The sequence below is a fragment of the Vibrio sp. HS-50-1 genome, assembly GCF_024747315.1.
In the GTDB taxonomy this organism is placed as follows: domain Bacteria; phylum Pseudomonadota; class Gammaproteobacteria; order Enterobacterales; family Vibrionaceae; genus Vibrio; species Vibrio diabolicus.
Map to the genome: position 1 here is coordinate 1 of NZ_JAMPZF010000030.1, position 57671 is coordinate 57671.

General features: G+C 45.4%; 54 protein-coding genes (1 of these 54 running past the window's edge). 38 read left to right on the forward strand and 16 right to left on the reverse strand.

The window, feature by feature from the left end; genetic code table 11:
* From NDJ01_RS14380 to NDJ01_RS14425, 7 genes are all read right to left on the reverse strand, one after another.
* On the reverse strand, positions 1-782 hold a 782-nt coding region (locus NDJ01_RS14380), incomplete at its 3' end, for an NYN domain-containing protein (RefSeq protein ID WP_009697310.1).
* A gap of 160 nt (positions 783-942) precedes the next feature.
* Complete coding sequence (locus tag NDJ01_RS14390; protein WP_033907392.1) at positions 943-1461, reverse strand: hypothetical protein; 519 nt, start codon at positions 1459-1461, stop codon at positions 943-945.
* Between the two features lie 150 nt (positions 1462-1611).
* Positions 1612-2268 carry a hypothetical protein gene (locus tag NDJ01_RS14395; RefSeq protein WP_258461201.1) on the reverse strand — a complete coding sequence of 219 codons (657 nt, stop codon included), beginning with the start codon at positions 2266-2268 and terminating at the stop codon, positions 1612-1614.
* A gap of 116 nt (positions 2269-2384) precedes the next feature.
* Positions 2385-3623 carry a hypothetical protein gene (locus NDJ01_RS14400; protein WP_212756011.1) on the reverse strand — a complete coding sequence of 413 codons (1239 nt, stop codon included), beginning with the start codon at positions 3621-3623 and terminating at the stop codon, positions 2385-2387.
* 145 nt (positions 3624-3768) lie between these two features.
* Complete coding sequence (locus tag NDJ01_RS14405; RefSeq protein ID WP_129830163.1) at positions 3769-4254, reverse strand: GNAT family N-acetyltransferase; 486 nt, start codon at positions 4252-4254, stop codon at positions 3769-3771.
* A 156-nt stretch (positions 4255-4410) separates the two neighbouring features.
* Complete coding sequence (locus NDJ01_RS14415) at positions 4411-4740, reverse strand: hypothetical protein (protein ID WP_005500288.1); 330 nt, start codon at positions 4738-4740, stop codon at positions 4411-4413.
* A gap of 152 nt (positions 4741-4892) precedes the next feature.
* Complete coding sequence (locus NDJ01_RS14425; RefSeq protein WP_258586905.1) at positions 4893-5573, reverse strand: hypothetical protein; 681 nt, start codon at positions 5571-5573, stop codon at positions 4893-4895.
* A gap of 441 nt (positions 5574-6014) precedes the next feature.
* Between NDJ01_RS14425 and NDJ01_RS14430 the strand changes: the two genes are divergently transcribed.
* The 15 genes from NDJ01_RS14430 (at position 6015) to NDJ01_RS14500 (ending at position 17442) form a co-directional block, all read left to right on the forward strand.
* Positions 6015-6554 (forward strand): hypothetical protein, encoded by a 540-nt coding sequence (locus NDJ01_RS14430; protein ID WP_033905465.1) that lies wholly within the window; start codon positions 6015-6017, stop codon positions 6552-6554.
* Between the two features lie 2 nt (positions 6555-6556).
* Complete coding sequence (locus NDJ01_RS14435; protein ID WP_033905463.1) at positions 6557-7318, forward strand: hypothetical protein; 762 nt, start codon at positions 6557-6559, stop codon at positions 7316-7318.
* Complete coding sequence (locus tag NDJ01_RS14440) at positions 7311-8288, forward strand: hypothetical protein (RefSeq protein WP_033905462.1); 978 nt, start codon at positions 7311-7313, stop codon at positions 8286-8288. The genes NDJ01_RS14435 and NDJ01_RS14440 overlap by 8 nt, the downstream gene beginning before the upstream one ends.
* Entirely contained in the window at positions 8285-9055 is a 771-nt protein-coding gene (locus NDJ01_RS14445) for a hypothetical protein (RefSeq protein WP_033905460.1), read from the forward strand. The genes NDJ01_RS14440 and NDJ01_RS14445 overlap by 4 nt, the downstream gene beginning before the upstream one ends.
* Before the next feature lie 6 nt (positions 9056-9061).
* Positions 9062-9346, forward strand: coding sequence for a PAAR domain-containing protein (locus NDJ01_RS14450; RefSeq protein WP_042522745.1), 285 nt, complete (start codon positions 9062-9064; stop codon positions 9344-9346).
* Positions 9347-9355: 9 nt separating this feature from the next.
* On the forward strand, positions 9356-10120 hold the full coding sequence (locus NDJ01_RS14455) for a hypothetical protein (RefSeq protein ID WP_054577206.1): 765 nt from the start codon (positions 9356-9358) through the stop codon (positions 10118-10120).
* Between the two features lie 213 nt (positions 10121-10333).
* On the forward strand, positions 10334-10513 hold the full coding sequence (locus NDJ01_RS14460) for a hypothetical protein (RefSeq protein WP_136976171.1): 180 nt from the start codon (positions 10334-10336) through the stop codon (positions 10511-10513).
* A gap of 232 nt (positions 10514-10745) precedes the next feature.
* The gene (locus NDJ01_RS14465) at positions 10746-11297 is read left to right on the forward strand and encodes an N-acetylmuramoyl-L-alanine amidase (RefSeq protein WP_054577207.1); all 552 of its coding nucleotides are present in this window, start codon (positions 10746-10748) and stop codon (positions 11295-11297) included.
* On the forward strand, positions 11297-11647 hold the full coding sequence (locus NDJ01_RS14470; protein ID WP_258461202.1) for a hypothetical protein: 351 nt from the start codon (positions 11297-11299) through the stop codon (positions 11645-11647). The genes NDJ01_RS14465 and NDJ01_RS14470 overlap by 1 nt, the downstream gene beginning before the upstream one ends.
* 281 nt (positions 11648-11928) lie before the next feature.
* Entirely contained in the window at positions 11929-13578 is a 1650-nt protein-coding gene (locus tag NDJ01_RS14475) for a hypothetical protein (RefSeq protein WP_258461203.1), read from the forward strand.
* A 46-nt stretch (positions 13579-13624) separates the two neighbouring features.
* Complete coding sequence (locus NDJ01_RS14480) at positions 13625-14056, forward strand: DNA-directed RNA polymerase subunit alpha C-terminal domain-containing protein (protein ID WP_054577210.1); 432 nt, start codon at positions 13625-13627, stop codon at positions 14054-14056.
* On the forward strand, positions 14049-15623 hold the full coding sequence (locus tag NDJ01_RS14485) for a hypothetical protein (RefSeq protein WP_213869209.1): 1575 nt from the start codon (positions 14049-14051) through the stop codon (positions 15621-15623). The genes NDJ01_RS14480 and NDJ01_RS14485 overlap by 8 nt, the downstream gene beginning before the upstream one ends.
* 21 nt (positions 15624-15644) lie before the next feature.
* Positions 15645-16313 (forward strand): hypothetical protein, encoded by a 669-nt coding sequence (locus tag NDJ01_RS14490; protein ID WP_104968932.1) that lies wholly within the window; start codon positions 15645-15647, stop codon positions 16311-16313.
* Between the two features lie 9 nt (positions 16314-16322).
* Positions 16323-16931 carry a hypothetical protein gene (locus NDJ01_RS14495; RefSeq protein WP_258470126.1) on the forward strand — a complete coding sequence of 203 codons (609 nt, stop codon included), beginning with the start codon at positions 16323-16325 and terminating at the stop codon, positions 16929-16931.
* Positions 16932-16944: 13 nt separating this feature from the next.
* Entirely contained in the window at positions 16945-17442 is a 498-nt protein-coding gene (locus NDJ01_RS14500) for a hypothetical protein (protein WP_213916467.1), read from the forward strand.
* A gap of 65 nt (positions 17443-17507) precedes the next feature.
* Here the strand turns inward: NDJ01_RS14500 and NDJ01_RS14505 are convergent, their stop codons facing one another.
* A complete protein-coding gene (locus NDJ01_RS14505; protein WP_258492334.1) occupies positions 17508-18839 on the reverse strand; it encodes a Fic family protein in 1332 nt (443 codons plus the stop codon).
* Between the two features lie 1062 nt (positions 18840-19901).
* Here NDJ01_RS14505 and NDJ01_RS14515 point away from each other — a divergent pair.
* The 3 genes from NDJ01_RS14515 to NDJ01_RS14530 all read left to right on the forward strand — a co-directional run bounded on the left by NDJ01_RS14515 (position 19902) and on the right by NDJ01_RS14530 (position 21564).
* Positions 19902-20474 (forward strand): hypothetical protein, encoded by a 573-nt coding sequence (locus tag NDJ01_RS14515; RefSeq protein ID WP_258470128.1) that lies wholly within the window; start codon positions 19902-19904, stop codon positions 20472-20474.
* Between the two features lie 193 nt (positions 20475-20667).
* A complete protein-coding gene (locus NDJ01_RS14525; RefSeq protein ID WP_258470129.1) occupies positions 20668-20958 on the forward strand; it encodes a hypothetical protein in 291 nt (96 codons plus the stop codon).
* Between the two features lie 138 nt (positions 20959-21096).
* The gene (locus NDJ01_RS14530; RefSeq protein WP_258470130.1) at positions 21097-21564 is read left to right on the forward strand and encodes a hypothetical protein; all 468 of its coding nucleotides are present in this window, start codon (positions 21097-21099) and stop codon (positions 21562-21564) included.
* 434 nt (positions 21565-21998) lie between these two features.
* Here NDJ01_RS14530 and NDJ01_RS14540 read toward each other — a convergent pair whose 3' ends face one another.
* Positions 21999-23135 (reverse strand): Abi family protein, encoded by a 1137-nt coding sequence (locus NDJ01_RS14540; RefSeq protein WP_193837896.1) that lies wholly within the window; start codon positions 23133-23135, stop codon positions 21999-22001.
* Between the two features lie 277 nt (positions 23136-23412).
* Here NDJ01_RS14540 and NDJ01_RS14545 point away from each other — a divergent pair, with 277 nt between their 5' ends.
* From NDJ01_RS14545 to NDJ01_RS14620, 16 genes are all read left to right on the forward strand, one after another.
* Positions 23413-25332 (forward strand): AAA family ATPase, encoded by a 1920-nt coding sequence (locus tag NDJ01_RS14545; protein WP_065101170.1) that lies wholly within the window; start codon positions 23413-23415, stop codon positions 25330-25332.
* Complete coding sequence (locus NDJ01_RS14550; protein ID WP_193837895.1) at positions 25329-26975, forward strand: UvrD-helicase domain-containing protein; 1647 nt, start codon at positions 25329-25331, stop codon at positions 26973-26975. Before NDJ01_RS14545 ends, NDJ01_RS14550 begins: the two co-directional genes overlap by 4 nt.
* A 253-nt stretch (positions 26976-27228) precedes the next feature.
* Positions 27229-27789 (forward strand): hypothetical protein, encoded by a 561-nt coding sequence (locus tag NDJ01_RS14555; RefSeq protein ID WP_258470131.1) that lies wholly within the window; start codon positions 27229-27231, stop codon positions 27787-27789.
* 11 nt (positions 27790-27800) lie between these two features.
* Positions 27801-28316, forward strand: coding sequence for a hypothetical protein (locus tag NDJ01_RS14560; RefSeq protein WP_158159326.1), 516 nt, complete (start codon positions 27801-27803; stop codon positions 28314-28316).
* Entirely contained in the window at positions 28316-29128 is an 813-nt protein-coding gene (locus tag NDJ01_RS14565; protein ID WP_074190819.1) for a hypothetical protein, read from the forward strand. Before NDJ01_RS14560 ends, NDJ01_RS14565 begins: the two co-directional genes overlap by 1 nt.
* Positions 29129-29256: 128 nt before the next feature.
* Entirely contained in the window at positions 29257-31971 is a 2715-nt protein-coding gene (locus NDJ01_RS14570) for a hypothetical protein (protein WP_258586906.1), read from the forward strand.
* A 3-nt stretch (positions 31972-31974) separates the two neighbouring features.
* On the forward strand, positions 31975-32322 hold the full coding sequence (locus tag NDJ01_RS14575) for a hypothetical protein (RefSeq protein WP_033905435.1): 348 nt from the start codon (positions 31975-31977) through the stop codon (positions 32320-32322).
* Entirely contained in the window at positions 32319-33716 is a 1398-nt protein-coding gene (locus tag NDJ01_RS14580; protein WP_256952007.1) for a hypothetical protein, read from the forward strand. Before NDJ01_RS14575 ends, NDJ01_RS14580 begins: the two co-directional genes overlap by 4 nt.
* Before the next feature lie 115 nt (positions 33717-33831).
* Entirely contained in the window at positions 33832-34671 is an 840-nt protein-coding gene (locus NDJ01_RS14585; protein WP_258586907.1) for a phage tail protein, read from the forward strand.
* A gap of 56 nt (positions 34672-34727) precedes the next feature.
* Positions 34728-35189: a hypothetical protein gene (locus NDJ01_RS14590; protein ID WP_033905433.1), complete on the forward strand. Its 462-nt coding sequence runs from the start codon at positions 34728-34730 to the stop codon at positions 35187-35189.
* Positions 35189-36448 carry a hypothetical protein gene (locus NDJ01_RS14595; protein WP_170890830.1) on the forward strand — a complete coding sequence of 420 codons (1260 nt, stop codon included), beginning with the start codon at positions 35189-35191 and terminating at the stop codon, positions 36446-36448. The genes NDJ01_RS14590 and NDJ01_RS14595 overlap by 1 nt, the downstream gene beginning before the upstream one ends.
* Positions 36449-36519: 71 nt before the next feature.
* The gene (locus NDJ01_RS14600) at positions 36520-37638 is read left to right on the forward strand and encodes a hypothetical protein (RefSeq protein WP_258586908.1); all 1119 of its coding nucleotides are present in this window, start codon (positions 36520-36522) and stop codon (positions 37636-37638) included.
* Between the two features lie 94 nt (positions 37639-37732).
* Positions 37733-40357 carry a hypothetical protein gene (locus tag NDJ01_RS14605; RefSeq protein ID WP_258586909.1) on the forward strand — a complete coding sequence of 875 codons (2625 nt, stop codon included), beginning with the start codon at positions 37733-37735 and terminating at the stop codon, positions 40355-40357.
* Positions 40358-40757: 400 nt separating this feature from the next.
* Positions 40758-41081, forward strand: a complete 324-nt coding sequence (locus NDJ01_RS14610; RefSeq protein WP_074190812.1) for a hypothetical protein — start codon at positions 40758-40760, stop codon at positions 41079-41081.
* The gene (locus NDJ01_RS14615) at positions 41078-41491 is read left to right on the forward strand and encodes a hypothetical protein (RefSeq protein WP_074190811.1); all 414 of its coding nucleotides are present in this window, start codon (positions 41078-41080) and stop codon (positions 41489-41491) included. The genes NDJ01_RS14610 and NDJ01_RS14615 overlap by 4 nt, the downstream gene beginning before the upstream one ends.
* A complete protein-coding gene (locus NDJ01_RS14620; RefSeq protein ID WP_074190810.1) occupies positions 41484-42110 on the forward strand; it encodes a hypothetical protein in 627 nt (208 codons plus the stop codon). Before NDJ01_RS14615 ends, NDJ01_RS14620 begins: the two co-directional genes overlap by 8 nt.
* A gap of 93 nt (positions 42111-42203) precedes the next feature.
* Here NDJ01_RS14620 and NDJ01_RS14625 read toward each other — a convergent pair whose 3' ends face one another.
* Entirely contained in the window at positions 42204-43298 is a 1095-nt protein-coding gene (locus tag NDJ01_RS14625; protein WP_074190809.1) for an RNA-guided endonuclease TnpB family protein, read from the reverse strand.
* A gap of 68 nt (positions 43299-43366) precedes the next feature.
* Entirely contained in the window at positions 43367-43636 is a 270-nt protein-coding gene (locus tag NDJ01_RS14630; RefSeq protein ID WP_074190808.1) for a hypothetical protein, read from the reverse strand.
* Positions 43637-44104: 468 nt separating this feature from the next.
* On the opposite strand from NDJ01_RS14630, the gene NDJ01_RS14635 reads away from it, so the two are divergent.
* The 4 genes from NDJ01_RS14635 to NDJ01_RS14650 all read left to right on the forward strand — a co-directional run bounded on the left by NDJ01_RS14635 (position 44105) and on the right by NDJ01_RS14650 (position 51758).
* Positions 44105-48898 (forward strand): hypothetical protein, encoded by a 4794-nt coding sequence (locus tag NDJ01_RS14635; RefSeq protein WP_074190807.1) that lies wholly within the window; start codon positions 44105-44107, stop codon positions 48896-48898.
* A gap of 68 nt (positions 48899-48966) precedes the next feature.
* Positions 48967-49650, forward strand: coding sequence for a hypothetical protein (locus tag NDJ01_RS14640; protein WP_054577307.1), 684 nt, complete (start codon positions 48967-48969; stop codon positions 49648-49650).
* Positions 49651-49885: 235 nt separating this feature from the next.
* Entirely contained in the window at positions 49886-51331 is a 1446-nt protein-coding gene (locus NDJ01_RS14645) for a hypothetical protein (RefSeq protein ID WP_083612663.1), read from the forward strand.
* Positions 51332-51425: 94 nt separating this feature from the next.
* Positions 51426-51758, forward strand: coding sequence for a hypothetical protein (locus NDJ01_RS14650; RefSeq protein WP_079878982.1), 333 nt, complete (start codon positions 51426-51428; stop codon positions 51756-51758).
* A 21-nt stretch (positions 51759-51779) separates the two neighbouring features.
* Here the strand turns inward: NDJ01_RS14650 and NDJ01_RS14655 are convergent, their stop codons facing one another.
* The 5 genes from NDJ01_RS14655 to NDJ01_RS14675 form a co-directional block, all read right to left on the reverse strand.
* Complete coding sequence (locus NDJ01_RS14655) at positions 51780-52697, reverse strand: ParB/RepB/Spo0J family partition protein (protein ID WP_074190806.1); 918 nt, start codon at positions 52695-52697, stop codon at positions 51780-51782.
* Positions 52694-53467, reverse strand: coding sequence for a ParA family protein (locus tag NDJ01_RS14660; RefSeq protein ID WP_017634061.1), 774 nt, complete (start codon positions 53465-53467; stop codon positions 52694-52696). Before NDJ01_RS14660 ends, NDJ01_RS14655 begins: the two co-directional genes overlap by 4 nt.
* A gap of 3 nt (positions 53468-53470) precedes the next feature.
* Complete coding sequence (locus NDJ01_RS14665) at positions 53471-53710, reverse strand: hypothetical protein (RefSeq protein WP_017634062.1); 240 nt, start codon at positions 53708-53710, stop codon at positions 53471-53473.
* A gap of 455 nt (positions 53711-54165) precedes the next feature.
* On the reverse strand, positions 54166-54591 hold the full coding sequence (locus NDJ01_RS14670; protein WP_054579116.1) for a hypothetical protein: 426 nt from the start codon (positions 54589-54591) through the stop codon (positions 54166-54168).
* A gap of 55 nt (positions 54592-54646) precedes the next feature.
* On the reverse strand, positions 54647-57671 hold the 3' portion of the coding sequence (locus tag NDJ01_RS14675) for an SNF2-related protein (protein WP_258586910.1). Its footprint extends 3695 nt past the window's final position; the window shows 3025 of its 6720 coding nt (coding positions 3696-6720); the start codon falls outside the window, past its right edge; it ends in the stop codon at positions 54647-54649.

Genomic DNA, 57671 nt, shown 5'->3' on the forward strand with positions numbered 1-57671 from the left:
GCATTTTTTCGAGCATCTTTAATAAAGATATGCACTGCCCCCGACTCTGTTTCCTTACGCAAAATGTCAAACAACTCAGTTGCCTCAACTAGTTGACTTAATGTAGTGAAACCATAGTTCTTTGAGCTGAAGTCTGGATACTGACGCTTTATTAAACTGCCACAATGCCCTAAAAACGACCAACCATCTTCATCTTGGTACTCACTAGCAGCACCTCGCAAGATATTGAGAAGTTTAGTGTCTTGGCGTAATTTCCTACGAATGGATTTACTGTCATTCTGGGATGATTTTTCATTCGTGCTATTGGTTGAAGGCTGCTCTTCTTTAGGGGCATATCTTTCTTTGAGCACCTCCGTATACATGAAATCATCACAAGCATTGCGAAATGCCACAGGCGTCATTTTTTTACCAACGCCAAAAACATATATCTCTGACTCCTTTAGCCTTGAAGCCAGTTTAGTAAAATCACTATCACTACTTACTAAAGCAAAGGCGTCATATTTGTTGGAGTAAAGGAGATCCATTGCATCAATAATCATTGCTGCATCAGACGAGTTTTTACCTTGAGTGTAGGAAAACTGTTGTACCGGATTTATCGCCAGCTCATTTAAAGGTTGCTTCCAATTTTTCAAGCACTCAGAACTCCAATCCCCATAAGCCTTTTTAACGAGTATGTGCCCATGTTTAGATAGCTCCTTTAATACTGCATCTAACACGGAGTATTGAGCATTTTCGGCATCGATTAAGACCGCAATTTTTTTCTCTGAATTTATATCTATCAATCTCTTTTCCTTAGGTGTGCTGAGATACCCTGATGCCTAACGCCCAATTAAGGTGTGAAGCACGCATCCACAACACTCAATTTGAACACTTTAATCACTAAACTTAACCCAAAACGAAAATGCCTAGCGTGCTGAATCACTCTTAAATTGTTTGTTATGTTTATTTAGTAGTTAAGTAGTTTATGATCTTAGGGTCTCTAAACATTGCTGAAACTGCATTCGCCAATGAGTAATTACTTGCATGTTGAACACCAAGTGCGCTTTCACCAAATGCAGTATAAGTTGCTTTATATTGACCTTCCGTTTCTACAGAAACGACTGTTTCACAACCCATAGAAAAAGATCCAGATTGATCACAACTAAATTTATCCACCGATATATTCAACTGCTTGGTTGCTATTGGAGAAATGATAGCTTTACGTTTTATTAGTTCTTTCTCAGCCACTGCAATTACGGTATCAGTCAACTCTTTCTTCGAGCCTGTGAAGGCGACAGTTTTTAGATCGACCAAGAGTAAAGTGTCATCATTCTTTTGTTCATTAACGATAGATACTGAATCATTAACATTAAATTCAATGAATGGTTGAATTTCCGTAACATCCACTTTCGGATCTAGCGGGACTGTCGCGCAACCAACTAGCGCAATTGATGCAAATGTGAAAATAAGTTTATTTTTCATACATTAAGCCTGATTAATAATAATATTATATGATACAGCACACATTGAAATTATCAAAAACATAACGCCGCATTAAGGTGTGAGCGGCGCTTGGCTATACTTGAGCGAAGCGAAACTGCCAAGCGTTGCGAATCACTCTTAAATGCTTTGTTAGGTGCGTGTTACTGAATGCACAACTTCTTCAAAAGGAGGACTTTCAAAGTTAAAAGTGATGTGATCATCTGACGTGCCATCACTGTCAAATACGTAAACAGAGCCATTATCTCTTGTTAGTAGCTGTGATGATTCATTTTCAGGCCAGAATACAGCAATTCGGTATTCACTTTCTCGTTTGTAAGGCTGCGCTGGTTTAACAAACACTAGCTGTTCCTGTGATAAATCGAAAATTTCATTTTCATGCTCATAGTAATGTATTGGACCAGAGACTACCTTTAAACCTAAGTGTTTATTAGCAGTTTCAATTAGCATTGCTAACTTTTTAGTATCAATGGCAATACAAATATCCGCGTCAAATAGGTTAAATAGCTCCTTACTATTGCCTTTATTACTCAGGCAAAGAACATGACACCGTCTAGGAGACTGCGAGAAAGTTATTGGGTTATGCGGTATAACTTTGAAATCTCGACCCGCCAAAGTAACCTTAGTTATTGCGTCGGGCGAAAGCTGAATAGATTTTCTAGCTTCATTATCACAAATGTTTTCATTTTCGAGTTTATCCATTGTGAACAAATCTCGAAACCATAAGCCCTCACCCGTTTCAGCGAAGTGCCCAAGATACTGACTTTTTCCATAGAGATATTTTATCAATGAATTTTCCTATTACCGCTAAAGCACCTAACGCCGCATTAAGGTGTGAGCGACGCTTGGCTATACTTGAGCGAAGCGAAAATGCCAAGCGTTGCGAATCACTCTTAAATGCTTTGTTATGAATTTTTATTTCTCATGAAATACTCATAGTTTAACAAGCACTTAATTAACTGATTTAGAGAATGCATTAAACGATACGAATCTAGTATTTTGCGTGTAAAACCTAAAAAGTAAATTTCATTTGGTTTTTCCTGCTTCATCCCCTCCTGTCTAGGGAAGTACGTTACTTTTTGAGAAACTTCATCATATTCAGCCTTATAGTGTGCAACCGCATTTCTCAACTGATTATCAGCGACACTCTTTGAGATCGGTAGCCAAGTATCATCAATGAATTCGAGTTTCTTACCAAATGGCTTATTCGCAAAGTCGTTAAGATTTTTAATCTTCTCATCTGAGAATTTATTGTGGTCACTACGTTTTAATAAATTATTAACACCGGCTACGAGCACAATTTGTCTGGATATTATCTCTGAAATGTCTTTATAAAGATCCTTATAATTTTTGAATTCACGTGAAGACACGCGATAAGGAACTTGCTCATTTCCATCGACATAATCTTTATCGTAGTCTAGAAATAGTGCAGGTCTGAGGGCTAGTTCTAGCTCCAATATTCTCGGATAAATCTCAAAGCAATCCTCTTGAAGATTGAAAATAAATTTAGATTCAACTATTTCTTTAACAAATGAGTCCATGATGTTTTTGTCTTTTTTGACAATATCATTGAACTTAGTAAGGTACAGACTGACATCTTCAGCATTAGATGTTGGGGTTGAAAACGGATAAAAAACCTTCGCAATAACACAATACATCATCATATTAATGTCACAGTCTTTAAACGATTTAGCAGGTTCATCAAACTCTTTCTCCGCAAGATCAGAGAGGACTTTGTTTCTTTTTCTCTTGTATAAGTTGACCAAGCGCTCAATGACTTCATGCTTCTTGTACAACTGGTTCAACGAATCGAGTCTAAAGTTGTGGATTTGAAAATTTTCACGTCCAATACGACCAATAGCTCTAAGAAAAGGTGTCTGCCCCATCACATAAGGCTCAAATGACACTGGAAAATCAATATGCAAGTCAATAAATGGGTTTTCACCAGTAAAGTGCCCATCCAATGGGTAGCTTTCTGCGCCGTACATCTTGGGCTGTTTACCCTGTTCAACAGTTACTTCTATTCCAGATCCACAAGATGGGCAGGCAAACCTAAAAGGCTGAACATCTCGGTTAGACATACCAAAACGGCAATCAACTAACCCTCCACAGGTTGTACATTTTAATCTTTCATTAAAGTTCACTAATTACACCTTACCTAAAAATTTCATAACGCCCAATTAAGGGGTGAGCAACGCTACCACCCAACCTAAAGCATTGTACCGTAACCACTAAAATTGAAGTAGAAGCCAAAATGCCAAGCGTTGGGAATCCCTCTTAAATTGCTTGTTATGTTCGTAGCCATTTGTACATGACATGGCTATCAACTAACCCTAGATGAGCATGCTTATATGCCTTGGGAATTGTACCTATGATTTGAAACCCTAGCTTCTCCCAAAGCTTCACCGCAACTTCATTGGTAGAGACCACGCTGTTAAATTGCATGGCATCAAAGCCAAGTTCTAGAGCAGTTTCCTGAGAATGTTCACACATAAGACGTGCAATGCCCTTACCTCTAGCTTTGCTAGAAACCATGTATCCACAATTACATATATGGCTACTTGGCCCCATTGCATTTGGCTTGATGTAGTAAGAGCCCAGTACAACGTCATTTTCTACGAAAACAAAAGCTTTCAGGGGAGATTCACACCATAAAGCAAATGCTTGTTCTAGCGTCATATTTGGGTCAAAGGCATAAGTTTCTTGTGCCTGGATTACCGCAGAAAATGTTGGCCAAAACGACTCAAAATCGGCTTTTGTGATTTCCCTAATCATGAATTTCCTCCTAGAACATAACGCCCTGTTAAGGGGTGAACAACGCAATACCGATGCCGCCGCATACCACCTTAATCACTTAAACCAACGCATAGTGAAAATGCCACGCGTTGTGAATCCCTCTTGAACAGTTTGTTATATGCGTACTGGCACCGATCACCACACATGCAACTTAAAGTAAACCAAGAAAGATGCTATGAGAATAAGACCACACCAAGCGAAAAATACGAAGGCTTTCGCCTCAGTTTCTGCTTCTTCCATATCTGGAAGTAAAGCCATGAAATAGCATCCGATTGGAACTAATTCGTACATTTTACCTGCATATTGGTTATTCATGCCTAAGAAAGGTGGAACATACAAATACAGAGCTGAATAGCTGACAAAAAAGATAGTAACTAAAATTCTATTCCAACCGATCTCTTCGCCTTCTTGGTATAGCTTAAATAACAGGTAAATAGCACCCAATATTGCTAGTATTAAAAACATCCTGTTCAGAAATCCCTAAAGCATATAACGCCCTGTTAAGGTGTGAGCAACGCAATACCGATGCCGCCGCATACCACCTTAAACACTAAATTCAACGTATAGTAAAAATGCCACGCGTTGCGAATCACTCTTAAACAGATTGTTAGGTTTTGTTACTTGAGGTTTTTTAATAGTTCGCCAACTTCTTTCTTTGCTAAGATGTCATGAGCATCAAATATAGGATCTTTGCTAATCTCTATTTTTCTGCCATTGTGATACTGCTCCTGAATACACAGTTTAACTTGGTTACAAAAACTAATTACACCCTCTAGCTCTGTAATATTAGTTTTTCCAAACAACTCATCTCCTTTGCCTATTTTAGAAAAGTCCTTGTGCGCCATCATCTTGTTTCTAATTGGTTTATAGTTTGACTGATAGATTCTCTTATTTGTTTCAATATCCTTTTTGAGTCTATTAATATCACCTTGATTAGGATAATACGCAGAGTTTAAGTACCCCTCCAACCAATCAGGCTCTTCAACACGCCCCTCCATTTTTCTAGACTTAAGATTCTGACGGTCAAATTCGTGAATGTTTTTAGAACAGAAACGAGCTAGTTTATGGATTGAAAAGGATTTGCCACTGGTATCAAAAATGCGCCCTAAGGAGATAAACGTGGTCGTTTGCAAAGAATGCAAGAAAATATTCCAGCTAGATGGAGTCCTATTCATCGCAGCAATGACACCTTTATCTTCAAATGCAACAGAATTTATATACTTCCATGTAAAATGAGCTTTGGTCAGAATAGCCACCTCGTTTGCATACTCTTTCAAATAGTCATCTATGCTTTTCATTATTACTCCAAAACTTGAATAAAAACCTAACGCTTTTTATAAGGCTTTTAGCCGCCTTTCATACTCCTATCATGCTGACTTTCCAATTACAGTTCAATTGATAATCAATAGGTTAATGAGATGTAATGGGTATTAGATTGCAAAATGAAGCATAATTTTAAAATGCTTACATCGACACACCCTCGGATAACTATAGGTAAGAGAAGCTTTCATCCAAAAGAAGTTAATTAGCTTCAGTGATAACAAACAATGGGACAGTAATGAGTTAGCCAAATTGTGCCCCCTAATTACCTTGAATTGTACAGATAAACATTACCATAAAGTTCGACAGAGCTAGAATCCAAAGAAACGTTACAAGACAGTGACGTAATCGAGCTTTAACGTTAATATTAGGCCTACTCCAACCCATCCTTAAAGCGCTGCTCCAATCATGGAGTGGTCATGACATTACAGACTAGCCGAAAGCAAGTGCCAGTCAGTGTAGAGCGCCTTAGCAAACTTGCGCCTAACTGGTCATACGCGAACAACATTCTTAACTTTGGTTGCGGTAAGTTTCCCGACCTAACAGAAGAATGTCTTACTAACTGCCACAAGCATAGCATGACGGTCACTCACTTTGACCCGAGCTCAAAAGCCAAAGGCGTAGTGAGCAATATTGCCGAAATTGACAGCTCAAAACGCCGTTTTTGCGTCATGTTGTGCGCGAACGTGCTTAATATGCACAAAGACCTCGATGCAGCGATCGCAGACATGGCCAAGATTGATTTTGATTGCGCGGTCATTCAAATCTATGAGGGCAACCGATCCGGTAAAGGCCGCAAAACGCGAGACGGCTACCAGCGCAATGAGCCAGTATCGGCTTACCTCCCTATCCTAACGAGCAACTTCCACAAGTTCGATGTGACCTTACACCGAAGTGATAAGTGCATCACTATCGTAAAAGGCCGTAAGTATTACGAGCTGGACGATTTGGAGGACTAAGCATGCAACTGGATGAGACGTTCTTTGAAATCCCATGCGATGTAGTGACATTCGATGGCAAGGTGGAACACACCGAGCTAACCGACATCGATCGTGCGGTGGCTGCTTTTTTCCAGAACGTGCTTGATTCCTTAGTTGTGGCTGACACTAAGCGTCGAGAGAACAGTGAGTTTTCTCGCTTTGTTGGCCGTGATAAGTCGAGAAAGATTTATTACGGCAACTTTACCGATCCAGTGTCATTCCTATCTAAGTTGACAGCCAAACTAGGTGACAAGGTGAAAGCAAACCGTAATGAGCTTTTACCTGTTTGCTACATCACGCGCGATCCGGTGATTGGGTTTGTTGATGGCGCGGAGTACGTCGATATTGCTGACTATGGCGAACTGGCCAATGAACAAGGCCAGCCTTATGCCGTGATTAATAAGTCCTTTGTCGCGCTTACCTACCGCATTAATGCCCTAGCTTGGAACCAGTCTACCCTTAGCCGCCTAGCGCTAGGTTTAATGGTTTGGCTACGTCATACCAAGGGCAAGCGTAAGCATGTATTCAGAGCGAAAACCATGCTCGCGGGTACTGAAATGGAAATCAGCATCGAGATACGTGGCCGTAAAGATGCGATGACCGAACCCGCCGAAGTAGACCATGAAAATACTCGCCTGTTTGCTTCCTCAATCTCTTTTGAAGTGATTGCAGAGGTTTATGAGGCCGAGTCGATCACTGTCCGTCAGGGTGCGATTGGTGTGGGAGGTCGAGTCATTGAGTAACAAAGAATACTTTCTCGCCCAAAAAGTTGTCACCAACGAAAATGACATCCCTATCGAGCACATTCATTCGTTTACCTACATTGAGTGTGCTTCGATGGACGGCAACAAGCTGGTTATGGAAATCATGGATCAGGCTGCCGTTTATCGGGATGACTACGGGATTAAGCGCGGTTCAGAGATCGAGGTCACGATGGCCGATGTGAACGAGCGAGGCGATCAGGTTTGGATTGAAAAATTCATTGTGGCCAAGTCCACCAGCGCTGACGGTATGCTTACCGTTCAAGCATTCCAAAAGGATGCGCACCTACTTAAAGAGCCAGTCACAACGCCTCGATTCTTTGTTGAAATGCAGCCTAAAGACATTCTGGCCGAGCTGTTACCCGAGCTAAAAATCGAATGTGACAGCTTTGAGCGTGGCGCTACGTACCATTTAAATGCTGGTGGTACTAAGTCTCGCTTAATTCGAACAATGGCCAGAGATTACGGCTCAGTGGCGTTTATCTGCCGTGGTGTTATGCACTTTAAGTCGCTCAAGAACATGGATATGAGCGAGCAATTCAAGCTGGAACAGTCGAATCCAGAGGAAGCAGAGCACAGCATTGCAAACTACTCCATTATCGGAGAGGAAGCCCTGTTTGAGCGCGTTCTTAACCGTAACTATGCCTCTTGGGATACCGTCGAGGGCTTCCAAGGCGGTAAACGTTCGGGCGCTATGGTTATGGTTAGCGTTCCACAAGCCAAGGCGCTGAATAATCAACACATGGCCATCATCCCTATTTTGGATGTGGAACTTACCGGAAATACTGCCTTTACGCCTCTTTCGGTGTGCTCAGTGCTATTCCATAAACGGCTACCCGCTACCGAGCTGGATGAGTCCATGCCAGAGAAACAAATCATGAACCGTGTCGCCCATTGCCAACGTGGGAACCGGTATCAGTGTCGTATCGAGTTGGGAGTACGCAACCTATGAGCGATTCGTCAGAGAACAGAACACGCACCAACGTCACTAACCGCTTGTTTGGTAGCTATCAGGCCGAGGTGGTCAATCCTGTCCATCCGAAAGGCTTGTACATGGTATCCGTTCGCTTGCTTGGTTATTGGGATGCAATCCCCGATAAGGATTTACCTTTTGCCGAGTTTCTACTGCCATTAGGTGCAAAACCGAGTGGTGGCCATGCAGTGCCAGTGGAAAAAGGGGATCTGGTTTGGGTGGATTTTCCTCGTAATGGTGATACCCGTTATCCCCGTATTACCGGATCGCTTTACTACGCGCCTAACTATGAGTCGTACCTACCAAGCGAGGTGAACGGAGAAGCCTATCAGCCTAAACGAGCCGAGGGTGAACCCGAGCCACCAGCCTATGACCGCAAAGATGCGCTCTTTGTGCGATTTGGTTTGCGCGAGCTCATCACGCATCAAGGCGGCTACTCAGTAACGCATACCCAAAGCGGCACGGCCATTGAAATCACACCAGATGGCCAATGTGTTATCCACGTCGAGGGCAATGCGTTTCGCAGCTCAACAGGGAACACATTGGAGCAAATCGGAGGCGCACTAACTATCAAAGTGAAAGGCGATGCGAACATCGAAGCGGGTGGTAATGCAACCGTAAAAGCCTCCGGTAAAGCCAACCTAGAGGGCAATGAAGTGACCATTAAAGCGAGTGGTAACGTCAATATCGATGCTGGTGGCCAGTTCGCTGTTAAGGCTGCCGCAGCTCCATTTACATTAGGGTAATGCACTATGCCAGCCGTAGGAATTGTAGGGAGTGTGGATAGTGGTCATGGTGGCTTTAGTCCAGGTGTTTTTGTTTCTGGCCAGCCACTACTGACCGTGAATGGAATCAATGTATTAGGTACGGGCGATATATCCGTCATGCACGTAAAACCAGATAACCCGCCGCACGTAGGCGTTATTACTGGTAGTTCAAAACTTACTGTTAATGGCGTTCCGGTCGCCGTGGTAGGCGATGCCCTTGGGTGTGGCGCTACGCTGGTAAACGGTAACGACTTGATGACGATTGATTGAGGCAATTTGATGTTAGACACACAAGAGCAAATCGAGCAGTTTCGCCAGTTTTTAGACTTAGGCGGCCTCAAGGAAGCGGAGAACCTTACCCGAGGCAAATCCCTTAAGGTGAAGTGTGAAAGCTTGTCAGGAAAACTATCAGGATGCGTGAGCGAGGATATTGAGGACTACCAAGGCGCATCGCAGTTAGTGGCAACGCTTAAGGGTTTGAATGGCTCAGTGAGCGCAACGGTGGCCACGTTAACGCAATGGAATGAGCACCTAGTGTTGATCACCGACCCAACCGACCTCGAACAAGTGTCTATTGGTGTGAACGTCAAACACAAGGTAGATGGCACAGAGGACAATGTACCCGCTCCGAGTATCTTGCCAATTACCAGCAAGGAAGAACTGAAAGCGCTTGAGGCAGTGATCAACGGTCTCTCTGGCCATGTTGATGCGGCCGTGTCCTTAATGGCGCAAATCAATGGCGCGTTAACGCCAGCAGCGCCACCAACGGGCGGTAGTGACTCAGATAGTGGTGGAACCTTGCCGCCGCCAGTCTTACCGCCAGAACTGGCTAACAAGGCCGATGCGCTAAATGAGGTGATGGCTCCCCTTGCTGGTGGCGTGGCCAGCTCAAGCAAGGTGATTGAGGCAATGATCATTGCGTCGAAAGAGGAACGTACCTTAGCGCTGGACTACTTCACTAAAGCGATTTCGTTTACCATTTGTAGCAACCAGACGAAAAAAACGAGCATCAAAGACGCGACAGAGGAGGTGTTTAGACTGTAGAATGTTTTTTGTTGATAATCCCTTTCCTATTCGCACTATAAAAAAGACAAAATGAGTTATTCAGTTTATTTAAACGCATATGAACTATGCGGATTAATGGCGCTTATCATCGTACTAGCAATTAACCTATTTAGAGCTCGAAACGAGCTTAAATCCACCAAGGCGCGACTATCCTTTGTGATACGCAAAAGCCTCAGTGTTGAGGGAGAATACATGTACGATGGGTGCAGAATGAACGTGATATTTGATGCGGTGCGATACAGCGGAAATCAGTTTTACTTGATGCGTAAAGATCAGGTGATGGCCTGCTTCCACGTAGAACCCTATCGAGTTAACCCTGTTCTTGATTACTTCAAATCAAACAAGATAGAGCCCGTTCAAAACCGACCATAATCCAAGCAAAGCCAGCGTTCGCGCTGGTTTTTTTCTAAATTGCAGGCAAAAAAAGCCGCGAGGTAAGTGTTCGCGGCGCAAGAAGCTATTACAAAGGCTAAAAATGAAGTTTCAACGTTAGTTGACACCAGCCGATTGGGATGCCGAGCTGGTAAATAAAATATATTTCCTATTCCGAACATAGTCAATGCCTAACTGCACATTAGTTAAACTAAGTTTGGGAATTTATAAAATGAAAAAAGTCTGCATTGTTGTTGGACATAGCTTTAAAGATGGTGGCGCTTACAATGAAACATTCGGAATAAATGAGTATAGCTACAATCATCCCCTAGCCAGCTTATTGGCCGCCGAGCTACATAAGCGAGACATTCTTCCAGTGATCATGTATCGAGACACCTACTCACGGATGATCGGTGATGTGAACGATTCAAGCGCTGACTATGCCATCGAGTTACATTGTAACAGCGTGGCAAATAAGGACGTTCAAGGCTCAGAGACATTGCATTGGCATAAGTCAGCCAAGAGCCAAGCACTCGCTCTGCGCCTACAAAAAGCGGTGGCTGAACTTATCGGACAGCGTAATCGTGGTCTTAAGCCTATCTCGAACACTGGTACTGATACTCGCGGTTGGCGCTTCTTGATGAAAACCAAAATGCCAGCCGTGATTTTGGAGCCGTTCTTTTTGTCTAACGACGAGTCGTTACAAAAGGGATTGGAACTGCGCGAAAAGCTAGCCGTAGCACTGGCAGAAGCGTTCGCAGAACACATTAAAGAGAGCAACTAATGATGGGACTAGCAAAAGTGTTTACAAGTAGTCTATTTAAGAGCGCCACCACCGAGAAAGTAGGTGGCATTATCCACGAACTGACAGAGTTTGGTGATCGTGTGTTTACCAGTGACGAAGAACGCAAAGAGTTTGCCTACAAACTGGCAGAGCTTGAAGCGGCCAGCTCTAACACATTGGTACGTACTGGACGCGCCGCTATGATGTGGAGCATCGCGCTGGTGGTCGTTTATCAACTCATTGTTCGTGACTTTTTGGCCGTTTTCTATGGTGTTGACCTTCCATGCTTAGAGACTGACACACAAGAGCTACTAAGCAACGTGTTCGGCTTTTTGGCAGGAACCCTATAACAACTGAAAATTTTTTAAATTTTTTTAGATGCCCTTTCCTATCCCCTTTTCTCTCAAAAAAGATGCACGATCAACGACATAGAAATCCCCTGTCGTTACCATTCCCACAAAAGCACACAAAAAGAAATAAATTCATTATATAACAATAATTTAAATGCAATTTTACCCCTATTTTTTTCGCAATAAATCTTAACTACTATCCGAAATTGAGCGAATTTTTACCGCTTTCCTGCGGCTCAACCATTCCGAACACACTCAATTAATAACTAAGGTTTATTTACATGGCAGATAAACGTTCTAACTTCAACAAACGCATTGAGGCGATTCATTTAGGCGCTCAAGCAATGCGTAGTCTGTGTATCGAATCCCAATTCGATTCACAAACAGGCATGTTTCTAACTGACGACAATTCTCGTGGCGCGGCTATTTTGTCAGCCATTGCGAATGAGCCTATGTTCGAGTCAGTGTCTCAAGAAACAGCGGTTGGCATCGTATCAGGCATGCAGTCTGCGGTGCGTGAATACGAAAATACTTACGGCCACCTACCTAGCGATGAGCTAATGGCATCAGCTCACGCAACTATGCGTAACATGATGATGCTAGAGGGTGCTAAGCGTGATGGCTCAACAGGCGCAATGATGCTTGAGTCGATCGGTCAATCTCTATCAACATCTGAGGGTGTTGAAATCCGTGCGAAGATGGTTGGCCTAGTGCTTCCAGTTCTTCTTGAGACAGCAACACTTGACGCTGTAACCATGATCCCAGCGGGTGCGAACGAAGTTGAGATCTTCAAAGTTTACCGCCGCACTGGCTCAAACTTTGGTGACTTCGCAGCGGGTACTGAAATCGACCAAGCAACGGTTGGCCAATACTCGTCTATGCGTCAGCGCTACAAGTTTGTCTCTGAACAGCAACCAGACGGCACTAAGACAACTCACGTCTTTGACTCTAAGACTGACCTACAACACACCAAGTTTGAAATCCCATTCACGAAGACATCTGTTTCCCTATTTATTAACCATAAACGTGTGGCTCGCGACCTAGACAGCAACGGTAGTCAAATAATGACAGGTACTCACAATGGTATGGTTATTAACTGTCAGATAGACCATGCAAAAGGCAAAGTTACCGTCACTCCAACATCAGCCCTACCAGCAGGGACGGTTCTGCACATCGAGTTCGAAGTAGACATTGAAAGACGCCCTGACCTTATCCCAACGATCGACCATGATATGGACTCTCGTATACTGCGCCCACGTCAAAACGCAATCGCAGCAGACGCGACTATTCAAGCGATGTTCACAATGCAACGCGAGTTTGGCCAAGATCTGAAATCTCTACAGATGAGCCACATGCGCAACACATTGGCATCGGAAAAAGCGACTCGCCACCTAGTAGATATGGACTTTGCTTGTACGCGCGAAGAAACATTCAATATCTACGTAGCGGCTGGTGAAGATTGGCGTCTACATCGTGAACGTCTAAACGAAGTTCTTCTAAACGTTTCTACGAAGATCCTACAAGCGACTCGCACAACTGGCATGACAGGTATCTTTGCTGGTACTGGCGCGTCAACAATCCTTAAGTCACTAGGTGCTCCATATTTCGTAGCTCCGGCTAACTACCAACAGAAAAACGCTATCCACTACGCAGGTAAGTTGTTCGGCATGTGGAAAGTGTTCGAGTGTCCGGTAGTGATCGGTACGAACGACATGCTTTGTTACGGTCGCGGTTCTTCTCACTCAGAAGCGGGCTACGTAGCAGGTGATGCAATCGCAGCAACCATGTACACGCATCCAATCGGTAAAGGTCTAGTAGCGTCTAACACGCTATACGAACTGGCCTACGGCGAAATCCATCCATTCGACGGAGAAGACTACTTCTACCGCGTGAAACTTATCGATGAAGCTCCTGTAGCAGCAGCGGCATAAGGCAAGTAAGCGGCAGTCTTACGGGCTGCCGCTCTTGGGGGATTCGATGAAAGAAACGATCGTTTTAATCACCAACCACACACCAAAGGAAATCACGGTTCAGGGTCGCGTTATGCCGCCACTGGCCAAAGATTTCCCTCTCTCAGTTTTCAACGTGAACCGCTTCAAACACGAAGTGGAAGCGGCCTATCCAAACGGCCTCGTTTCGGTTCGCCTTGAGCCAACGGTTCTACCAGAAGTTCAAACGAAACCAGACACAGCCACCAGCGACAAAGGCACAGCGCTATCCGCGCTTGAGCTTAGCGCGAGCGTTGAAAAAGCACTGATTAACCACGGTGTGACAACGGTTGAGCAACTAACCGAAATGACGAAAGACAACGTGATTGCGGTGAAAGGTATTGCTCAAGCGGGTTTGCAAGAAATTGTAGACCAGCTTGCAGCACAGGATCTAACGCTGAAAGAGACAGAAGATGAGTAAGATTGAATTTTCAATGGATAACGTCTCACAAGTTGCGGTTTCGCCAATTAACGCTGACTCGACAACTAAGCAAGGCACTGGCTCTAACCAGCTAGTGTTTGGCGGTGTGATTGTGTCTCAAAAAGGTAAGCCGTTCGAAGTGATTCCGGTAACGGCGGCTAACTTCCTAGACAAGCTAGGTAAGCCTTACCACTCAAGCCTTGGCAAATTGGCTGACGGCATGCGCGTTCTTGATGAAGCCTTGCGCGGCGGTAATGGCCTTGTGGTTCGTGTCGTACCAAAAACGGCAACCTATCCAGCTATCAAGCTAACCAAACCAGCAGACGAAGTGACGATCACTAACGAAGCGATCAACTACTCGGCTGACCTGTCACTTGAAGATGGCGAATTTTTAGCGATCGCTATCAAAGACGGTGCGCAATCCGATAACCGCTCTATCACGCTTGCGAAAGCAGACGAAGCGACTTACGGCGCTGGCATGTTCACTCTTACCCTAGAGGAAGAACAGGCGGCTGGTGGCTCTGTAGTGCTAGAAGAATGGGTTGTATCCCTAGAGCCTACAGCAGTAGACCAAATGGGTAGCGCTGCGTTTATCGAGACTGTTCTTGAAGAACGTTCGCAGTACCTAACTTGTCGCATCGATGCAGAAGTAGCGAAACGCGAAGTTACTGCAATTGCGAAAACCAAATTCACTGGCGCGACCAACGGCAATATTAGCGACATTACGGCTGACGATTACCAGAAAGCAGTGAAAGCACTACGCACTACCGTTTACAGCTATAACTACGTTTGTGGTTTGGGCTGCTACGACACTGCGGTAATCACTGACCTTGCGCAAATCTGTAAAGACAAACGCATTTCTGGCTACTTCGATGTTGATCCTCGCCTAACGCACGAAGCGGCATTGGAGTTCAAAAAAGGTCTGAACTTCAACAACCATCGCGCTTCATTCGTGCATATCCCTTACCAAGCTAAGTGTCGTTTCTACGGCAACATGGCGGTATGGGGCGGCTCGGGTATCGGCTTTGCAGCTAAAGCGCTTGGCGTTGCTAAGACCTCTCCGGTCGGCGGTTGGCACTACACACCAGCAGGTGTTGAACGTGCTGTTATTCAGCGTACTGGCATAAAACCAATCCAAGGTGCTGGCGAGCCTAACTACCTAGAAATGTACAAGGCACGTCTAAACAAACTAGGCACAGACGAAAACGGCAACCTGTTCATTGATGACTCTCTAACGTCATCTGCGGCTGAAAACTACCTACGTTTTGAGCAAGTCGTGTCTATTGCTGACGCTATCTCACGCGACTTCTACGCATTAGGTAATCGCCTAAAACACCAACCTGACGGTGCAACGCTTGAGGGTCTAACTGACGGTATGGCCAGTATCCTAGAGGGCTATGAAGCCGTTGGTGCGCTAGTGACACCTCGTAATCCAGATCAAGACGGCGAAAGCGCTTGGACACTGGAAATCAAGCAAGTCGAAATCGACTACTGGAAAGTCACTTGGTCGTTCTGTCCAACTGGCTCCGCACGTCGAATCCTTGGTGAACCTGTACTAATCCGTTAATGAACAAAGAGCAAGAATAGAATGAAATCAATGTTTTCTGAGGGTTCTGTTCTTGCTCGCCCATTTGTGATGCCACAAGTGGCCGAGCAGGAACAAACTGAAACTGCATTTTTTGAGTCTGTAACAGAAGACCAACTTCTTGAGTCAATCAACCGTGCATCAACCATCATTGCTCGCCAAGACGCAGCAGCGGCTTGTGTTCAGTGGGTTAATGGTGGTGACAGCTCAATCGACAACCTAGACGCAATGCTATTTGGCATGGCTGGTGGCGATGACGATACCGAGCTAACCGATGGCCAAGCAGCGCTCTACGAATCGCTACAGGAAGCGGCTAGTGAGTTTATTGCTCAAGTTGGCCAGCCTAAAGATGGCGACATGCGAGAAGCACTGGAAGATCCAGAAGCGGCAGATCGCATCTTTGAATCCCTAGAGCGTGGCCTAGACAACGTGGACTCAGACGAAGCGATCGCAGAGTTCGCCGTTCGTGAATCAATGATGCTCGAAGCGCTTAAGAAAGTGATCCGTGACGGCAAGGTAACTTACATCAAAACCAATCGCCGTAAGCGCCGTATGAGTGCAGCACAAAAAGCAGCACTTAAGAAAGCGCGCGCGAAAGCTCACAGCTCAGCGGCTAAAGCAGCTCGCAAAAAGTCTAACCGCATGCGCGATTCTCGCGGTATGGACAAGTAAGGGTAAGCAATGGCTGTAATTGTCGGCGTACCTAATGATGATGGCGTATCTATCCACAATAAATGCGCCATTACACAAGTCATAGGCGGTCAAGAGGTTACGGTCATTGGTTACATGACTGATGAGTGTCAGCTTGCCTTTAGAGCGATATGGGAAGCGCCGTTTGAGGGCGATTCCGTGGGTAACATCAATGCCCTAGATAAAACGTCCTCAGTCGCGCAAACCGTGTCGGATAAGACGAGTAAGACACTATGGAACAGTCAACAAGTTTGGCAAGGAAACGAACCGCCAGAAATCACAGCAACGCTGAAATTTGTCGCGTTCACCAATGCCAAATCAGAGGTTAATGATCCCATTAAATACCTGGCTCAGATGATAAGTCCCGAGCTGCAAAATACTGTTCCAGTCAGTTCCGATGGCCTTGGTGGCCGTGTTCCAAGTGATGCGAGATTCAAGATTGGCAAAGCGCTCAATCTACCTATGCGTATTAGCGAGGTGAGTTATGACATTAACGCACCTAAGACGCGAGACGGGAATTTCGCTTACAATACGGTAACTATTACTGCCGCTCCTAAGCAAATGATTAATCAGTCACATATTCCGAACCACTTCCAATAGAATAGGTGTAATTATGGCCGGAGCATTTAACGCAAAAGGCGATATGAATTTCTTAAAACAGAAATTCACTAAGAACATCCAAGCTGGCGAAAAGATGATGGGTACAGAGTTCGAGATGAAAATCGAAGAATACCCTAATCTTAGCGTTTTGGTGCGTTCTACTCAGTTTCCAGCAATGGGTCGTGCAGACGTAGAAGATTTTGGCCAAATGGGCTTGGGCTACATCCAAAATGGTGCGCTTGAGAACAAAGGCGAAATCGCGGTGACGTGCGTAGAAACGATCACAGGTACAGTGCTAGAAATGCTACGTGAGATCGTTCGTGAAAAGAAAATGGTCACTGTCGTTATCGAGTCTACGCCTGAATCAACTAAGGGTAAGGGTGCAACCTCGCATCGATTCCGCTTGGAGCACGTAAAAGTACGTTCAGACGTGATCGACCTATCGACAGAAGATTCAGCAGCACTTGTTAAGCCAGCTATCACACTGCAATACAACTGGGTAGATTTCTAATCGCCAACCAGTCCTATTCTATTCCCTACAAAAAGGCCGCCAGTTTGGCGGCTTTTTTGATGCTCTTAAGCTTTGGTTAGCCTATCTTTCAAGTCGGCTGGTGCAATGTAGGTATTCTCGTTGCCATCCTTTGATTTGAACAGCAATTTCAGCTCCACCAGCTTCTCAAGATACTTGCGCGCAGAGGTATGAGACACGTCAAAATCAGACTGGATTTCCTTAACAGAAAAGACACGTCCGGCTGTTTCTAATCCCTTGGCCAGAATCACAATGTGCGGCAGTTTCAACACGCTCTTAAGCTTGGACTCGTCTAGCAGCTCGCGCACCTCTCTCGTATCTTCAATCTTAGATTTGATGTACTCGTTAAAGCGCTCAATCGCATTGATGATGACCGTTAGCTGGTAGTCCACAAAGTGCGTTAAGTCATTGTCGTCCGTTTCGGTGTAAACGTAGCTTCTAATGTACTTGGTTGGCGCGCTCTTAAGTGGTGCAGAGATCGAGACGTACTTAAAGTTCTCATAACCACGCTTAAGGATGAACCAGTAGAAAAGCGCCCTAGCCGTTCTCCCGTTGCCGTCCATGAATGGGTGAATGTAGCCAATCATAAAGTGCAGAATACAAGCCTTAACGATTGGGTTAATAAAATTGGTGCTGGTGGTATGGTCGGTGTTGGCGAAGTCACATAGTTGCTCAATGAGCTTCAAAACGTGCTCATGTTCTGGCGCTTCGTGAATAATATCGCCAGTGGCCACGTCTCTAACCATGACCGCATCCGTTCTGTATTGGCCAGCAACGTGCTCATTCTCTAACACGCCATTGGTGGCTATTTCATTAAATCCGCTAATCAATTCCGGTGTGAGCTCTACATCCTTGAAATCGTCAGCCATCATGATCAAATGCCAGTTATTGATAATCATCCGTTCGGAGTCATCTTGCGGCTCACGTTCTGTTTCAAGCATTTCCTTGGCCACCTTGCGCGTTGTGGCAGCTCCCTCCAATTGGGCGCTGTTAATGGCTTCTTCCATAATCACGCTTTTCACTAGGTGTGCCTTTTTGTCTTGAGCAGATAGCGGCAAATCTTCTAGTTTGAGCTGTTTATCGATGCGGAATAGCTTAGCGTCGAGACTGGCGGCACTAAGCTTGAATGGATTGCCGTTTTCATCAACAAGCGAAATGTCGTTAAGGCCACGTCTAATTTTTAGGGCATGCCAAGCGTAGCTCTTTTGGTCGCCTTTAAACTCTTTTGAACGGTACTGAAAGTCATTCCAATGCAAGTAGTTACCGCTACTATCAAACCCGTATTTAATTGGGTCTAGCTTGTCGATTAGCTCTACTACTTTAATAAAATCAGTAGGTTTTGCTGGTGGAAGGCCAACCCCCGCAATCTTTTTGCTCATGCCGTGCAACTTTTTCAAAATGTTTAATACATCCAGTATTGCACACAGGCAGTGGGAGTCAATCGCTTATCTATCTAGGAGTTACAAGGGGTGTAATGTTTTGCTGAATACGTTCAATAGTACAGTTGTCCCCTTAACTTGCATCCCAATCGATCAGTATTTTATGCCAGTGATCAACAACTGTCGGTAGACAGTAAAGTTCAAAACCTTTCGAATCGTTGGCTTTTCAGGAAGTCACTCTAAAATTCACTTCGTAACACTAATAAGTGCCCCATTGTTTGTTATCACTGAGGCTAATTAACTTCTTTTGGATGAAAGCTTCTCTTACCTATAGTTATCCAAGGGTGTGTCGATGTAAACAATTTAAAATTATGCTTCATTTTGCAATCTAATACCCATTACACCTCATTAACCTATTGTTTATCAATTGAACTGTAATTGGAAAGTCTGCATGATAGGAGTATGAAAGGCGGCTAAAAACCTTATCAAAATCGTTAGTACGGGTTTGACATCAAAGGTCATAAGTTATGGTATTTATCTGTTTTGGCGCTCGTATTTACACCTTTCAGTTAGTGCCTTTCACGTTCTTTCCGGTGGCACTATATGCGAAGTGTTCGCTTTGATTTCACCGTTTACGGCTTCTAACTCTTATCTTATTTCTTTGGCGCTTCTTCTATTTCGTGGGTTTTGCGAAGTCAGAATTGCCTTTCTTTGGTGTTGCCGTCGAAGTGCGAGGATCGAATCCTTTTCTAATTTGAAGCTTGCAAAGCCGCGCAGTTCAATGCGTTTCTCTTCTAGCCAACTTTCGTCTTTCAATTGGAGTTAAGTTTTGTAGTTGTCCGTCTCACTTCAGTGTTCAAAGTCTTTCATATTATTCCACTTTTCAATATCTTGGAGCGCATAAATAGAAGTAGCACATGTACTAACAAATTGCTTAAGAGTGCTTCGTAACGCGTGGCATTTTTACTATGCGGTGGCTTATGTGATTAAGGCGCTGTGCGGTAGCTTTTGTATTGCGTTACTCACACCTTAGCAAGTCGTTATAGCAATTTAAGGATGAATATGTCTGAAAGCTCACGAATTGAACAGCTAAACTCGGAAATTGAGTCTTATTTAAGTTATAGGGGTCAATTGGTTGAGGGTGAAACCAAGGTTTCTGAGGGGCTTGATAAAGCTGTGCTTGCAATTTCAAGTGCGGGTCTAGGTTTAACATTTACCTTGTTTGATAAACTTTACATTGAAGGTAATGTTGATAGCCTGATATTTGCAAAATCGAGCTGGTTATTGTTCGTAGTCTCGGTGTTCTTTGTTTTATCTAGCCTGTTGTTTTCAGGATACCTGTATTATAGAAATAGAGAGCTTTCAGATAGCATTATTCAAAACAGAATAAGTATTATAAGTGCGATTCAAAGTGAAGGTGATGAGGTTCCTGAAGAAGCTGTGTTTTCTGAGAATAAAAAACTAGTTCTCGTTGCCCGTCTCTCACATTACTTTGGTGCAATAGCTCTGTTTCTAGCTATTGCTTCGTTTGGATTATTTGTTTTCCAAAATACTGATTTTCAAAAACTTGAGTCAAATCAAGTAACAGAAGTTGGGCAACCAACGAACACAACGGAGATAAAAGAGAATGAATGATAAAACCCCACCTAGACCAGTTGATCAACCAAGAGAAACGCCAAAACATGCAGTCCCACCGCCACCACCTCCTCCAACGAGACCAACAAGACGCGGTTAAAATTGCTATAACAAACTGTTTAAGAGTGATTCGCAACGCGTGGCATTTTTGCTATGCGTTGCGTTTAGTGTATCTACAAGTAAGGAGGCTAAATTGGCAAGGAAATCTTCGATAGAACATGTATTTAATGAACTGGTTGATCTGAGTAAGCAGTTTTGGCAGGTGAGCCTTTTTGCCACAATATTGTTTATTGTACTTACGTTGTTTGCAGTTAACTTCGCTGTTGGAATGCTAAGTGGGGTTGATTCTGGTTCACCAACGAATGTAGCAATCATAAATTCAATTGGTTGGGTGTTTTATTTAGTCCCGATAGTTTTCGGGATGATTACGCTGTTTTTTGGTGTAAATACTCTTAAAGGATACGTGGAGTCAAAATACACTTAACAAAGCATTTAAGAGTGATTCGCAACGCTCGGCATTTTTGGTTTGATTCAGTTTTAGTGTTTACGGCACAATAGTTTAAGTATTGTGGTGGTGCTCACTACTTAACGCGGCGTTATGTTTCAAGCAAAGGAGGAATCTATGGCTTGGGTTGAAGAATATCTTCGAGATTACACCAAAGAACGAGACAAGTTATTCAAAGAGCGTTGGTTTACCGCAAAAAGTTGGTTTGCTCGCTCTAAAGAATCAACGAAATATCACGAGCTTGAAAACTTGCTAAGTATAGAGAAAGAGTTCAATTCTCGGTGGGTGAAGCATGTAAGGCATGCTGTTGTTAAATATAAGTTGAAGGCAGATGATATAGCAGAGGCTAAGTTACTCATCGACACACATATATCAAAGCACAAAGAGAGAGATTTCTTCCTTATTATTGTCGGCGTGTTGTTCGCCGCTTCTATGAAAGCTCTGGGAAGTGACATTCTTTTCAGTTCTGCCATTGTTCTCACGGCTCTTTTTCTCGGTTATGAGCGCCTATTCGGTAGCACTACAAAGAACAGCTTAGAAGAGTTCAAAGCTATTTTAGATATAGCATCCGCACCAAAAACATAACAAACTGTTTAAGAGTGATTCGCAACGCATGGCATTTTTACTATGCGTTAGTTTAAGTGATTAAGGTTGTGTGCGGCAGCTTTTGTATTGCGTTGCTCACACCTTAATGTGGCGTTACTTTTCCATGTTTCAGCCAATCAGTTATATCCTACTTTAATAATATAACTGATAAGGTTCTGTCCAAAGACGTGCGGGTGCAGAGCTTCGCAAACACAGCTTTGCCCCATTGTTAGGTAGAGTAAATACTCATTCTCACGCTGTTAATGTACGTTTCCCATACTAAAAGTTATCCGAACCCAGCAAAACTCAAAATAATGCTACACGAGTAATTTAACCAATTCTCTTTTCACTAACCTATTGATCTTATGTTGAAGCTGAAAAGGGAAATAGCATTATTTCATCATAAAATACGTGCTGTCGCCGTATAGAAGGCTTTAAGCTTTTCTTATGGCTTCATCCACCTCGTAAGAGAACTCCGTAAGTTGTTCAATCAAGCTTTGAACACTTTCTGCTTCTTTCGACAATGTCTCCTCAAGGTTAAACTCTTGTCTAAAAGCGAGAAGTGCATTTAGCCTTGCTTCAAATTCCTCTTGTGGTGATGGTTCGTTAACAATAGGTAACTCTTGGATTGTTTCTGGAAACAATCTGCGTGGGAAGCCATCTTCAGGAAAGCCCATAGACCTGAAATTGAAGCCTGGTATATCGGGTTTTTGGTCAATGATGTCTGCGACTCTGCAGATCCAATTTGAACTAGGACCAATTTTTTTTAACAAAAACCAGATAACAGCAATGATTCCATAGAATTTGCTTCTTTGGTCCTGGCCCAAGTCCAAAAGGTTAAAATAACCTTTTCTTGGTATGGATAGAGTCCGTGGGTTTGGTCTATTACAAAGCCTAGCGTGGTGCGCGCACCTATTTCTGATACCATTTAGGTTTATCAACCAGTTATCTAACTCTCTACGGTTGTCTAAACCTAGCCTGTTGCAGATCAGATCTTGGTTTTTGCCTGATAGTATGCTGTAGAATTTTGATAAGGCACCAAAATCCCAAACCTCAGCTGCGACCCAAATTGGAATAGGTTTTCCTTTATCCCGATGGCTATCAATACTTTCTTCTTTGCTGCCTTCAATCAATTTATTGTGACGTGCTAACCAGTCATCATAATGGATTTTTGCATCAGCCTTAAAAGCGTCACGTGAGAACTGTTTCCGGTCTAAGTAAGCTAGAGGTGCTATTCTACCAATCTCATGTGCAATGATTGTTCTCAGATAGATCTCTATCCTTTCCAATGCATCGGTAAACTCTATTCGCAACCGCTTATCGAACAGGTAGAACTCAAAGATATCTTCAAAGCATGTATTTACTTGAAATTCGTTGAAGTACTGGATGTCACGGCCATTGCGTTCAAATCTTCTAGACGTATGCCAATAACCCGACAACCTATAATACCCAACTTGAGTTAGTTTTCGTTGGGCACGAAGCGGGTCTTTAATTAACATACCTCTATCAGTTAAACGCTGAATGAGTTCGTCATATTCAAAAAATGGTTTTACTTCAATGGGTTGGGTCATTTCATAAATTTCAGGTAAAAAAAAGGCCAAGACGTCACTGATGCTAGATCAGGAGGGGACATTGGCTCTGTTGCCGCAAATTCTACGCCTATATGAACTAATGTCAATAGAAAATCTGTCCCACAACATAACCCCATATCGCATAAGAAGATAATGAAGTGTATACATTCTCAAATTCTAGTTAAATGTAATGATGTATAATCTTGCAAACTTGATTGCATAAGCAAGCATCTACATATCTAAATTAATCTATTGAGCAATAGAGTGAGGAGACATAGTGAAACTCGATAAATTACGAATCTCACGTTTTCAGAGTTATGGTTCAACACCTACAGAATTATCTTTTGACGATCTAACTTTTCTAATTGGCCCCAATGGCTCAGGAAAAACGGCTGCTCTTCAGGCACTTTGTAGAATGTTTGCTTTTGACCCATCTCTACGACGAATAAAGAAATCTGACTTCCATGTTCCATGTAACGAAACGGAGCACCCTGAAGAGCGAACACTTTGGATTGAAGCTGATTTTCTATTCCCTGAATTGCATGAAGAGGCAGATAGCACAACAGTACCACCGCACTTTGCTCATATGAGATTAGTCGATGGGGAAGACATTCCTCGAGTGCGATTTCGTCTAGAAGCATCAATGGGTATTGACGGTGATATCGATGAGTCATTGATATATGTCTTGGAGCTGGATGAAAATCAGCAACCACATATTACAGCTAAAGTTTCTCGTATAGATCGCAATCAGATTCAAATACATTATCTTCCGGCGAGACGAGACCCAGCTGAACATATAACCTTTGGAGCCAATGCTTTATTAGGACGTATGTTAAGAGCCGTTAATTGGGAGGTAGAGCGAGAAGCTGTAAAGGGGCATACAGACCAAATTAGTTCGAGCCTTGACGCCAACATATCGGTAAATGCTCTAAGCACAAGTATCCAAAAGTCATGGTCTTGTTTACATAAAGGGCAGTTTTTCACGCAACCAAAAATTACTTTTGTGGCGAGCGAAATTGAATCGCTACTTCGCCATCTGTCTATTTCATTTGCTCCAGGACACGATGAAGCTAACGTTGACTTTTCACGGCTAAGTGATGGGCAAAAGTCGATGTTATATTTGTCTCTGGTCCTTTCATCTCAGGCAATTGGTCGTTCAGTGTTAAAAGGAGACGACTCTTTTGATCCTGATAAACTTCGCCCTGCAGTGTTTACCTTAATTGCAATAGAAGAACCAGAAAATAGTTTATCTCCGCACTATTTAGGAAGAATTGTGAGTTCTCTTCAAGAGATGCTTGGTCACGGGGATGCTCAAGCTCTCATCGCAACTCATGCACCATCTATGCTTAGACGTATCGAGCCGAAACAAATACGTTACATGCGTTTGAACTCGGACAGAGAAACAACTATTGCTAGCATTAACATACCTGATGAGGAGCATTATGGCGATGCCCATAAGTTTGTCACTCAGGCGGTAAAAGCCTTTCCTGAAATATACTTTTCACGCTTGGTTATTCTTGGTGAAGGTGATAGTGAAGAAATTGTCATACCACGATTATTAGAAGCTAAAGAAGTGCCTGTTGACGCATTTGGTATTACCGTAGCCCCTCTTGGTGGACGGCATGTGAACCACTTTTGGAGGCTTCTTGAAGGACTAAATATCCCGCACATTACACTCTTAGACCTTGACGTGGGTAGATATCAAGGTGGTTGGGGGCGTATCAAAACAACCAATGATCAATTAATACTACATAAACCAACTCTTCAGTTAACTGGTGGCTTTACATTTATCCCAAGATGGGACGATTCTGACCACAAAATCAGAGATTATCATAATTATTTAGAAGAAATGGAAAAGCGACGGGTGTTTTTCTCTTACCCAATGGACTTAGACTTTGCAATGCTGAGAGCCTTTCCTACAGCATTCAATATCGAAATTGATGATCAAGTTGAACCAGAACTTCCACAGATCAAAGCGGTGTTGGGCAAGTCTCGTACCGAAGCATCGGAATACGACGATGAGGAACGAAAGTTATTTATTACATATCACAAGTTATTCAAAGTCGGCAGTAAACCCGCTGAGCATATCAGTGCTCTCTCTAAACTATCTGATGAGCAACTTTTGGTAAACATTCCCCCATCCTTAGAGCGGTTGGTTGAAGCTGCAAAAGAAATATTGTTGGAGCTTCCTGAATGATTAAAATAGAAAACTGGCAACCAGCTGACGGGTTAGTTCTGGAACCCAACGCCTATCGAGCAGCTAAGGAGCGTGAAGTTAGCTTAGCCTTGACGGCCGGCCCAGGTGCTGGAAAAACAGAGATGCTTGCTCAAAGAGCAGATTTTTTACTTCGTACTGGTTCATGTCGATACCCTAGACGCATTCTTGCTATTTCATTTAAGGTAGATGCGAGTAGCAACTTAAAGGAACGAATTAAGCGCAGATGCGGTATTGAACTATCATCTCGTTTTGATAGCTATACATTTCATGCTTTTGCTAAGCGCATTATAGAACGCTTTCGTCCAGTATTAACTGGGGATGAGGCCTTAGAAGCGGGCTTTACAATTGGCCCTAAAGTTCTTCATAAGCAAATTGATTTCACGGATCTAGTTCCGCTTGCAATAAAAATATTAGAGGAGTCCCCTTTAGCTAGAAATGCGTTGAGACAAACATACACAGATGTTTTTTTGGATGAGTTCCAAGATTGTACGAATCATCAGTATGAGCTTATAAAAGTTGCCTTTCAAGGAACGAATATTCGCCTTACGGCAGTCGGTGATACAAAGCAAAAAATTATGGGATGGGCCGGTGCACTTGACGGCATTTTTGAAACCTTTAAGGAGGATTTCCAAGCTGCCCCACTCAACATGTACCGAAACTTTCGTTCTGAGCCTAAGCTTCTTCAGTTGCAAAATGAAATAGTCAAAATTCTCGATCCTGCTTCAGTTATGCCCGAAGAGCAAGTCGCTGGAGACGAAGGTCACATCCAAATTCACCCTTTCGAAAACTGCCAAGAAGAAGCCGATTATCTTTCTGAGAAAATCGACATATGGATAAATGAAGAGAAAGTCCCTCCTGCTGAGATAGCCATACTCATCAAAAACCAACCTGACTTATATGCAATGAAGCTTATGGTAGCGTTACGTGAACGAGGTATTCCATATAGGAATGAACAACAGTTGCAGGATATATCAGTTGAGCCAGCAGCGCGCTTAATCGTAGATTTTTTATTAAGCACTTTTGGTAAACAAGAGCCCTCTGCATGGATTCGCTTGATGGAAAAACTAGTTCCATTCACTGAGGAAGATGATGAAAGAGGAGAGCTAGTCCAAAATTGGCAACGCTTCATCATTGAGGAGAAAAAGGCAATAAATCAGAATCCGATAACTCCTGAAAATGCCAACAGATGGGACTGTTTGAAACGTTTTGTTGAAAAAGTAGGATTTCAATCACTAATGTCTCTGTCACATGACTATGAAACCGAATCACGTTTACGTGAAGTACTCAATGACACTTGCTCAAAGGTTGATCAGTTAATGTCAACTGGACTCTCTCTTCTGGAGTCTTTGAAACGCTTTGAAGATGATCAAGCAGTTAGAATACTCACAGTTCATAAGAGTAAAGGCTTAGAGTTTGACTCTGTAGTGCTACTAGGTGTTGAAAATGAAAGCTATTGGGGAAATCCAGATGAAAATTTATGTACTTTTTTTGTCGGGGTTTCAAGAGCAAAACGAAGGTTGTTACTGACACATGTTGGCTTTCGTTCTAGACCTGCTGACCACTATGGAAGGTGGAATACCCACAGGAGCAAACAGGAAAGATTTCTGGGGTGTGTAATATGATAACAAGGACTGTATTTGTTATTAACTAATACGTAAGAAAGTATCGCGAAAGTCGGTTTCACGCGATACTTTTCCTAATCTACCCAGCATGAATTAGCGTCACCAACCTAACTTACTTTTGTCCAAAAATGAGTTTCGGTTTTTGTTGTCCATCGACAATCACAAAGTTTGAATCGCGCGTCTTATTGGTTTGAGTTAATATTCACCAAGCCTATCCCCTATCTCAAAATGCGCCGCCACTACCGGAGCGGCCATGACACCGATTGAACTACTCGAAGACGTGAAAGCGAGATTCCCTATCTTGCTCCACGACGACGAAAAGGCGCTGTTAAGCCTACTGCGTAAAGCGCTGGCCAAGTACCAAGAGATTGCCGGATTTACCACTAAAACCCGCATCCAACAAAGCGACTTAGCCGATAACAATCAGTTTGAATTACCGTCCGACTTTGCTGCAAGGCTGGTGGTCAAAGATGACCGTGGCCGTTATGTGCGTAGCGAGGTTTGGGGCAACGTTCTTGAGCTGAAATTAACGGGCGTAGAAACATTCCCACTGACATTGATGTACATGCAAAATGTACTCAATGAGCCGTTTGATTCGTTCCAGCTTCCAACGCCGTGCATTAGCTTGCTTGGCGATTATCTGGAATTGCTGATCACTATCCCGAACGCAGAGCGTCAACGCCGTATTGCCATCGCAGGCAAGTTGGATGTGACCGATATTGCTGCCGAACCTGATCTAGCCGCACGTAAAGCCGAGATTGAAAACTCAATGCGCGCGAACCGTGCCATTGTTCCACCAGTATCGTTGCTCTAAGCGAGGTGGCCATGAATCCATACATGCAGCTCGCCAAACGCGCGACCAATAACTTTATGAATAAGCCGTGGCTGCAAGGCTGGCAATGGGCGGTAGAAATCGACTCGCCGGACGCGCCAACGGACTTTGATATTTACGTAAAGGATATTGATTTTGGTGCTGGCTCTATCGATGCGGATTCATTCCAAGTCGGTTCTGGCTCGATTGCGCTGCCTACATACAGCAGCGTTGGCGAAATCACGCTAACGGTTCGTGATGACCAAAACCTGACTATCTCCAAGTGGTTTGAAAACCGAATCAAGAAAGTCAGAAACCAAGACGGCACACTCAACATCCCTAAAGAGTACGTGTTTAAGGTCAACATTTTTACGCTCAATGAGGACGGCAAAAAGTCTCTCTATAAGAGCTATCAAGTCTTTCCTACCAAGATTGGCAACGTGATGTTTTCACGCGAAAACGGCAACCAGATCCAGTCATTCCCGCTCATTCTCCAAAAATTTATGTCTGTAGGTAACAAGATACTGTAATGCACATTCCGTCATTTCCACTACCAAGTAACATTTCAGAAGTGATTGAGTTTCGAGTCCCAACCGTGGAAGACGCTCTATTGTTCTGCGACCTCAACGAGTACCAAGAGGAAGCCAACACAACTCGCTATCTGAACCACATGCAAGACACCAGTAAGCGCCCTATGAGTGATAGCGGCCTATGGACTGGTGAAGATCGCCGCGCAGCATTGTGGTGGATTTTTATGTCCACCAGCGAGCTAGGCACTATTCCCTTTAGCTATGAGTGCGAGCACTGCAAAGAAACTCACTATCTCGATCTCAATATGGGCGAGCTAATGGAATCGGCCAAAGCGCTCAATGGATTGCCAAAACAAGAGATCACCTTAAGCGTGAAAGGCAAGTCATACCTAGCGAACGTGAAACCACTAACCGGTTACGAAGCGGAGCAACTTGAGAACATTCGCAATGAGCGCGACCAGTACGAACCGGACAGCGCTGAATGGAAGCAGCAAGCGAATCACATGGCGCTCACTGAGCTGGCCTACTGCCTAACGTTCGAAGATCAACCCAAAGACCAAGACGATGCCCTAGTGTGGAAAATCGACCTATTGAAATCGATGTACCTCAACACGGAATTTCGTGTGGCCTTTGCCAAGGTTGAAAAGTGCCTACGCAACGCGCGTCACGGATTGCTCACCAAGTACGACGAGGGGCGTTACTACCTAGTCGCCACCATTCCGCAGTGCCAGAAAGTTATCGAGCAAGGAGGTGAAGCAACTCGAACGTTGCTCTTACCCTTTCGGAATAACGACTTCATTACAACGTTTTGATTACGTTGGTTGGAACGTACTGATTGAGAACTTAACGATCTACGGTGGCCAGCCTATCGATGCGGTATTCAAAACACCTCAAACGATGGCCATAAGCCTAGATAAAGCGCTCCAAGACAAGGTGAAAAATGGACAGAAACCAACAAGAGGTTGATCTTTCACTGGTTGTTGATGCAGTGAAGCGAGCCAGTGACAAAGAGCTGACCGTGCTATCTGAGATTAGTCGCAAACTCGATGGCAAGACTCTACCAACGAGCCAACAAAAGGCCGTCCTTGCAGTAGATACAAAGGGCATCGAAAAGGCGGTGACTAAGGGCGTTTCCAATGCCTCTCTTAACGCCTCTGACATTCCGAGCATTAATCCACAAAAAGGGTTAAAACAACAATCAATCGGCACACCTAAACCAAGTGCAACCAAGACCAAGCGTACAGGTGAAATTGAGTTGTCATTTGCGCCTAGTCAGCCAGCAGAAACGCAAGCCAAGCCGGACACCAAAGCGATCGAGCAAAGCAGCTCTGTAAGTGGCGTAACGTCGATTGCTGACACGCTGAAAAGCGAGGACGCACGCGAGCCAGTAAAACAAGCGCCCGTTGTAGTGAATGTAGAAGCGCCAGAATCCAACTCTGAACGTTTGGATACCTCAATCCTTGATGATGTACCAGAGAAGTTAGAAAAGGCTGTCTCTGACGCACTGGCAGAGTTTGAGGGCTATTGGGAAGACGCTAACGGCAAGCTTCGACGCTCCGATGGTCGCTATGCGAGTAAGCAAGAGCAATCGGCTTACAAGAACGCACAGCAAACCGCATTAGAGCGCCAAATTGAAAAGCAAACCGACACGGAAAAGGAAAGCCAGAACGTTTTTGCCAAGGTGGCCACCAGCCTTAAGCAACTGGCCATCAATAACGTGAAAGAGTTCCTACAGGAAGAAAACGACGCGACCGATGCGGCTGGCGCTGCGGCTGGTGGTTCGTTCTTCTACTCCGCTAAAGAGCTTTATCACTTAGGGCAAGACGCTAAAGAAGCATTGGATGATGTGACCGAAAAAGCCACCTCAACCAAGAGCAAGCTAAAAGAATCGAAACTAGGCCGACTCTTTACCCGAGGCAAGCAAGCGCCAGAGGCAGACAGTCAGGCCGTCACAGCCATAGAGACAGTTAGCCATGAACAATTATCAGCGACAAAAGATTCGTTCGAGACAAGCCATTCAACGCAAATTACGCCTAGTGATCGACCTAACCGTGATGGTGCTAGGGGTAACGTGCCTGTCAATCTTGTTGGGAGTGATTCTAGCCGGATAAGCACAGCTAGTGAGATCAAAAGCACCAAAGAACAGAGCTACCGAGCAAACATGCTTGAAGTGCTCCATGAATCGAGTGCTGATCGTGAACGCCAATTCGATGATGTACTAGATAAGCTCGATGATCTGATCTCAGCAACCAAAGCAGCGGCGAACGATGGTCAAGGCGGTCTATTAGACCTAGCTGGCGATATGTTTGAACGCCGCCGTGCTGGTGGACGTGCTGGCCGTAAAGCGGGTGGCAAACGTGGCCGAATCAAATCAGTAATGTCAGGCATTGGCAACAAAGCCTCAAACGTGGCCAGCAAGGGCGTATCGATGGCGGGTGCCGCCTTTAAAGGTATGTCTAAAATCGGCTCTATTGCTGGCAAGGCGATCCCTTTCCTTGCTCCGGCATTAATGGCCTACGATGCGTTTAGCGGATTCACTGACAAAGACAAACAGAAAGAGACGTTCAACCTCAAAGATGGCCAAGAGGCGACAACTGGCCAGAAAAGCTCAATGGCATTGGCAAACGCGCTCGATTTGGGTGGCCTAGTCAGTGGCGGTGCTGGTTTGCTTGGTTCGGCGCTTGGGGCGTTCGGTTTTGATGGCGCTAAGGAAGCATTGACCTTTGATTCTGGTGATATGGCCAAGGGCATTTACAAGCTGTTTGGCGGCGAGATCGAGGGAGAAACAACGGCTAAGAGTTCTAAATTCGAAAGCGAAACTAATCACTCTAAGAGTGAAAGAGCTCAATCAGAGAAAGAAGAACACCTTAAAAGCGCCGAAGCCTACCACACTGCTAAAGCGTCCAATGACAGCCAAACCATGCGCGAACTTGATGCGAAAAACTCAATTCAAGTGACCTCTCAAGAGGCATCGCAAAAGGCCAGCGAGCAAGGGATTAGCTACAAAGAAGCTTACTTAGCTGTAGAAAGAGAAAAACGTATTAGCCAGGACAAACGTGTGCAAGTGGCTAATGAAACGGGCATGGATATGTCCGGTATGGTCGAGCATCCCGAGCTTGGTCAAGTTTACTCGCCAGATAAGAAAGCTGAACAAGTGGCCGCCGTCGATGCGGAGATCAAACGCCGTAAAGAGGCCGAGGCCGTAGCCGCACTAACCAAGGCTGCAAACAACACGCAAACCAACAGCGTGACCACAGCCAGTCATGAATCATCCATCAATACCGAGCTAAGTAACCAGAAAACGGATGCTCAATCCGTGGTGAAAGTGGACACCGAAAACACCTCGAATAAGACGGTTGCGACTCAATCATCCATCCAACGCAATGAGCGAGTTATCGAGCTGCAAGCACAGGCAGCAATGAAAGACCTCAAAGAGAGCGGCAAGCCTCAAACCGTGGAACTTAGCAAACATTCACTGGATGCCATTGGGCGCGCGGTTAGCGGCAGTGATAACAACAAGCCGACCACTATCTTTGCAGCGCCTAGCGGCAGCTCAAGCAAAGACAAGCCAGCGTCAGCCACTAAGGCTAGCGGCTCTATTCCTCTCAACTTTGATGACCGTTCGTTACAGCGTCAAAGCGCTGATATGGAGTAATAGATGAGCCAAGAAATTGATTACTTACTACGGGTCGATATTGACGGTGTGAAGGTGGCCGATGAGAAACACGCGATCGTTGCGCGCGTCTCTGAATGGCTCGATACACCTCAAGGCCAAGTTTGGGGCGCTCCAAAATGGGGCAACAGATTAGGGGCATACAAACATGAACCAATAAACGAAACCACAGCAGCAGCTATCGAAAACTCAATCCTATTAACCCTCCCAATTGACGTGAAAGACGCGGTGGTTCAAGGCATTGCCGTAGAGCCAAGCGTGAACGGTATCGATGCCTACAAATTGACGATCGTTGTGAACGGTCAAACGTTGGAGAGAGGTATTACGTTTTGAGCAAGTTAGAAGAAGTCAAAAAGACCTTTAACGAGGCGATTGCTGGTTCAAGCTGGTGGTCGCGTCATATAGGTTCGCAGTTCGTTGACTACCTTTGCTTATTTGTGGCCAAGATTGTTGAACGCATGGCAGCAATCAGTAGCCGTGCATTGCAAGAATCCTACCTGACGCTAGCCACTAAACGCACCTCCATTTTGGCGGGTGCTGAAACTGAGGGCTATGTAGGGCGAAAAGCAGCGCCATCGAAAGGCCGTGCGCTAGTGACCAATACCGGAACAAAGCGCGTTACCTTGCCGAAATACAGCCAATGCGTGGCTGACAATCAATTGCGCTATACGCTAATGGAAGCCATTGATCTTATGCCGCAAGAAAGCGCCGCAGTAGAGGTGCAACAGTTCGAAGTGTCCAAGATGAACTACACGGTCGATGAGGGAAAAAACTGGTTGGCCGTGGCGTTCCCTCAAGAGCTGACTAAGCGTATTCATAACATCATCGTGCGTGTGAACGGAGAAGAATGGACGCACGTCTTTAAGTTTCGTAATACGGACGGCAAATCCAAAGCCTACATGGAGTATTACAAGCCAACCGACCAGCTAGGCGTTCGTTTTGGTAACAACAATAACGGTCGTGCGCCAGCGACAGGTGATGTAATTGAGTTTGAGCTATGGCTGACTAATGGTGTGACTACCCTACTCGATGCGCAGTATTTAGAGCTTATCGATATGGGGATTCAAAGCGCCTATAAAGACCAGCTCTCAATCAAAACTTCCACCAGCATTATCGGCGGTGCAGAGCCGGAAGACATTGAATCAATCCGAAACAACGCCCTTTACTCGCCAATCTATGACGAGCAGATAGCGTGGGACTCGGATTACATGACCTTTGTTAAGCGCAATATTTCTGGTGTTACTTGGTTGTCGATTTGGGGTGAAGCGGAGCAGGAAAAACTCACAGGAACGCCGGACGTTCGCAATATCAATACGATCTTTATTTGTGCTTACTCTGCCGATAAAACCGACGAGATTTTGAATCAGGAAATCCAAGTTCTATTCGCTGGCCGAGAGGGCTATAACGAGCGCTATAAGCTGGTGGAGCGTAAGGACGTGCCATTTACCGTGACGGTCAAAGGTAAGCTTTACCCAAGTTCAAATCCAGAATGGGCGACAAAGGTACTGGCCGATGCGTTAGATGAGAAATTTGGCAAACAGACAAGTCGCAATGAGCGCATTACCAAAAACCAAATTTGGGATGCCATCCAAGAGCTCAACGTGACTTTGGGTATTAAAGAGTTTGAGGTTGAAGTCGTTGGGATTCTTGACCGCATCCCGATTGATACTTACCACTATTTAGATGTGAATGCGTCAACCATTCAACTGAACTTCGATTACTCATAGAAGTTTTCGCACGGAGCAAGAAAGACACGGATGTTTTCGCATGCGAGAACTTTAAGAAACATCATCCCGTATAGTTTTCGCATGCGAAAACTTTTACACCAATAAGGCGAAAAACATGGCATTTGGAGACTTCAGAAAATGGCTATCTGGCCAGCTAACCAAGGCGCGTCAAAAGGAAACCGCTTGGGTAGATTTAGCAAGCGCGATCGCAGAGTCAATTGAAACCCACGTAAAGTCATACATTGAAAAGCTTAAAGCGCGTTCTTCACTGTACGAAATGGACAAAGAATCACTGCTAGAAGACATTAAAGAGCTGCGAAAAATCTTCCCACTAGGCGAAGTGGCCGATGAGGACTTGCCACACGTTGTGATGCAGCGTAAGGATGAAATTCACTTCAAAAAGACCATTTATCCACTTATCTCAACGCTCGCGCGTGAATTTAAAGGGTTACGTGTTAAGTGGGAACGAATCTACGCGCCAGTAGACCAAGAGCGATTTCCATACGGCACGTTCTTAGTTCCCGAGTCAGAGTTAGAGCTGCAAAACGGACTAAACCCGAGCGACTTTTTTCTGACCAGTCGCGGTGCTATTCGCATCCCTTTGAACGACATTGCAGGTGAGGACGGCATTACCGAGGAAGCCATTCGAGCATTCGAAGCGAAGATTAAGCGAGTGGTGCATCCTCTTATCCCATTACGAATTGTTTTAGATGGCCAATTGTATTCTATTGAATTTGAAGTCATGGATATGGTGGAAATACCTAACTATTCTGACCATGTTACGGTTGGAAAACAGACCACGACCGATATAGAATCAACACCGAGCTATAAACAGGATTTCGTTCAAACTGGAACGACGACACAGGAAGAACGCCCTGTTAGCCCTATGTATGGTACACCTAGAATGGATGCGATCCCCTTAGATGCGATCTCCATTGATAGACGGTACTATTAACCCTATTCCTATTCCCCGTCACATTAAAGCGCCACGACTTATACGAGGTCGTAAAGGTGCTTACACAAAAAGTAGTCCTATCGCAGTGTGAACTGCTTAACCGTTATTACGACGAACGCGCCTTGTCGTCGTTGCCTACCAATGGTACTGAGCCTTATTTCCAATTTGGCGATCTTGAATGGGGTTTTGACCTTATCCAAGAAATTGAGGGCAAGCCTAGCTGCATGCCTATCCCACTGGATAAGACAACCGTTGAAAACGTGTTTTACCGTTCTAAGGCGAACTACGCCTATGTGAACGGCAATATCGTAATCACGGCAAACTTGCCAGCGGGTACGCTAGCAGAAGATGAACAATACCAGTTCTCTTGCGTCGGCGTGAAAGATGCGAGCGGCGGTCTGATTCTAGTGGCTGTCACTCAACCAGTTTGGATCTACTCTGACCGTGGTCTATCGATAGAAATCGTGATTAACACGGCTCGCACGGATAGCGCTCAATTGGCGCAGGTAGGTGCCTAATGAGTCGCCCAAACTTCGAAGAAACGATCATCATCCCGCCACTGCTAACGGACTGGCAAGCGCTACCGCTTATCACCGATACACAGTACCTAGAACCACTGGCCAGTAACAGCCTAAACCGTAAGTTTTACGGCATCGTTCGCGCTGGTATTTTCCGTGGTTTTGAATGTGCTCCGGCTGGTGGAATGAAACTGCGTGTGAGCAGTGGTGAACAATTTGGCGTGGCGTTAGTTGAGCGCGACGACTATGTGTTAACCGTTCGACAACAACACGATGTTGATGTGGAGATTCCGGCTGGTGCCACTTCTTATGTGGTGCTCGAAGCGTTCTATAAGTTTGGCGTAAAGACAAAACAAGTCGATTTAGCGTCAGACATTGAAGCGTCCGAAATTAAGGTGCTTCCGCAGGAAGCGGTTGAAGATCATCATTTGATATTGTGTCGCGCTACCGTGCCAGATGGCGTTACCCAACTCAAAAGTGAACACCTTAACTTTGATGATCGTGAACAAGGCGGTTATGACCTACAAGGCCACGTTTCACATCCCGACCCACATAAGCAATATGCGATGCGCGCCGAAGCCAATGCGCACTACGCAGATCGTGAAAACCCGCACCATGTAACCAAAGCGCAAGTTGGCCTTAGCTTGGTAAACAACTGGGACGCAACCAGTCAGATAAACGTAGATAACGATCAGCTTTATGCCACTGCGAGAGCCATCAAGTTGGTTCACGACAAAGCTGCTGCTGCATACAACAAGTCGGTTGAACATTGGCCGTACATTGCGTCTGGTGGCGAAACAAAAATAGCATTGCCTTACGAAGTGCCGGAAGTAGATTCATTGTCTATCCAAGGTATCGTGCAGACCAAAGACAGTGCTTGGCAATTCTTGAAAGACACTAATGAGGTTGAAGTAGCCGAACCACTTGAAACGGGTGATGAAGTGGTGATTACTCTAGGTGTCCCATCACTAAGCTCAAGCTCTATCATTGCCGAGCTTCAAGAGCATATCGATAACCTTGAAGCCATCATAAACAGTGGTATCGCTGGCGCGCCTATGGAAGTATTCCATAGCCACTTCGCTAGTACGTCGAATACTTTCACTGTTCCACCAGTCTTTGAAGAACGCGCGATTAAGCTGGTGTTCCTACAAGGTGTGCAGCAATCAAAAGATATTGCTTACACCATCTCGCCGGACAGTCGAGTTATCCAGTTTGTTGACGAAATTGCAGCAGGAACGGAGATCACCTTGGTCGGCTAATCAGTTTTCAAATTCCCCTAGCCCTATTCCCCATAAATGCCCTTTTTACTAACAACGAAATTGGATTTTTTATGGCTACACAGAACAAATTAACTCGCATCAACCGTCTTGTTTCTGATCTTTCAGCGCAAGACGTTGGTGCATTACCAGTGGGCGCTCGCGCAACAGACTCATCAAAACTAGAGGGGAAAACCAAGGCACAAGTTGTCAGTGAAGCGCGCTCGAATCTTGTCCCAACTTCTCGCACTATCAATAACAAACCGCTAACGGGCGATGTGACTCTGACTCACTCAGATGTGGGCGCAGCGCCAGCAAGCCACACGCACGACTACATCCCTAACAACAAGAAAGGCGTTGCAGAGGGTGTGGCTACGCTAGATAGCACAGGCAAAATCCCACAAGGTCAATTACCAGCTATCGCTATCAAAGAAACGTTCCCTGTTAAATCAGAAGCGGAAATGCTTGCTCTTACAGCGCAAGAGGGCGATATGGCAATCCGCTCAGATCTGCGTAAATCGTTCGTTCTTATGCGCCAACCAGCGAGCACACTAGCGAACTGGCAAGAACTATTAACACCGACTGACGCCGTTTCATCGGTTAATGGTCAGCGCGGTAACGTAGTGCTTGAGGCTACAGACGTTGGCGCTGAACCAGCATTTAGCAAAAACACAGCATTTAACAAAAACTTCGGCACTAGCGCTGGCACTGTTATGCAGGGTAACGACTCTCGCGTTGTGAATGCAGTGCCAAAGACTCGCACCATCAACGGTCACGCGCTAAGCGCAAACGTCGAGCTAACCGCAGAAGACGTGGGCGCACTAGATGCTGGTGCAACTGCCGTTAACGCAGCGAAGCTTGAGAACACCACTAAGTCGCAAATCATTTCACAAGCGCGTAGCGGTCTAGCTGCTAGCGGCGCGTCATACACCAAAGCGGAATCTGACGGTAAATATGCAACCAAAGATAGTCTAGGCGCTTCCATCAAAGACGCGATCCGAACGGTGGATATTACTGTCGAAGCTGCATCAACTACGGTCACTCTGCCAGCGAGTACAGTCTCAGCAATCCTTGTTCTAAGCGTGTGCGGCGTAATGCAGAACGCAGGTGTATGGAGTCTATCTGGCAACACAATCACGTTCGGTGAACAGCTACAAGCTGGCGACATCGTGACGGTTATCGGCTTCAAGTAAACATGACCTTTCCTTTCCTACTTCCCCATTAACGATGTGCTCCGGCGCTTTGTCGGAGTTGCTGGTCATTGAATTGAGAAAGGCATATTTCTGAATGGCATTAAAAAAATTGACTCAAGTTGGTGGTAGTCCAGCTCGAAAATTGCGTGAAGAAATCACAACAAAAGTGGATGAACACGCTAGCAATAAAACGAACCCGCACGGAGTCACAAAGGCACAAGTAGGCTTAGGTAACGTACCAAACTATCCGGCCACCAGCTCGGTAACAGATGCGTCCAACAGCAAACTTGCGACCTCTGGTGCTGTTAAACAAGCATACGACAAAGGCGTTGAGGGTTTAAATCGCGGTAACGCAGCTTATGACCGCGCAGAGCAAGCAGAGACAAACGCGAACAAGCACACCGACGAACGTATCAGCACTTTGATTGGTGGTGCGCCAGCAGAAGCGCTCGATACAATCAAAGAGCTTGGTGACGCGCTCATGGATCAAGAAGATGCGGTAGCGGCCATTACAACCAACATTGCTCAACACAAATCAGACAACTCGAACCCACACAAGGTTACGAAAGCTCAAGTTGGTCTAGCAAACGTGCCGAACTACGCATTCACAGCAGCGGTTAATGATGCTAGCGATGTGAAATTTGCGGCGGCAGGTGCCGTTAAGAAAGCGTATGACCTTGCAGCTTCAAAGATGACTCAAGCGCAAGCCGATGGTCGCTACCTAAAACAGTCTGGTGGCACACTGACTGGTGGCCTACTCATTGATGAGGGCAGTTCCAATGTTTCTCAATTGCACATAGGTCATGCAGGTAAGCGCTTTCATGTTGAAACGAAAACCGATGGCACCTTTGAGGTTGTAGAGAGTGACGTTTCCAGTCGATTAAAGATCCGCAAAGGTGGTGAATCAACACTATACGGCTCCCTAAACGCTACAGAGTCGGTATCTTCGAATCGTAGTGTTGAAGTGCAAGGCACTCGCGCTGGTAATAACGTTCCATCGAGCGAGCAAGTTAAGCTGGACGGGTACGGGTTGATTGGTAATCGTCGGGCGGTTTACTTAACGAACGGTTCTAATTCGTCGGATGCTTACGTTCAAATCGCGGTGGGTGGTGCTCATAATGGAGGGGACGCCAAGTTAGACCTGACTCGATCAAAGCTTAGTTCCAGTGTCCCTATCGAAGTGCAAGGGAATAAAGTCGTTACAGAGGCGTTTAACCGTACTGAGGTTGTGCGCACCTCTTTAGGTAGTGACAACTCTTGGTGCTTGGTTGCCAATGTAACGATGCCTCAATCAAGCTCTACTGCGGTTATTGAGTTCTTTGGTGGTGCTGGCTTTAACACTGACTTGCACTATCAGTCGTCACGACACCAAATGATTCTGCGAGCCAGTAACGGAAACCCTAAAGGTCTAAATGGTCAGGTTATTACAGACCATCCTAGCGGCTTACCATTTAGTGAGTTTGGCTGGGTGAATACTAGTGGTGACAATTACGCAATCTATGTGAAAACACGTAGTGCCTACAGTACGAACATCCTAATTCGATACATGTGTAGTCACACAATTACGCCTTACGTTAGCAACAAAGGTGCGACTGAGCCATCGGGTATTGTTAAAGGGCGAATGGTCACTAGCTATACGTCTTACAATAAAGACTTAGGGGCAATCAACTCTGTTGATGGAAAGGGTTTAGAACTTGATTACTCTACAAAGAAAACTTGGATTGGTTCTCGTAATTCTTCTTGGTGCCACATCCAAACGGAGGCAACGAGTGGTTTCTATTTCTACAATCCCATCGTAGCTTCTTCGGGTCTAAATATAAATTTGAACCAAACCTTGGATTTTGGTGGTAAGACAGGGGTTAGAGCTACAGATGGTTCTTGGCTTCGCATCAATGACTTAGGAGCATTTGGTGCTGGTGTCTTTTTCGGTAGCTCATTGGTTCGTACTGATGGACAGTTTACTTCTGGTTCTTGGCATTCCAAAGCAAAGGCAGCTCGTGTAGCTCCTAACTTCTATGATGGTACTTGGGGTGGTAACGGTTATGCTGCTTACAGTGTTAATGTGCCAGACAGTGTAGGTGCTCATTGGGCTTTTGCCTCTTACTACGATGGAACTAACATTCGTGCTGGTATTCAGATTCTTACTAACTCTGATGGTCGGATTAGATTATACACTAACCGTAGAAGCAAGTATGTCGAGGTATATAGTGGCAACGTATATGCGGGTGCGCCTCAAAGCTCGGCGGGTCACTCATTAGCGCGCAAGGATTACGTAGACTCTAAAGTTGCTTCTTTGAACCGTAGCGGTGAGTCTGCTATTGGTAGCGGAGGACAGTTAAGGGCGGGAAATATCACAATTGGCTCAACCACATGGGAATACAAGGATTGGATAGGCCATTATCTCGATCCGTTTGATTTGGTTGCATACAATACTCCGGTGTCAGGGTTTGATATTCGTGTTGCAGGTTATTACGACATTCAATGGACTCCGATACGACGACGAAATGCCGTGAATGACTCGATTGTTTACTCAGCCATTACTAAGAACGGCGTTATCATTTCAGAGTCAGAGAGCTTGTCTAACGACTATTGTGCATCCACGATCACTTGTCGATGGGTTGGGAAGCTAAATCGCGGCGATTTAATTCAGTTCCTAGACAGGGGCGCGTCAACGGCGGTTAAGGGTTCGCATTTCTCGATCCGCTACATCAAGCCATAACCATCAATCTAAGGGACACGATGCTGTCCCTTTTTTGCAAAGTTTTCGCATGCGAGAACTTTAAAACATGTCATTCCCTAAAGTTTTCGCATGCGAAAACATGGGCGCATATTGATGCGAAAGCCAATATTTATATAATCTGCCTTGTCAAACATCGATTCGACTCGACTATCCTCGTTGTAAGTTTTGTTTGCGTTGCCGCGCAACAAAACGCTTGGACTTGCCTCTCGCCTACCTTTTGGGTGAGAGGCTTCTTTTTTATATAGGCTCTTGAAATATAAATTTTTTTCCGCAAACCAGCCCTATTTAATACCTATTCAAAAGTAAGTAACGCCCGTCTATTGAGCAAAAGACATAATTCCGAATACACTCGCTAGGTAACATATAAAAGGGGGATTTAATGCCAGTGTCAGTTGTTGGTGAGAGCTTTGCGATTAGCGTACTGGCTCTATCTGTCCTCAGTGGTGTTGGGTCATATCTCCAAGGCATACGCGAGCAACGTTTGGCTGGTGGATTCCTTGATTTTTTAACCGAGCTAACGCTGGCGTTGGTGGTCGGTTTGATAGTCGCTTACTTGTGTGAAAGCGAGGGGGTGGAGGCTGGTTACACCAGCGCGCTTGTCCTCATTGCGTCGAACAACGGAGCAGACTCGATCAACTTTATCCGCAAGCTGACTAGCCAAACGTTAGCGAGATTTTTTAATACCGGAGGGCAAAGCAAATGATGGCATTTGCAGTGATTGGCCTAGCCATTGCTGACCGATTTTTGCTTAAACGAAACGCAGTAAGAATACTGCATGCAAACCAGATGGACGATCCCGATGTGATTCGATTCGTTCTTGGTTATCAATCTCAGCGAGCCATAACGAGTGGGACTTTAACCTATTCGTTGCGCAGTAAGAAACGACCAAAAGCCGTCATTACTCGCACACGTAAGCTCGACTTTTCACACGCCGGAAATAACAGCGAATACCTAACGTTCGACCGCAAATTGCTTGAACGTGAAGCAGGGGAAAAGCTACACGGCGAGTGGATTCTGGACGTGAAGATTGAGCGCTCCTGTTCCCTAATCAATCCGCTATACAAAATCTTCCCTACCTGTACGACATATTCAGAGGAATTTGAAATTGCGTAACAACAGCAAGTTTGCACTAGACCAGTCGCACAACTATGTGGTGGTCGATTTTGACAACGTGACCGAACGCGGCCTTAAGAGTCTGATCACTGCGTTAAAACAAGCGGGTGCGACTGTTACAGACGTAGAAGCCTCGAACAAGAAAACGAGACGAGACGGCGAGACAGTAAAACGCGCCAAACTGTTCTTTGATAATGGCCAGTCCATGACGCTGTTTGTGGGTGATGAGGGTGACATTTTCCAAATGACACTGAACAACACGAAACAGCCTATCCCAAGCGTGAAGAACGAGCGCGAGCTTGCGCGTGAAATGGTTCGCCTAATGGAGCGCAACCAAAGCAAGTTTGACAAGCAAGTGGCTCGCAAAGCGGCACAGGCCGTTAAAGACACCTCAGACATTCAACCAGCCACACGTTCTATTGCTAAGCGATTGGAAGAAGCCAAGGCAGCCGAGCAGGTTGCACAATCCAATTACACCAACGCCCTAGCCGCTCGGGACAGTGTTCGCACGAAGTTGGAAGAAGACCAACGCCGTGTAGCCGATCTTGAAGCTGCATTAGAGCAAGAGAAGCAAGAAACCAAGGAACTTGAAGCGCAATTAGAGGCGGCAAAGTCTTGACATACTCCCCTAGCTAATTCGCTAGGGGATTCTTAGTTCAACACGCTTTCACTAGATAGCCTCTTTTGAGGCTATCCCCGATCCAGTCGCTCCCTAAGCTAACCCCGCCAGTCCAGCGGTTTTTACATTCTTCGCTGCGTTAATATCACGATCATGGTGCGTATTGCATTCTGGACAAGTCCAGTTTCGGATATTAAGCGGCATTGATTCGTGTACGAACCCACAACAGCTACAACGCTTTGAACTAGGGAAGAAGCGATCTATCTCAACGATAGTTCGTCCAGCCCATTCTGCTTTGTATTTGAGTTGGCGAACGAACTCGCCCCAACTCGCATCAGCGATGTGTTTTGCTAGTTTTGGATTGCGGAGCATGTTCTTCACTTGTAGCGATTCAACACAAACAACTTGGTTTTCGTTTATCAGTTTACGAGACAACTTGTGTAAGTTGTCTAATCGACTATCAGCAATTTTTGCGTGTAGACGGGCTACTTTCTGGCGCACCTTGTCGCGGTTCTTACTGCCTTTCTTTTTCTTGGCGAGTTTACGCTGTAGGTATGCCAGTTTGTTTTCGTAGCGCTTTGTGTGGCGAGGATTATCGACTTTCTCACCGCTATCTGTGATGAACAGGTTATTTAAACCCAAATCAATACCGACCGTTTTAGCGGTTACAGGCATTGGTTTAGGCTCAAAACGGCATAGCATAGACACAAAGTATCGGCCTGCGGTGTCTTTTGAGATTGTGACTGTGGTTGGTTCGCTAGGTAGTTCACGACTCCAACGGATATTAAGCGGCTGCTTGGACTTGGCAATAAATAGCTGTCCATCGCGGAACTTAAATGCAGATTTAGTGAACTCAGCAGACTGTTTGTGACGTTTCTTTTTTTCGACAGGGTATTTTGCTCGACCCTCAAAGAAATTCTTAAAAGCAGCTTGCTGATGACGTAGTGATTGTTGCAAAGGCACACAAGAAACATCATTAAGCCAGCTTAACTCCGGATCTTTCTTAAGCTCGGTTAATCGGCTTGATGCTGCGTTGTAGTTCACCTTAATTTTGTCATTACGGTAAGCGTCAGTTCTCCAACGTAGGATTCTATTGTAAACAGTTCGCACACAACCGAACGTTCTTGCTAGAAGTTCAGCTTGCTCATCAGTTGGATAAAACCGTTGTTTGATTGCGATCTCTTTCATGTCTTACAAACGCTTTTGACTTAACTCATTGAGTTAGCCCCGCAATAAACGGGGCTTTCTCTCCCGATTTAACTTGTCTGGAAGTCCATTTTTTCTAGGGCGCACTCAAAACCCTTAACAAATAAGGTTTGGTAATCTTGGGTAGGGTTATCAGTAAGCGCTCCGCCACAAAGCAGCCAATCTTGAAAATGCTGTTCTGGCGAGTCGTTCCAATCGACAGGTTGTAAGGCGTTGTAGATCTGACAAAGAAGCTCTACAGGCGCGTTTAGATCTTGGGAGAGGTAGTCTTGCGCAGCTTGAAGTGCGGCGCACATGTTGATTGTAGAAGTACCAATCATGATTTTTGTCCTAGTAAGTTGATGTTTAACTCACCAAAACCGAGGTCAATCAGTGGTGGTGAGCTGATTCGAGATTGACCTTACCGCCTACTAGGAAACGGCGCACCGAAGTGCTCCCAAACCAGCCCACCATAATTAGGATGTGCAGATTTTACACAATAAAAAACCAGCAGGATGCTGGCGACTTGCGCCTAGTAAGTTTCGAGAGGTCAATCTCGACACTGGATTTTGCCAGTGCCCAAATAGATTAACTCCGAAAAAATAGGTTTTGCAAGTCGTTTTTTTAAATATAATTTTTTATATGCAATCTGGCAAGCATTAAAAACGTTGGTTTTAATGTTGCGTTCGGAATAGAATCAATAAACTCTTTCCTCATAATTCCCCTAATCACCACAATAGAATTAACTACAAAGGGCAGCGTTCCTCCCCTCCCTCTTTCGGGAGGGGTATCCACGCTGAAACATTTAGATGATGTTTACCAGTCAAAATCAAATCAAGATTGTGGATCGCATCGACCATCTAGCTAAAACGCTAACACCGGAGCAAATCGAAGCGGTACTGCAAGGTGAAAACGCCGACCAAATCCTAGAAGCACTATCGCTTGAGGATTTGGAAAACACTTACCTATACCAGTGCAAACCAGTGCCTCAAATGATGCTAGAGGCGTTCAAATCAAAAGCGTCAAAGCTTGAGTTTCGTGCTCAGCAATTTGGTAAGCACTTGGAACGTAAAACGCCTACGCTATCGGTAGAAGCTGTAGAAGTGGGTAAACCGCGCAAATCTGGTGCGGTCGCTGTTCAAATGGTGAAAATCCCATTCTCGGATGGCCAGAGCATTTCTATTGCGTTCCATGCGCCGGATAACGATCCGCTAAAAATCAATCCAGATGACACGCTAATCGCGTTCCGCTTCCTAATGAACTCGCGCGATATTACTCACGTAGTCGCGCCAAAAGGCAACATGGATTTGTCTCTTAAGGAAGTGACCAACAAGCTAGCGCAGTTGCTTGAAAACAACAGTGAGAAATTTGTCGCTGCTAAGGCCAAGAAAGACGCTGACAAGAAAGCATTGGAAGAAGCGCAACAAAAGGCACAAGAACTTGATGAACAAGCTGCGCAACTAGGCGAAGAAGCTACCGAATTGGAACAAAAGCTCGATGAGCTGGCCAAGAAAGAGAAGCGCTTGGAAACTCAGATCGCTACGCAGAACGAAATCCAAGAAGAACTACGCAAACAGCTTGCTGCTATCAAGCCAGCAGCAAATACAGCAACGAAAAATGTAAACGCTGGTGGCAGTTCGTCTCAAGTGATCGAGCAATGGGACGCTTCATGGACTAAGCAAGAGAAGCGCGACTTCATCATTAGCCGTGCTTTCAATGGCGATCTTGATGCCTTTGTTAAGCAGCTAAGCCAAGAGTTTAAAGACTCATTAGAGTTTGCAGGTGCAGCAAATCAAAACGTTCCTAGCACTTATTCAGAGTCGTACATCAATGATGTGATTTATGACCTCGATAAAGGTGCTATGACGGTATCAGAGCTTGCCGAGGCTAAAGAATACATCCGTGATTCAATTGAAAACGATTTTCCTCAGTTGTCAGACGAAGAACGGGAACGAAAAGCAAATATCGAGCGCAAAGAATGGCTATTGGCTCTTATTGGTCGCAAGACCATTGCTAAGGGCTGGAAGATGGATAAAGGCGAAGATAGCGAGCCGTTTGTCTACTTCGAATCGCCTGACACGAACGACGATGATAGCTTTGGCCAGTACATGATCCACGCGCGCGATAACCAAACCTTGGCTGTCACTTACGGCGAGGGTTCACCGCTTGCTGGTGGCGACGATCTACAAGGTTGGGAAGCTGTTAAATCACTTATTCTGGCTGACTACGATCGCGAATCTAAGTTGCTTCAAGATACCGATGACAGCAACGAAGAACCACAACCAATTGAGAACGACGAGCCAAACGCGAACGACCAAGACAAAGACGAAACCACGGATAACCTATTCTGGTATGGCCTACGTCTACGCCCTTATGGCTTGGGTACAACGCCGCCACAACATCAAGTGGCTAAGTACCTCGATCCAGAATCGGCTAAAGAGCAATTCGCTGACGCTGGTAATGGCATTCGCCACGGTGCGATCGCTTATGACCAAAAACTGCCACCAGAACTAGTAAGCAACTTTGACCTAGAGCCGCTATTTGGCATGGTTGAGGGCGACCTAGAAGAAGCGGAGCGCATCGCAACCGAAGCGCTAGACCAATGGGTTGAGGACAAAGGCGTTGATGAAATTCCTCAGTCTACGCTCGATACCCTAAAACAAGTGGGCTTCAAAGCAGCGTTCGCTAAGCAGCTACGCCAGCAACCAGAAATGAAGAACCGCAAGGAAAATCCAAACGCGTACAAGCTATGGAGCGCATCGATTGACCTTGTGACGCCGGACATGATTCAAGAGATTGCCGAAGACCTAATGCTGGTTCAAAGCGATGCTGAATTACAGCGCCAAGCAGAACACACGCAAGGCCGCATGCGCTTCCAAGAAGCAGCTCTATCCCAACTTAAGGATATGCAGTCAGTAAACCCAAGCGATCGCAAACGTCTTGTTATGTTAGCTGACCTAACGCTAGGTACTGGTAAAACACTAAAACGTGGCGAGAAAGTGGATGACCAAGCTAAGCGTATTTCAGAACAAGCGCACCTAGTGGAATCACTACAAGGTGAAACCCTAGCGTCACTGGAAGCGCAATTTAAGAACCGCAAAGAGATCACTGATTTCCTAACGGCTCATCGCATTCCATTTAACCGCCGTGCGAAACGCGCTGACCTACTGCAAGCTATCTTGAACTACCGTGACGGATTCTTTAGTGCAACGGCGAAAATGTTCGACCTACGCGCGCTACGTGGCGACCTATACGAGAAGTTTGAGAACGGCGAAGCGTTAGCACTGGATGACGTAGAAAAAGCGTTTAGCGCGACTACGGTTTACCATGAGGGAGACGTAGCTTACACCAAGGCAAAAGGTGAAACCGTCATTCCAGCAATGGCAGACCAAGGCGAGGACTACCAAAAAGTTGAGCGCTTCATTAAGGCGATTGATGACGGTATCTACCCTGACCTATCCGAACTAAGTTCAGATGAGCTCTTTGCTCAGCACTATGCAATGGCAAGTGTTACCAACCAAGACATCCTGGCAATTCATGGTTTTAGATACTTGGATAACGATGAGCAGATCGACAATGAACAGATGGCGCGCGCTATCCATAACTCGGTCATGCCATTGTGGTACACAAAAGCTATCGAAGCGGAATACGAAAGCCGTGGCTTCCCTAGCCTTGCTGCGTTGCCTGACTTGAACCATAAAGGTCAATTCAAGGCGACACGCGAGAAACGCTACGCACCAGTTGGCACTATTGGCCAATCTGATTTTAGCGTTATCGATACGTACACAGGCAAGGTGCTAGAAACTGGCCTAGAGGGTGCAGCAGCGCAGCAAAAAGCGACTCAACTAAACGACCAAGCAGTGAAAGAAAGCACTATTGCAATCTTTAACATGCTTAAGGACGGCAAAACGCTTGAGCAAATTGCAGAGACGGAATACAGCGCACCACTAGAGCCTGTCAGTCCGGCCATGTTCACCACAATCAACGGCTTTGAATCATTGTATTCAACGTTAGCCATTAACGGCTCGGGTTCGCTTCACTCGCGCCCAACACTACGCGAGAACGCCGACAAGCTACTGGCTAAGGTGGACGCTGACGGCAAGATTAACGATATTGCGCTAACCGAAGAACAAGAGAACCAAATGGAAAATACATTTGGCTACAGTTTCTTCTCTGCGAAGTCGAACAAGGGTAAAGAGCTACGCTTTATCGCTAACACCAATTCTCGCAGCTACCTAACGGTTGACGGTGCTAACAAACTGCTTGAGCTATTGGGTGCTAAGAGCGCCGTAGAATCTGACACAGCAGATGAAATGAGCAAGGGTGCATCCGAGGAAGAAAAACAACTTCTCGCACTAGACCCAACTCAATATTCATTTGGCTCAATCTATGAGAGCGAGGGCATTCGAGATACGGGTGAAATCGCTAAGCGAATCCGCGCCTTTATCGCTCAGCTTAAGACAGCTGGCAAGATCAGTAATGACGTTAAAATCTCAGTACGCAAGCCTCGCTACGGCACACTAGACCTAACGCTGACTGACTTGCCAAGAAACGTCATGCTCTACAATCCAGCTTACCTACAGTTCGAGATTGATAACCCTAACTCGCCAGCGCCACACGGTATGAGCCGTTATACCGAAGCAGTAGATCAGCTGATCGAGTTCGTTAACGCTTATGTAGGCCAATACGACTACAACAACAGCGACACGATGACCGATTACCACGATCGCAATTTCTTTGGTGGCCGCCTAACCGTGGACTTTGATTTTGGTAAAGAGCGCAAAGTGGTAGAGCTCGCGTCTCTAACTGAAATGCACCAGCAAGGCGAACAGGCAGAGGATGACGTATTAGACGTTACCTCATTCCGTGAAAGCCTAGATGAAGAAGAAGCGAAAGCACTTGAGCAGCTAGAAGCCTTTACCAACCTAGAGCTAAAACTTGGTAAGCAGGAAGTGACTTTCCCAACAGGCCGAGTGAAGTCGATTAATGCGAAAGATGAGGACGGACTAACTTACAGCCTAGACGTTCTATTCGACATTCTAGTGACCGACTTAAGCGAAAAAGCGAAAGCTCAACTTGAGACGATTAAGGACTGGCAATCTGCGGATGCCTACTACAACGAAAAAGGCGCATTGGTACAACCAAGTGTTGCGGCAGGTATCCACTCAGTAAATGGCTCAGTGCCAGCGAACGTGTACGCTCCGCTAATCGCCCGTTCATGGTTAAATGAAAGCCACGCTGACATTTATCCGCTCGCTAAAGATGGCGAGTACAAGTTCGCGCTATACCAAGGCAACGACTTGATCGGTGAATTTGACGATACAGCGGAAATGGAAGCGCTATTAGTGAAAGCGTTCAATCTAAGTAGTGAAGCACCTCAATCTGAAACAGAGGGCAATAACGAAGAAATGGAACATGTAGAGAAACTAAAGGAAATCCGAGATTTTACTGGTGAACCTACGCCGGAATTGGTTGATGAGTTCCAAACCGCACTAGAACAGGCTTACGCCCACTTCGAAGCTAACGACCAAATAGCAGAGAACGAAGCGTTGATGGATGCCGCTCTAAGCAACATCACAAGCATGATCCAAGCGCAAATTTAATCACAACCAAGGCCGCCACTTCGGCGGCCTAAACCGGAGACAATCAAGTGTTAAGCTTAAGAGAAAAAATGACGCTCAACCGCGATGCTGCGGGTTTATTGAAAGAGCTTAAGAGTGGCCAGCTATCGATTGGTGAACGCATCAAAAAGAACCGTGAGCTGGTGGAAATTCTTAATAAACTGACTGGCGCTAACCAAAAGGTTGAGCAGGAGCCGGTATCAAGTTCGGATGAGCCAATATCGGTAGAAGAATTTTCCAAGTTAGGCCGCTCCGATAAGATTGAAAAGCTCAATGAAGTGCTACTTCTGCCTAACTGGTACGAATACGAAATGGCGTTTTTCCCTAACTACCAAATGGTTGAAAAGGGCGATAACTACGTTGTGTACAAGGATGGCGAAAACTTCCAGTTTGGCTACAAAGGGCATATTGCGCGAGGTTTGGACTACTGGAAAAACGATGCGGGCTCAGCCAAGAAAAATGGTGGTTTTGGTAGCTGGTCGCGCGCTGACCGTAGCAAGGCTATCAAGACCATCACTAAGCACATTGAGCAGAATGAGCGCGACAATGGCGAACGTCCAGTTGAACAAAGCGAACTGGTTGCGAGATTCCTTGCAGGGGAGTTTAATACAGCCAAGCCATCGTTGTTTGTTGATGTAATGCGAGACGTTCACTCAGAGGGCTTGGAGCTAGATAGCATCAAGCAAAAAGCGATTGAATGGTTCGAGCACAATCCTGACAAACTGGCCGCTTAAGTTTTCGCATGCGAGAACTTTAAAGAATCTCGTTCGATATAGTTTTCGCATGCGAAAACTTTTCAGAGAACTTGAGAAAAAACAATGAATGTTTTCACTAAAATCCGAGCAGACTATTACTACAAGCAATCTTTAAACCTTGCACTAGCAGCCAGCGAACGTCAAAACTACGCCAAGGCGCTTTTCGCATTGCTTAAGAGCCTTTAATCCGTTTCCCTGTCCCAAAAGTTTTCGCATGCGAAAACTCGCCACTCCAACCGGAGCGGTCAAATTGAACCAACTCACATCAATTAGCGCCGAAATCAAAGAGGCGAAAAACATCAATGACCTAGCCGAGATTGTTCAACTGTACGCAACAGACAATCCAAAACCCAAGCTAGGACGCACCAGCTACGTTGTGACAGCAAAAGGCGACGAAGTGGAAACAGGCTTTAAAGTCGTGGAAGCCAGCGACCTTATTCCATCGAACGACTTAGACGGTCGAATCAATCCGAACTTCCCGCAAGAACTGCAACCGCGCGACCGTACTCGCGTATCCTCAAAATTGCAGATCTCAAAGATGGCCAACGATTTGCGTCCACAACAATTAACCGATTCTGGACTATCTAGCCACGGCGCACCGATTGTCGGTGCAGACAATGTGGTGGAGTCGGGGAACGGTCGAACCATCGCTATCATCAAGGCGTATCGAGAGGGTAAGGCTGATAAGTACCGCCAGTTCCTAATCGACAATGCGGAGCGCTTCGACCTATCACCGGAGAAAGTTGAGAGCATGCGCGAGCCAGTGTTGGTTCGAGAACGTGTTACCCAAGTTAACCGTGCTAAGTTTGCCCGAGATTCCAACCTCTCTGACTTGCAACAAATGAGCGCAGCCGAGACAGCTTGGGTTGACGCAGAGCGCATCGATGACCGCATGATTGCTCTATTCCAACCGAGCGAAACAGGCAACCTTTTGGCCAAGTCTAACCAAGGATTTATAAACAGTTTCTTAACTGAAATTGGGGATAACTCAACCGCCGGACTACTTACTGAAGATGGCCGACCAACCAAGCAACTGATTGAGCGCATGCAAAATGCCGTGTTTGCCAAGGCGTACAAAAACGAGAAGTTGGTGAAGCTGGTAGCCGAGGAAGCCGATCCCGAAATTCGCAACATTTTGAGCGCGCTAAACGGCGCAGCAAGCGCGTTTGTTGAGATGCAACACCTTAGCGGAGAGGTGCATAAAAACACGTCTGGAACGCTGGCAGAAGCCGTGGAAATTAACGCCTCACAACCTGACCTCGCTAAGTCAGCACTTGACTCACTGGTGCAAGCAACCGAGCTAGTAAGACAGGCCAAAGATTCCGGTCAACACATCGATGAGCTATTGGCTCAGTCCGGTTTGTTTGGCGACAACGATCCCGAGGCCGAAGCGCTGGCGAGATTCATTGCTGCTAACAACCGAAACGCAAAACGCATGACACTGGCATTTAAGGCAATGGCCGAGGCAATCAATAGTGAATTGCTTCACCAAGGCCAAGCGCTCGGGGATATGTTTGGCGGCGGTGGTGCATCGCTTATTGATATTCTTGGGCGTGTAAATCAAGAGCTGGAAAACGAGGGGGTACAAACAGGCTTTATGTTCGAGTCTAGTGTGCAACTGGACGAACTTGCAAACGCTTCGAGGCATGCTATAAAATAGTTCTTGGCATATATTCCCTATACAACCTTTATAGACACACAAAAACGCCAGATTTAATTGTCAAATCTGGCGTTTTTGCATTTGGGAGTAGGGGATGTTTACTATCAGGCATCGTTATCACTACGGGCTAATCGACATAAACGAAGACGGCGTTGCCGATGGCCATTCAGTCGCAGGGAATGAGATCCCCGCTTTAAGGAAAGATGGCGAGTATATCTACAGACCATTTAAAGGGGCGCTAGATAATATCTATCTACTGCATGTCCAAAAGGTAAAGCTGGTGAATATCGTCGCTTATTGCGATGACGAACTAGGGCTATTTGGCTGGCAAGACGTGCCGCTCGATCACTATGTGGTTGGTGTCTACCGTGACGGCGGGTATTACGTCCTAACGAAAAACGGGCAGCTAATTAGCCACCCGCTTTAAAAGTTTTCGCATGCGAGAACTTTACACACGATACCCAACTAATTGAGCTTCACCAACTGGCACTTGCTCAAGTTCGCCATCATCAAACAGTACCGTTAGCTTGTCGCTATGCTTACCAGATGCGAACACCAAACCATGACGGTCATTAACCATGACACAAATACTGGTAGGCTTTTGGTTTGCCGTAGGCTTTTTGCTTACTGGTGTCTTATCGGTCTTTTCTGCTTTCTCTGGTTTGCTAGGTTGAGGTGCAACTTCCACCTTGCTATCTAGCTCGCCAGTGCGCAGTTTTACACAATCTTGGCGTGTTAGCTTCTCGCAGCTTTCCAGCGCTTCACGAACGCGCTCAGAGTTATCGACGGTTGCTTTGCGTAGTTCGTTGATGGACTCTACATCACCAATAATCCCTTTTTGGAATGCTTCCAAAACAAAGTCAGGGGCTTTAAGCACATTTAGGTATTTCGAAATGTAGCCGTCTGATTTGCCAAGGCGCTTAGCCAAGCCACGGTTATCCAGATTGTGCTTTTTCTTTGCTTGGTCAAACGCCTTACCTAATTCGATTGGCGTTAAATCTTCTCGCTGAATGTTTTCAATGAGCTGACCAAAAATATCGCCCTTTTCACGGACAATACATTCAACGTGAGTTAGCTTATCGCTCAACATAGTGGCGCGCCAACGGCGTTCACCCTCTTGGATTTTGTATCCCTTGCCATCAAACGGGTAAACAACGACAGGTTGAATTTGGCCGTTTTCTTCTAGGCTTTCGCACAACTCAAGTAGTGATTCATCGTTAAATTCTTCACGAACTTGCTCAACTGAATACAAAGAGTCTTTAGGGATAGCCAGCACTTTCGCTGCATCGCGGATTTCTACCGCTGATTCATCCAAGAGATTATCTAGGTCGCTAAGCTTGATTCGATCTCTTAAGCTTTTGGTCATGCTGTCACCTCTACCATGCGCTTGCAAAGTTCCTCACAAACCGCTGTAAAGCCGAATTTCTCAGCCGCTTTAGGGTTGGTTTCAATCAGTGCTTTGCCTTGGTTTAGAGCTTCACTTACGCGCGTTGTTTTAATCAGTTTGTTTTCAAAAACTAGGTTGCCGTACTCTTTACGAAGTTCCGCTTCCTGTTCGCGCTGGTCGTTTGTAATGTTGGCTTCGATAAGGTTTAGGACAATGCCTAATACTTCCAAGTCAGGGTTCATTCGACGGATTTGGCGCGAGGTCTTAACCAGCTCATTAACGCCTTTGATCGACATTTTTTGTGCTTGGCTAATGATAAGTAGCTTACTGGCCACAAGTAGCGCTGCATGCTGTAGCGCGTTCGCCGCTGGTGGACAGTCGATAAAGATATAGTCGTAGTCGTCTTTGATAAGGTCGATAGACTCAGCCACGTTTAAGATTTGTGATTGAGTAATGTTACCCATGCGCTTATCGCCGCCAATAACGTGTACGTTTTCGCTGACTTCGAAAGGTTTAGCCTTTACTGGATTTTCAAAAAGGTTGTAAGCGTTGTGTAGGCAGCTCGCAGATGTGTACTCTGGATTCTCGACCATTTCCGGTGCGATTGAGCCGCCTAAGTTGTTTTGTGGGTCAAAGTCCAGGAATAGACATTTGTTGCCTTGGCTAGCGATGCTAATGCCAAAGTTGTAAGTACAAGTTGTTTTACCAACGCCGCCTTTTTGGTTGGCAATCGCCATGATAATGCTCATTAATTAATTTCCTTTGCTGGTGGAATTTGTTTGCTGTTTTGGTTTGCTCAGTGCTACCTCAAGATCCTCGATATAGCACTGAACTACGTAATCAGTTGTACCGCCGCCGTGCATTGCTTTGTAAATAGCAGTGTGGCAAGGGCTTACACCCTTAACGCCATCAATGAGCTGCTTGGCTTTTCTGGTACTTCCTGCCTTTTGGACTAATTGATTTAATCTTTCGCATCGTTCCTTGGATGCCATATCAATGCCTCTCGATTGTTGTCACTGGCAACAGGCACACACTATACGTTGCCAGTAGCAACAGCACAAGAAAAAAAAGTAACAAACAGAACCGATTGCACAAGTTTTCGCATGCGAGAACATTAGATAAATTGTGAGATTGATTCCATGTGTTTTCGCATGCGAAAACTTTTTGACAATTCTATTACTTAACTAGGTTACAAAGAGCAGCGTCAACAGGCATAAGAAGGAAAAAGCACCTAGTTGCATAATTCATTGTTTTTAATAAAAAATATTGAAAAACCTGTTGAATATGAAAATTATTTCATATAAATTAAATTACAGATAGGCGGCAACAAAACTATTAGGGGTAGGATTGATTGCATCAAAGCTTATCTGTTCAACGTGCAATCCCCGCCATTTGTTCAGTGGCGGGGTTTATTTTTTCTATCTCAAAAGTTTTCGCATGCGAAAACTTAACGCATCGATTTGCTGTTAACACTCCACGCTTCGAGATTTACGTCCTCGATAGAATATTCAAATTCTTCATCATCGACGTAGTAGGTATGTAGGTTTGCTTGCCAGTAGCCTTTATCAACTTGCTCTTGCTGGTACGCCCACGCAGCACACAACAAAATCGCAGGGTCTTCGAAATTGAAGTGTTGCTCTGTGATCACTTCTGAATCGCTGCCAAGGTCATAACCATGCTTGGCCATGAGCGATTTAACCGCCCACCAATAAGCGCCATAGTGACGGTACATGAGCGGATTGGCTTTAAGTGTTTTGTAAATGCCATCTACTTGAGCTTGGATAAATGCTTCTTTGCTTTGCGCTGTTTCTAGCGCCTCATCGAGTAAGGGCTGTAGATCTTCAACGGTAGGCAATTTTACTTGGGTAATCATTGTTGTCTCCAAAAAGTTTTCGCATGCGAGAACTTTTCGCATGCGAAAATTTGAGTTAGGCAGCTTCGGCCATTGTGTTGTGAATGGTTAATAGCGATTTCGCTAGCAATTCCAAATCCGCTTTCGCAGAGATAAACCACCAGCCGCCATTAAATTCACTGCTTGCGTTTGATGCGAAGTCAGCGCCATACTCGGCCTTAGCTTCCTTGTCACCAGCGAACATCACTTTAAGCGAACCTTTAAGGCCATTGTTGTCCATCAAACCAATGCGCTCGTATGGCTCTACAACAATCTCTTTTCGGTTGCGACCGCGCTTAGGCTTCCAGCTAATTGGTGAAGTCACCATTTTAACGTCGATGCCAATGCCTGACATTAGTTCGCTAAACTTCTCGATGCTCTCTACGTTAATGGCAGAGATATTATCGATTTTCACTTTCTGCGTTTCGGTCACTTTAACCTCGGCCTTTTCCGGCTTATCCGCATTTAGGTACTTCTCGATAAATTCCTCACGCTGTGCGCTGCGATAAGTGAATAGCGAACCATACGCACCTTTCATGCGATTCAATGACCAGTCATCCGAGAAGATTAGGCCATCACCGGATAGGAACTCACGTTCGCCAATAGCGTGTAGGTCAGCACATACCTTAAGCATGGTTTCTTGTGAGTTTTCGCCGTAAATCGCATCGACCTTTTTCAGTAGGTGTGTATCGGTCGTTGGTTTGTATTGCGTCATCCAGTACGCGATCTGTGATAGACGTTTCGCACGGTCAGGGTCGTTAGCCACCAGCTTAGTGAAGTCAGCGAATAGCTTATCTTCCAGCTCTGTGCGGTATTCGCTAGAGCGTTCGGTCAGAATATCGGTGTAACGAGTGAACTCACGAGCCGATAGGCGGCGCGCTTCGTGTGCGTTGGTGTAACCTGTCCATTTCAAATTGCTTAGATGGTTATCTAGCTCTTTAAGGAAAGTGATAGACGTTTTGTAAGTCGTCTCTGCTTTCAGTAGCGCTTCTTGATAAAGCTCAGGGTGTTTTTCCTCGAATGCTTTGATCTCAAGTGTCACCAGTTCAACAACTTCCTGTTCGCTCACTTGGTTGCCGTTTTCCATCGCCTGTTTGTCCCAATCGCTACCGATAAAGAAACTTAGAATGTCGTGTTCCAACATCACGCGACCCTTATCTTCCAATTGCTTGGTTACTTGGTCGAGTAGGGCTTTCACGATCGCTTTATCGCTCGCATCTGGATAAATCAGCGTTTGGTCTGGTTCAACATCCAATCCCCACGGCGTAGAGAATGAACCGTCAACATTGCGCACCAAACAACGGCGGCTGTTACCGTAGGCTTTCATTTTCTTCTCTGCGACCAGTTCAAAGAACGTCTCACGGTCAAACGTATGAGCGACTTCACTTAGTGGTACACCTTGGAGCGCTTTTGCTTCTAGCGCAGCTCTATCCTGATTCACTGGCGCAATTTCAATGATGCGCTCAACAGGTAGATCGACGTAGTTGCGTGACGCAGGTTCGCCGTCCATTTCAGTAATAAAGCCGTCCACCGTGCCAGATTTACGGTCGAAGTTGGTGATCATGATTGTTGCTTTTGAATCGTACTCGGCGCTCCAAGAACGGCTCTTAACTTCGGCTTTGTAGGTGTAGCCATTACGCACAATCACGCCATTGCGAACAATGTACAACTCTGGATGAGTTAGGAAGTCAGGGTAATCCTTTAACACACCGTCATTGATGGCCAGCTCCATTGCTGGTTTCAATTTCTTGATGGTATCGCTCGCTTTGTCGCGGTTTTTGATCGCTGCTTCATAGGTTTTGATTTGGCTTTCTAGCGCAAACAGTCTGCCTTTGGTGCGTTGGTAGTTTTTGTGCTGCCAACTGCCGTGCTTCTCGCCCTCTACACGTAAGCGATCTTCTTCCACCTCTTTGCGTAGCGGCTCTAACTTCTCGCGTAGTTCGGCCAGCTCGCCCTCAACCGCTCTCACATCCAAAGCAAGCATTTGGGTGGCTTTGATGTACTTGCTAACGTTAATACTTGCTAGTCGGCGTTCCTCTAATTTGCGCTTGCGCTCAGCTTGACGCTTAGCCGCTTCGATACGGGCTTTCGCTTCTTCTGGATTCGCTGCCAGCATGATTGCAGTTTCGTCGGCTGCGTCTGCATCGGCGTTCGCAATGTACTTTTCATCACCTTTGAACATTGTCTCAATCCAAGTGGCTTTGCGTTGGATTGTGGCCAAGCGGAAATCATCGAATGAGCCTTTCGACGTGTAGTAGTGAACGTTCACGCTGTTTTGTTTAGAGCCAACACGCGCGCCACGGCCATTACGCTGTGTGATACTCATTGGAGTCCAAGGTAGCGTTAAGTGGTGAATATCGGTTGTGCCATGATGCAAGTTGATGCCAACTTCGCCTTTTTTATTGAGGATCATGAATTTGTATTTCGAGGTGTTGTAAGCATTGGCCATTGCTTCCAAACCCGCTTCCTCATCGTCCTCAGTCGCTTTAGAGCCTTTCTTACCCGCAACGGTATCGCTGTTCAAAATGCCGATTTCAGACAGCTTACAACCAACAAAATCCGCAATGATTCGCGCGACTTTCTTGTGCTGTGTTTTTTCTTCGGTGAAGACAAGCTGCTTACCGCCAGCCAGATAAATCTCGCGCGCGTTCTCAAGGAACTTGGCGTACTTAGGGGAGACAGGGTGCGTAAATTTCAACTTGGCCTTGTCACAAATGTTTGTGAATCGGTCATCAAGTTGCTGGTGGAGCTGAACCACGCAGTGATCGCCCTCGACCTTAACGCTCTTATCAACCTTAACTTGGATTTTGCTTAGCTTAACCGTGCCGTCTGGTGCCACATCCTCAAAAGCGACCGTGACGGTATTTGGTAGCTTAGATACTGCCGCCTCTACCTCTTTCTTGCTGTCCTTGGCGAATCGGTAGGTAACACGCTCATAGTACAAATCAAGGTCTGTACTTACCTTGTCCATTTTACGGATTAGGCCGAAAACCGTGTCGTTAGGGTATTGCTCGACAATCTCTTGGTTTTCGTCTTTGTCTGGATTACTGATTGCGTCAGCG

Bases quoted from the DNA above. Each gene is read 5' to 3' on its own strand.
- NDJ01_RS14665 (WP_017634062.1), bottom strand. From the start codon at position 53,710: ATGGCATCCAAGGAACGATGCGAAAGATTAAATCAATTAGTCCAAAAG.
- NDJ01_RS14555 (WP_258470131.1), top strand. From the start codon at position 27,229: ATGACACCGATTGAACTACTCGAAGACGTGAAAGCGAGATTCCCTATC.
- NDJ01_RS14605 (WP_258586909.1), top strand. From the start codon at position 37,733: ATGGCATTAAAAAAATTGACTCAAGTTGGTGGTAGTCCAGCTCGAAAA.
- NDJ01_RS14500 (WP_213916467.1), top strand. From the start codon at position 16,945: ATGGCCGGAGCATTTAACGCAAAAGGCGATATGAATTTCTTAAAACAG.
- NDJ01_RS14450 (WP_042522745.1), top strand. From the start codon at position 9,062: ATGCCAGCCGTAGGAATTGTAGGGAGTGTGGATAGTGGTCATGGTGGC.
- NDJ01_RS14515 (WP_258470128.1), top strand. From the start codon at position 19,902: ATGTCTGAAAGCTCACGAATTGAACAGCTAAACTCGGAAATTGAGTCT.
- NDJ01_RS14610 (WP_074190812.1), top strand. From the start codon at position 40,758: ATGCCAGTGTCAGTTGTTGGTGAGAGCTTTGCGATTAGCGTACTGGCT.
- NDJ01_RS14595 (WP_170890830.1), top strand. From the start codon at position 35,189: ATGAGTCGCCCAAACTTCGAAGAAACGATCATCATCCCGCCACTGCTA.
- NDJ01_RS14465 (WP_054577207.1), top strand. From the start codon at position 10,746: ATGAAAAAAGTCTGCATTGTTGTTGGACATAGCTTTAAAGATGGTGGC.
- NDJ01_RS14575 (WP_033905435.1), top strand. From the start codon at position 31,975: ATGAGCCAAGAAATTGATTACTTACTACGGGTCGATATTGACGGTGTG.
- NDJ01_RS14430 (WP_033905465.1), top strand. From the start codon at position 6,015: ATGACATTACAGACTAGCCGAAAGCAAGTGCCAGTCAGTGTAGAGCGC.
- NDJ01_RS14530 (WP_258470130.1), top strand. From the start codon at position 21,097: ATGGCTTGGGTTGAAGAATATCTTCGAGATTACACCAAAGAACGAGAC.
- NDJ01_RS14405 (WP_129830163.1), bottom strand. From the start codon at position 4,254: ATGATTAGGGAAATCACAAAAGCCGATTTTGAGTCGTTTTGGCCAACA.
- NDJ01_RS14455 (WP_054577206.1), top strand. From the start codon at position 9,356: ATGTTAGACACACAAGAGCAAATCGAGCAGTTTCGCCAGTTTTTAGAC.
- NDJ01_RS14670 (WP_054579116.1), bottom strand. From the start codon at position 54,591: ATGATTACCCAAGTAAAATTGCCTACCGTTGAAGATCTACAGCCCTTA.
- NDJ01_RS14640 (WP_054577307.1), top strand. From the start codon at position 48,967: ATGACGCTCAACCGCGATGCTGCGGGTTTATTGAAAGAGCTTAAGAGT.
- NDJ01_RS14645 (WP_083612663.1), top strand. From the start codon at position 49,886: ATGCGAAAACTCGCCACTCCAACCGGAGCGGTCAAATTGAACCAACTC.
- NDJ01_RS14560 (WP_158159326.1), top strand. From the start codon at position 27,801: ATGAATCCATACATGCAGCTCGCCAAACGCGCGACCAATAACTTTATG.
- NDJ01_RS14600 (WP_258586908.1), top strand. From the start codon at position 36,520: ATGGCTACACAGAACAAATTAACTCGCATCAACCGTCTTGTTTCTGAT.
- NDJ01_RS14415 (WP_005500288.1), bottom strand. From the start codon at position 4,740: ATGTTTTTAATACTAGCAATATTGGGTGCTATTTACCTGTTATTTAAG.
- NDJ01_RS14630 (WP_074190808.1), bottom strand. From the start codon at position 43,636: ATGATTGGTACTTCTACAATCAACATGTGCGCCGCACTTCAAGCTGCG.
- NDJ01_RS14585 (WP_258586907.1), top strand. From the start codon at position 33,832: ATGGCATTTGGAGACTTCAGAAAATGGCTATCTGGCCAGCTAACCAAG.
- NDJ01_RS14505 (WP_258492334.1), bottom strand. From the start codon at position 18,839: ATGAGCAAAAAGATTGCGGGGGTTGGCCTTCCACCAGCAAAACCTACT.
- NDJ01_RS14475 (WP_258461203.1), top strand. From the start codon at position 11,929: ATGGCAGATAAACGTTCTAACTTCAACAAACGCATTGAGGCGATTCAT.
- NDJ01_RS14635 (WP_074190807.1), top strand. From the start codon at position 44,105: ATGATGTTTACCAGTCAAAATCAAATCAAGATTGTGGATCGCATCGAC.
- NDJ01_RS14565 (WP_074190819.1), top strand. From the start codon at position 28,316: ATGCACATTCCGTCATTTCCACTACCAAGTAACATTTCAGAAGTGATT.
- NDJ01_RS14615 (WP_074190811.1), top strand. From the start codon at position 41,078: ATGATGGCATTTGCAGTGATTGGCCTAGCCATTGCTGACCGATTTTTG.
- NDJ01_RS14490 (WP_104968932.1), top strand. From the start codon at position 15,645: ATGAAATCAATGTTTTCTGAGGGTTCTGTTCTTGCTCGCCCATTTGTG.
- NDJ01_RS14650 (WP_079878982.1), top strand. From the start codon at position 51,426: ATGTTTACTATCAGGCATCGTTATCACTACGGGCTAATCGACATAAAC.
- NDJ01_RS14660 (WP_017634061.1), bottom strand. From the start codon at position 53,467: ATGAGCATTATCATGGCGATTGCCAACCAAAAAGGCGGCGTTGGTAAA.
- NDJ01_RS14390 (WP_033907392.1), bottom strand. From the start codon at position 1,461: ATGAAAAATAAACTTATTTTCACATTTGCATCAATTGCGCTAGTTGGT.
- NDJ01_RS14485 (WP_213869209.1), top strand. From the start codon at position 14,049: ATGAGTAAGATTGAATTTTCAATGGATAACGTCTCACAAGTTGCGGTT.
- NDJ01_RS14570 (WP_258586906.1), top strand. From the start codon at position 29,257: ATGGACAGAAACCAACAAGAGGTTGATCTTTCACTGGTTGTTGATGCA.
- NDJ01_RS14460 (WP_136976171.1), top strand. From the start codon at position 10,334: ATGTACGATGGGTGCAGAATGAACGTGATATTTGATGCGGTGCGATAC.
- NDJ01_RS14425 (WP_258586905.1), bottom strand. From the start codon at position 5,573: ATGAAAAGCATAGATGACTATTTGAAAGAGTATGCAAACGAGGTGGCT.
- NDJ01_RS14540 (WP_193837896.1), bottom strand. From the start codon at position 23,135: ATGACCCAACCCATTGAAGTAAAACCATTTTTTGAATATGACGAACTC.
- NDJ01_RS14445 (WP_033905460.1), top strand. From the start codon at position 8,285: ATGAGCGATTCGTCAGAGAACAGAACACGCACCAACGTCACTAACCGC.
- NDJ01_RS14550 (WP_193837895.1), top strand. From the start codon at position 25,329: ATGATTAAAATAGAAAACTGGCAACCAGCTGACGGGTTAGTTCTGGAA.
- NDJ01_RS14470 (WP_258461202.1), top strand. From the start codon at position 11,297: ATGATGGGACTAGCAAAAGTGTTTACAAGTAGTCTATTTAAGAGCGCC.
- NDJ01_RS14655 (WP_074190806.1), bottom strand. From the start codon at position 52,697: ATGACCAAAAGCTTAAGAGATCGAATCAAGCTTAGCGACCTAGATAAT.
- NDJ01_RS14435 (WP_033905463.1), top strand. From the start codon at position 6,557: ATGCAACTGGATGAGACGTTCTTTGAAATCCCATGCGATGTAGTGACA.
- NDJ01_RS14495 (WP_258470126.1), top strand. From the start codon at position 16,323: ATGGCTGTAATTGTCGGCGTACCTAATGATGATGGCGTATCTATCCAC.
- NDJ01_RS14625 (WP_074190809.1), bottom strand. From the start codon at position 43,298: ATGAAAGAGATCGCAATCAAACAACGGTTTTATCCAACTGATGAGCAA.
- NDJ01_RS14480 (WP_054577210.1), top strand. From the start codon at position 13,625: ATGAAAGAAACGATCGTTTTAATCACCAACCACACACCAAAGGAAATC.